The 57,671-nt window shown below is 57.9% G+C and carries 50 protein-coding genes, 3 tRNA genes, 3 rRNA genes and 2 pseudogenes (1 of these 58 running past the window's edge); 29 read left to right on the top strand and 29 right to left on the bottom strand.

Translation table 11 applies throughout. The annotated features are described in order from the left end of the window. Both AWT76_RS03755 and AWT76_RS16450 read right to left on the bottom strand, forming a co-directional pair. On the bottom strand, positions 1-430 hold the 5' portion of the coding sequence (locus AWT76_RS03755) for an Lrp/AsnC family transcriptional regulator (RefSeq protein WP_072245041.1). Its footprint begins 65 nt before the window's first position; only the first 430 of its 495 coding nucleotides appear in the window; its start codon is at positions 428-430; its stop codon lies off the left edge, out of view. Between the two features lie 133 nt (positions 431-563). Then, a protein-coding gene (locus AWT76_RS16450) for an IS5 family transposase (RefSeq protein WP_141655833.1) occupies positions 564-1,321 on the bottom strand; the annotation gives its coding sequence in 2 pieces (ribosomal slippage) (positions 564-985 and positions 985-1,321; 759 coding nt in all). Between the two features lie 278 nt (positions 1,322-1,599). Between AWT76_RS16450 and AWT76_RS03740 the strand changes: the two genes are divergently transcribed. The 17 genes from AWT76_RS03740 (at position 1,600) to AWT76_RS03655 (ending at position 15,961) form a co-directional block, all read left to right on the top strand. Then, a complete protein-coding gene (locus AWT76_RS03740; RefSeq protein ID WP_072245038.1) occupies positions 1,600-2,826 on the top strand; it encodes an IS256 family transposase in 1,227 nt (408 codons plus the stop codon). 333 nt (positions 2,827-3,159) lie between these two features. Then, positions 3,160-4,044 carry a MurR/RpiR family transcriptional regulator gene (locus AWT76_RS03735; protein ID WP_072245036.1) on the top strand — a complete coding sequence of 295 codons (885 nt, stop codon included), beginning with the start codon at positions 3,160-3,162 and terminating at the stop codon, positions 4,042-4,044. Then, positions 4,041-5,366, top strand: coding sequence for an aspartate aminotransferase family protein (locus AWT76_RS03730; protein WP_072245034.1), 1,326 nt, complete (start codon positions 4,041-4,043; stop codon positions 5,364-5,366). Before AWT76_RS03735 ends, AWT76_RS03730 begins: the two co-directional genes overlap by 4 nt. After that, complete coding sequence (locus AWT76_RS03725) at positions 5,363-5,917, top strand: carboxymuconolactone decarboxylase family protein (protein WP_072245032.1); 555 nt, start codon at positions 5,363-5,365, stop codon at positions 5,915-5,917. Before AWT76_RS03730 ends, AWT76_RS03725 begins: the two co-directional genes overlap by 4 nt. A 177-nt stretch (positions 5,918-6,094) precedes the next feature. Continuing rightward, positions 6,095-6,835: a glutamine ABC transporter substrate-binding protein GlnH gene (gene glnH / locus AWT76_RS03720; protein WP_072247409.1), complete on the top strand. Its 741-nt coding sequence runs from the start codon at positions 6,095-6,097 to the stop codon at positions 6,833-6,835. A 92-nt stretch (positions 6,836-6,927) separates the two neighbouring features. Next, positions 6,928-7,584 carry a glutamine ABC transporter permease GlnP gene (gene glnP, locus AWT76_RS03715; protein ID WP_072245030.1) on the top strand — a complete coding sequence of 219 codons (657 nt, stop codon included), beginning with the start codon at positions 6,928-6,930 and terminating at the stop codon, positions 7,582-7,584. Beyond that, the gene (gene glnQ, locus AWT76_RS03710) at positions 7,581-8,312 is read left to right on the top strand and encodes a glutamine ABC transporter ATP-binding protein GlnQ (protein WP_072245028.1); all 732 of its coding nucleotides are present in this window, start codon (positions 7,581-7,583) and stop codon (positions 8,310-8,312) included. Before glnP ends, glnQ begins: the two co-directional genes overlap by 4 nt. After that, positions 8,305-9,333 (top strand): C45 family autoproteolytic acyltransferase/hydrolase, encoded by a 1,029-nt coding sequence (locus AWT76_RS03705; RefSeq protein WP_072245025.1) that lies wholly within the window; start codon positions 8,305-8,307, stop codon positions 9,331-9,333. Before glnQ ends, AWT76_RS03705 begins: the two co-directional genes overlap by 8 nt. Then, positions 9,281-10,219 carry a MurR/RpiR family transcriptional regulator gene (locus tag AWT76_RS03700; RefSeq protein ID WP_072245024.1) on the top strand — a complete coding sequence of 313 codons (939 nt, stop codon included), beginning with the start codon at positions 9,281-9,283 and terminating at the stop codon, positions 10,217-10,219. Before AWT76_RS03705 ends, AWT76_RS03700 begins: the two co-directional genes overlap by 53 nt. Before the next feature lie 431 nt (positions 10,220-10,650). Continuing rightward, positions 10,651-11,283: a tyrosine-type recombinase/integrase gene (locus AWT76_RS03695; protein WP_072245022.1), complete on the top strand. Its 633-nt coding sequence runs from the start codon at positions 10,651-10,653 to the stop codon at positions 11,281-11,283. Between the two features lie 89 nt (positions 11,284-11,372). Further along, the gene (locus AWT76_RS03690; RefSeq protein ID WP_072245020.1) at positions 11,373-11,624 is read left to right on the top strand and encodes a type II toxin-antitoxin system RelE family toxin; all 252 of its coding nucleotides are present in this window, start codon (positions 11,373-11,375) and stop codon (positions 11,622-11,624) included. 11 nt (positions 11,625-11,635) lie between these two features. Next, positions 11,636-11,980, top strand: a complete 345-nt coding sequence (locus AWT76_RS03685) for a helix-turn-helix transcriptional regulator (protein ID WP_072245019.1) — start codon at positions 11,636-11,638, stop codon at positions 11,978-11,980. A 556-nt stretch (positions 11,981-12,536) separates the two neighbouring features. Beyond that, a complete protein-coding gene (locus AWT76_RS16635) occupies positions 12,537-13,058 on the top strand; it encodes an ankyrin repeat domain-containing protein (protein ID WP_141655869.1) in 522 nt (173 codons plus the stop codon). Positions 13,059-13,102: 44 nt separating this feature from the next. Further along, on the top strand, positions 13,103-13,534 hold the full coding sequence (locus AWT76_RS03670; RefSeq protein ID WP_141655868.1) for a hypothetical protein: 432 nt from the start codon (positions 13,103-13,105) through the stop codon (positions 13,532-13,534). Positions 13,535-13,679: 145 nt separating this feature from the next. Then, on the top strand, positions 13,680-14,906 hold the full coding sequence (locus tag AWT76_RS03665; protein ID WP_072245012.1) for an IS256 family transposase: 1,227 nt from the start codon (positions 13,680-13,682) through the stop codon (positions 14,904-14,906). A gap of 118 nt (positions 14,907-15,024) precedes the next feature. Beyond that, positions 15,025-15,480 carry an ankyrin repeat domain-containing protein gene (locus AWT76_RS03660; RefSeq protein ID WP_218055469.1) on the top strand — a complete coding sequence of 152 codons (456 nt, stop codon included), beginning with the start codon at positions 15,025-15,027 and terminating at the stop codon, positions 15,478-15,480. A gap of 1 nt (position 15,481) precedes the next feature. Further along, positions 15,482-15,961 carry a hypothetical protein gene (locus AWT76_RS03655; protein ID WP_072245009.1) on the top strand — a complete coding sequence of 160 codons (480 nt, stop codon included), beginning with the start codon at positions 15,482-15,484 and terminating at the stop codon, positions 15,959-15,961. 458 nt (positions 15,962-16,419) lie between these two features. Here AWT76_RS03655 and tnpC (AWT76_RS03650) read toward each other — a convergent pair whose 3' ends face one another. Next, on the bottom strand, positions 16,420-18,147 hold the full coding sequence (gene tnpC, locus AWT76_RS03650) for an IS66 family transposase (protein WP_072245006.1): 1,728 nt from the start codon (positions 18,145-18,147) through the stop codon (positions 16,420-16,422). Between the two features lie 620 nt (positions 18,148-18,767). Between tnpC (AWT76_RS03650) and tnpA the strand changes: the two genes are divergently transcribed. The 3 genes from tnpA to tnpC (AWT76_RS03635) all read left to right on the top strand — a co-directional run bounded on the left by tnpA (position 18,768) and on the right by tnpC (AWT76_RS03635) (position 21,311). Continuing rightward, a complete protein-coding gene (gene tnpA, locus AWT76_RS03645; protein ID WP_072244159.1) occupies positions 18,768-19,226 on the top strand; it encodes an IS66-like element accessory protein TnpA in 459 nt (152 codons plus the stop codon). Further along, complete coding sequence (gene tnpB / locus AWT76_RS03640) at positions 19,223-19,576, top strand: IS66 family insertion sequence element accessory protein TnpB (RefSeq protein WP_072245004.1); 354 nt, start codon at positions 19,223-19,225, stop codon at positions 19,574-19,576. The genes tnpA and tnpB (AWT76_RS03640) overlap by 4 nt, the downstream gene beginning before the upstream one ends. 64 nt (positions 19,577-19,640) lie before the next feature. Further along, entirely contained in the window at positions 19,641-21,311 is a 1,671-nt protein-coding gene (tnpC, locus tag AWT76_RS03635; RefSeq protein WP_072245002.1) for an IS66 family transposase, read from the top strand. Positions 21,312-22,069: 758 nt separating this feature from the next. Here the strand turns inward: tnpC (AWT76_RS03635) and AWT76_RS17260 are convergent. The 7 genes from AWT76_RS17260 to AWT76_RS03600 form a co-directional block, all read right to left on the bottom strand. Next, positions 22,070-22,264, bottom strand: a complete 195-nt coding sequence (locus tag AWT76_RS17260) for an antitoxin VbhA family protein (protein WP_072245000.1) — start codon at positions 22,262-22,264, stop codon at positions 22,070-22,072. Positions 22,265-22,561: 297 nt separating this feature from the next. Further along, positions 22,562-23,095, bottom strand: a complete 534-nt coding sequence (locus tag AWT76_RS03625) for a hypothetical protein (protein WP_072244999.1) — start codon at positions 23,093-23,095, stop codon at positions 22,562-22,564. Positions 23,096-23,465: 370 nt separating this feature from the next. Then, positions 23,466-24,017, bottom strand: a complete 552-nt coding sequence (locus AWT76_RS03620) for a metallophosphoesterase (RefSeq protein ID WP_245638764.1) — start codon at positions 24,015-24,017, stop codon at positions 23,466-23,468. 20 nt (positions 24,018-24,037) lie between these two features. Then, positions 24,038-24,847, bottom strand: coding sequence for a metallophosphoesterase (locus AWT76_RS03615; protein ID WP_072244997.1), 810 nt, complete (start codon positions 24,845-24,847; stop codon positions 24,038-24,040). Between the two features lie 29 nt (positions 24,848-24,876). Then, positions 24,877-25,260, bottom strand: coding sequence for a DUF6634 family protein (locus AWT76_RS17255; protein ID WP_407071416.1), 384 nt, complete (start codon positions 25,258-25,260; stop codon positions 24,877-24,879). A gap of 109 nt (positions 25,261-25,369) precedes the next feature. After that, positions 25,370-27,493: an AAA family ATPase gene (locus tag AWT76_RS03605; protein ID WP_176699328.1), complete on the bottom strand. Its 2,124-nt coding sequence runs from the start codon at positions 27,491-27,493 to the stop codon at positions 25,370-25,372. A gap of 473 nt (positions 27,494-27,966) precedes the next feature. Beyond that, on the bottom strand, positions 27,967-28,656 hold the full coding sequence (locus AWT76_RS03600; RefSeq protein ID WP_072244990.1) for a hypothetical protein: 690 nt from the start codon (positions 28,654-28,656) through the stop codon (positions 27,967-27,969). A 140-nt stretch (positions 28,657-28,796) separates the two neighbouring features. On the opposite strand from AWT76_RS03600, the gene AWT76_RS03595 reads away from it, so the two are divergent. Continuing rightward, entirely contained in the window at positions 28,797-29,063 is a 267-nt protein-coding gene (locus AWT76_RS03595; protein WP_082700087.1) for a hypothetical protein, read from the top strand. Between the two features lie 154 nt (positions 29,064-29,217). On the opposite strand, the gene AWT76_RS03590 is transcribed toward AWT76_RS03595, so the two are convergent. The 8 genes from AWT76_RS03590 to AWT76_RS03555 form a co-directional block, all read right to left on the bottom strand. Next, positions 29,218-30,600, bottom strand: a complete 1,383-nt coding sequence (locus AWT76_RS03590) for a hypothetical protein (RefSeq protein ID WP_141655866.1) — start codon at positions 30,598-30,600, stop codon at positions 29,218-29,220. A gap of 558 nt (positions 30,601-31,158) precedes the next feature. Then, positions 31,159-31,803, bottom strand: coding sequence for a DUF6927 domain-containing protein (locus tag AWT76_RS03585; protein ID WP_072244986.1), 645 nt, complete (start codon positions 31,801-31,803; stop codon positions 31,159-31,161). A gap of 220 nt (positions 31,804-32,023) precedes the next feature. Beyond that, complete coding sequence (locus AWT76_RS03580; RefSeq protein WP_072244984.1) at positions 32,024-35,155, bottom strand: type I restriction endonuclease subunit R; 3,132 nt, start codon at positions 35,153-35,155, stop codon at positions 32,024-32,026. Between the two features lie 223 nt (positions 35,156-35,378). Continuing rightward, the gene (locus AWT76_RS03575; RefSeq protein ID WP_072244982.1) at positions 35,379-36,500 is read right to left on the bottom strand and encodes a Fic family protein; all 1,122 of its coding nucleotides are present in this window, start codon (positions 36,498-36,500) and stop codon (positions 35,379-35,381) included. Beyond that, entirely contained in the window at positions 36,497-37,804 is a 1,308-nt protein-coding gene (locus AWT76_RS03570; protein WP_072244980.1) for a restriction endonuclease subunit S, read from the bottom strand. The genes AWT76_RS03575 and AWT76_RS03570 overlap by 4 nt, the downstream gene beginning before the upstream one ends. After that, positions 37,801-39,327, bottom strand: coding sequence for a type I restriction-modification system subunit M (locus AWT76_RS03565; protein ID WP_072244978.1), 1,527 nt, complete (start codon positions 39,325-39,327; stop codon positions 37,801-37,803). The genes AWT76_RS03570 and AWT76_RS03565 overlap by 4 nt, the downstream gene beginning before the upstream one ends. A gap of 260 nt (positions 39,328-39,587) precedes the next feature. After that, entirely contained in the window at positions 39,588-39,938 is a 351-nt protein-coding gene (gene tnpB / locus AWT76_RS03560; RefSeq protein ID WP_072244977.1) for an IS66 family insertion sequence element accessory protein TnpB, read from the bottom strand. Continuing rightward, positions 39,935-40,327, bottom strand: coding sequence for a transposase (locus AWT76_RS03555; protein WP_072244974.1), 393 nt, complete (start codon positions 40,325-40,327; stop codon positions 39,935-39,937). Before AWT76_RS03555 ends, tnpB (AWT76_RS03560) begins: the two co-directional genes overlap by 4 nt. Positions 40,328-40,518: 191 nt before the next feature. On the opposite strand from AWT76_RS03555, the gene AWT76_RS03550 reads away from it, so the two are divergent. Next, complete coding sequence (locus AWT76_RS03550; RefSeq protein WP_072244972.1) at positions 40,519-41,649, top strand: NHL repeat-containing protein; 1,131 nt, start codon at positions 40,519-40,521, stop codon at positions 41,647-41,649. 79 nt (positions 41,650-41,728) lie between these two features. On the opposite strand, the gene AWT76_RS16625 is transcribed toward AWT76_RS03550, so the two are convergent. The 4 genes from AWT76_RS16625 to AWT76_RS16860 form a co-directional block, all read right to left on the bottom strand. After that, a complete protein-coding gene (locus tag AWT76_RS16625; protein ID WP_141655864.1) occupies positions 41,729-42,208 on the bottom strand; it encodes a DUF6795 domain-containing protein in 480 nt (159 codons plus the stop codon). A gap of 747 nt (positions 42,209-42,955) precedes the next feature. Then, positions 42,956-43,954 carry a hypothetical protein gene (locus AWT76_RS16620; RefSeq protein WP_072244971.1) on the bottom strand — a complete coding sequence of 333 codons (999 nt, stop codon included), beginning with the start codon at positions 43,952-43,954 and terminating at the stop codon, positions 42,956-42,958. After that, positions 43,951-44,748: a hypothetical protein gene (locus AWT76_RS03540; RefSeq protein ID WP_072244969.1), complete on the bottom strand. Its 798-nt coding sequence runs from the start codon at positions 44,746-44,748 to the stop codon at positions 43,951-43,953. The genes AWT76_RS16620 and AWT76_RS03540 overlap by 4 nt, the downstream gene beginning before the upstream one ends. 394 nt (positions 44,749-45,142) lie before the next feature. Next, positions 45,143-45,316, bottom strand: a complete 174-nt coding sequence (locus AWT76_RS16860; RefSeq protein WP_176699327.1) for an IFT57 family protein — start codon at positions 45,314-45,316, stop codon at positions 45,143-45,145. A 134-nt stretch (positions 45,317-45,450) separates the two neighbouring features. Here AWT76_RS16860 and AWT76_RS03535 point away from each other — a divergent pair, with 134 nt between their 5' ends. The 3 genes from AWT76_RS03535 to AWT76_RS03530 all read left to right on the top strand — a co-directional run bounded on the left by AWT76_RS03535 (position 45,451) and on the right by AWT76_RS03530 (position 48,230). Continuing rightward, positions 45,451-45,969 carry a hypothetical protein gene (locus tag AWT76_RS03535; protein WP_141655863.1) on the top strand — a complete coding sequence of 173 codons (519 nt, stop codon included), beginning with the start codon at positions 45,451-45,453 and terminating at the stop codon, positions 45,967-45,969. Between the two features lie 134 nt (positions 45,970-46,103). Continuing rightward, on the top strand, positions 46,104-46,400 hold the full coding sequence (locus tag AWT76_RS16615; protein ID WP_141655862.1) for a hypothetical protein: 297 nt from the start codon (positions 46,104-46,106) through the stop codon (positions 46,398-46,400). A 45-nt stretch (positions 46,401-46,445) separates the two neighbouring features. Then, positions 46,446-48,230, top strand: coding sequence for a recombinase family protein (locus AWT76_RS03530; RefSeq protein ID WP_342667182.1), 1,785 nt, complete (start codon positions 46,446-46,448; stop codon positions 48,228-48,230). Here the strand turns inward: AWT76_RS03530 and AWT76_RS03525 are convergent. The 6 genes from AWT76_RS03525 to AWT76_RS03500 all read right to left on the bottom strand — a co-directional run bounded on the left by AWT76_RS03525 (position 48,187) and on the right by AWT76_RS03500 (position 54,002). After that, positions 48,187-48,263, bottom strand: a tRNA-Met gene (locus AWT76_RS03525). The genes AWT76_RS03530 and AWT76_RS03525 overlap by 44 nt on opposite strands. A gap of 33 nt (positions 48,264-48,296) precedes the next feature. Then, a 5S ribosomal RNA gene (rrf, locus tag AWT76_RS03520) occupies positions 48,297-48,411 on the bottom strand. Positions 48,412-48,542: 131 nt separating this feature from the next. Further along, positions 48,543-51,446: ribosomal RNA gene (locus tag AWT76_RS03515) — 23S ribosomal RNA — on the bottom strand. Between the two features lie 686 nt (positions 51,447-52,132). Then, positions 52,133-52,208, bottom strand: a tRNA-Ala gene (locus AWT76_RS03510). A 120-nt stretch (positions 52,209-52,328) separates the two neighbouring features. Next, positions 52,329-52,405: transfer RNA gene (locus AWT76_RS03505), tRNA-Ile, on the bottom strand. A gap of 133 nt (positions 52,406-52,538) precedes the next feature. Then, positions 52,539-54,002, bottom strand: a 16S ribosomal RNA gene (locus AWT76_RS03500). Together the 16S, 23S and 5S rRNA genes with 3 tRNA genes alongside form the textbook arrangement of a ribosomal RNA operon. 200 nt (positions 54,003-54,202) lie before the next feature. Here AWT76_RS03500 and AWT76_RS16610 point away from each other — a divergent pair. The 3 genes from AWT76_RS16610 (at position 54,203) to AWT76_RS03490 (ending at position 55,646) form a co-directional block, all read left to right on the top strand. After that, entirely contained in the window at positions 54,203-54,517 is a 315-nt protein-coding gene (locus tag AWT76_RS16610) for a hypothetical protein (RefSeq protein ID WP_141655843.1), read from the top strand. Between the two features lie 37 nt (positions 54,518-54,554). Beyond that, positions 54,555-54,995, top strand: coding sequence for a hypothetical protein (locus AWT76_RS03495; RefSeq protein WP_072244627.1), 441 nt, complete (start codon positions 54,555-54,557; stop codon positions 54,993-54,995). 174 nt (positions 54,996-55,169) lie between these two features. Further along, positions 55,170-55,646, top strand: a complete 477-nt coding sequence (locus tag AWT76_RS03490; protein WP_072244625.1) for a fasciclin domain-containing protein — start codon at positions 55,170-55,172, stop codon at positions 55,644-55,646. 54 nt (positions 55,647-55,700) lie between these two features. Here the strand turns inward: AWT76_RS03490 and hemE are convergent. Further along, positions 55,701-56,734: pseudogene (hemE, locus tag AWT76_RS03485) on the bottom strand (uroporphyrinogen decarboxylase). A gap of 107 nt (positions 56,735-56,841) precedes the next feature. Between hemE and hemC the strand changes: the two are divergent. Further along, a pseudogene (gene hemC / locus AWT76_RS03480) lies at positions 56,842-57,671 on the top strand (hydroxymethylbilane synthase); the annotation flags it as partial.

Raw genomic sequence — 57,671 nt, 5'->3', positions numbered from 1 at the left:
CGAAATACGTCATGTAACGGTCAATCGCCAGCTCCGCCGCCAGCAGGTCTTCCATCACGTCCTGAAAGGTCGCGAGACTGGGGGTTACGACGGTCATGATGTAATCCAGACCGCCGCCTGTTGCCACGCAGTTGATGATCTCATCCACTGATTTGATATAGGTCTCGAACCGGTCGAAATCGGCCTTGCGATGCGAGTTCAAGGACACGGTCACCACAACGCGGGTCGCATCCAGAACCCGGTCAAGCGCGATATCGGCGTGATACCCGCGAATATAGCCCGCCGCGCGCAACCGCGCCAGACGCGCCCAGCACGGGGTGGCAGACAGGTTGACGATCTCGGCCAGCTTGGTCTTGCTCAATTGCCCATGGCGTTGCACCGCACTCAGGATACGAATATCCGTCGGATCAAGCCCTTGGCGCTCTCGCATTTATCAATCCCCGCAGGCTGACCTGCACGCAACGCAGTTCAGAATGGCTGTCAAAAAAGGATAGGTGAGCGCAACCCTTTGCCAAATAGGATTTGCGACGCAATGAGAGGCTAGGCTCCAGACTCATTGATATTCACAGCCAGAAGAGGACGGTTGCTGCGAGCGCGACTGCGGAAAGGAACACCTTTGGGCATCTGTCGTAGCGAGTGGCGATCCTGCGCCAATCCTTTAGCCGACCGAACATGATCTCGATCCGGTTGCGCCGTTTGTAGCGTCGCTTGTCGTATTTCACAGGGGTCTTGCGCTTCTTTCGACCAGGGATGCAGGGCTTTATCTCTTTGTCTTTCAACGCATCTCTGAACCAGTCCGCATCATAGCCGCGATCTGCAAGCAGCCAATCAGCTTCTGGCAACTCCCGCAGCAAAGCCGCCGCACCGGTGTAGTCGCTGACCTGTCCGGCCGACATGAAGAAGGTAATGGGGCGACCGATAGCATCTGTGACAGCATGCAGTTTGGTATTCATGCCGCCTTTCGTGCGACCGATCAGGCGGCCAGGCCCCCCTTTTTGACCCGCAGGCTCGAAGCCGTGCGATGTGCTTTCAGATATGTGGCGTCGATCATGACCGTCTTGGTTTCAGTCCCCTCCGCCGCCAGACCCGCCATGATCCGGGCGAACACGCCCATATCGCTCCAGCGCTTCCAGCGGTTGTATAAGGTCTTGTGCGGACCATATTCCTTGGGCGCGTCGCACCACCGCAACCCATTGCGATTGATGAAGATTATCCCGCTGAGAACGCGTCTGTCGTCAACGCGAGGCTTGCCATGGCTCTTGGGGAAGAAGGGTTTTAGACGCTCCATCTGGGCGTCGGTCAGCCAGAAAAGATTGCTCATTGATCAGTCTCCTTGCGGAGCGTGAATCACGCCGCAAAGGTGAAATCAATGGGTCCTGAGCCTAGGAAACGGGGGGCAATTCACACGCTGCAGACACGGCTTGCGCTAAGGCAAACGGCCCCTTGAGTTCGGGCATAGTGCATCGATGTTGCTTGGTAATTTTGGTTGCGGGAGCAGGGGTCGTGTCTCGGAGTTGGTGGAAATTCGAGGGCGGCGTAATCTCCGGGTGAACTGACACCCACCCAACCGGCGGCTGCAACCGCCAGGGAGATCACGCCATGAACCAGATTACCGACACTGCGAGCTTTGCGCTACTGGCCCATGAGGCCGGGTTTGACCCGATCGAGGATCGGTTGCGGGCGAACGTCCGTGCGACCATCGAAGCCGTGTTCGAGGAGGAGCTTGCCAGCTTCCTCGGCCGTCTTCGCTATGACCGGGGCGATGGAGTCACGAAAGGGTATCGCCACGGGCACCGAGAACGGCAACTCACCGGCACCTTCGGGACTGAGACGGTCATCGTGCCTCGCGCCCGCGTTGCAGATGAGACAGGCAAGGTAACGGAGTGGCGGTCGAAAGCGCTGCCCCGATACCAGCGGCTGACGAAGAAGGCCGAGGCCCTCATCGCAGCGGTCTATCTCGCAGGTACGAACACCCGGCGCGTCAAGCGAGCGCTGTTCGGGCTGTTCGAGGGTGCCGTCAGCAAGGACGTGGTCAGCCGTGCCTGGCGCAAGGTGAAGGTCGACTGGGACGCCTGGTCCGCGCGTAACTTGGCCGACGAGGATATCGTCCGGCTGATCCTCGATGGCACCGTGATCAAGACCCGGCTGGACCGGAAAGCCACGAACATCTCGGTGCTGGCCGCAATCGGGGTGCGCCGCGATGGTCAGAAGGTGCTGCTTTCCATCAGGAATATGGGCGGGGAGAGCAAGGCCGCATGGCGGCAGTTCCTCGATGACCTCGATGCACGGGGCTTGAAGCGGCCCGAATTCGTGATCGTCGACGGCGCCCCGGGACTGGAGGCCGCCCTCGTGGCGCTGTGGGGCGAGGACCTGCCGATCCAGCGCTGCACGGTTCACAAGCATCGCAACCTCCTGGCCCATGCCCCGAAGCACCTCCACGACGAGTTGACCGAGGACTACCGCGACATGATCTATGCCGACACCGCGGCCGAGATTGAGACGCGCCGAAAGGCCTTCCTGCGCAAATGGCGGCTAAAGTGCCGTGCGGTCGCTGACAGTCTGGAGGAAGCCGGAGATCGGCTCTTCACCTTCACCCGCCTCGACCCGTCACAATGGAAATCGGCCCGGACCACCAACGCCATCGAGCGCCTGAACGGGGAATTCCGCCGCCGCATCAAGACCCAGACCGTGCTGCCCTGCGCAGAGACCGTGCCCATGCTGCTCTGGGCGCTGCTCGCCTCCGGCCAGATCCAGATGCGCAAGGTCGATGGCTGGGAAACCTTGTCTCAGCCCCTCGAACCCATGCCTCTTGACCTCGCCGCCTGAGAAACCGAAAGATCACATGCCCGGAGATGGCCGCCAGGAAATTTCCACAGCATTCGCGACACGACCCCACGCAGGATCGCCGCAGCAAGTTTTGCAGGCCAATTTCCCTGACGCTCACCTTTCGTGAGCATCCGCCGAAGACCTTGGCCGTGTCGTGTTAATCATCGAAGAAACCTCAGGCCATTGAGCAGTCGGTAATCGCTCTGCCGGCTAAACAACAAGACGGCCCTCTGCGGATGTTTACCGTCGTGCGCAGAATAGCAAGCGTGAAACATTTATATCAATCTGTAAAACACTTGTTGCAATCTTATCGGAACATGATAGCTTTCCTGCATGACAGAGTCCTTTGCTCAAGCTCTTGCCGCGCGAATTGACAGCCTGCCTGCGCAGTTGCAGAAGGCTGCGCGCTGGATTGAGGCGCATCCGCATGATGCGGCCCTGTTATCCATGCGCGAGCAGGCGGGTCGGGCAGGGGTTCAGCCCGCGACCATGACGCGACTGGCGCAGGCTTTGGGCTATGACGGCTATGATACGGTGCGTTCTCTGCATGCGGATGCGCTGCGTCACGCCCGGCAGCCCGGCCTTGTTGCGACGGCAGCACGGCGCAACAAGCTTCAGGCGGGTACGCCAGAGGCTGCGGCGCAGGCCATGGTGGGGCACGGAGCCACGCAGATTGCTGCGCTGGCCGATCCTGCGACGCTGGCCTCGCTGTCTCAGGCGGCAACCTTGATAGGTCAGGCAAGGCGGGTCTTCTGCCTCGGCTTGCGGTCTAGTCACGCTGTCGCATGGCATGTCTGGTATGCACTTTCGTTGATCTCGGAACGGGCGATTCTTCTCGATGGCGTTGGCAATGTGGGGTTGGACGGACTCGCTCAGGCGCGCGAAACCGATGTGCTGTTTGTTTGCGGGGTCGCCCCCTACACGCGGGTCGTGGTCGAAGCGGTCATCCAAGCGCGCGCACTGGGGTTGCGCGTGGTTGCATTGACGGATTCGCCACTGTCTCCACTGATCGCTCCGGGCGACCCTGCGCTGATCGTACCGACCGACAGCGGGTCCTTCCTGCACAGCATGGCCCCGGCTTTCGCGCTGGCGGAAGTTCTGGTGGCACTCGTTGCGCGCGGCGATGACCCTGCGCTGCTGGCCCGGCTGGACGGTCTGGACCGCCAGCTTGCTGCATTCAACACTTATCATCCCTCGAAAGGCCCGGAAACATCATGACTCATCTGCTGCACCGTTCGATCCACACGCCGCCACGCCGCGCGGTCAGCGCATCCGGAATTTCTTTCACGGATGACAAGGGTCAGACCTATATCGACGCCTCTGGTGGGGCGGCTGTGTCCTGTCTGGGGCACGCACATCCCGAAGTGATCGCGGCACTCCATGCGCAACTGGACAAGCTGGCCTACGCGCATACTGGGTTTTTCACCACGGACGTGGCGGAAGAGTTGGCCGCTCATCTGATCGCGGACGCGCCAGAGGGACTGAGCCATGTCTATCTGCTTTCTGGCGGGTCCGAAGCAGTGGAAGCCGCGCTGAAAATGGCACGCCAGTATTTTACCGAAACCGGCCAGCCGCAGCGCCGTCATATCATCGCACGGCGACAAAGCTATCACGGCAACACATTGGGCGCGCTGGCTGCAGGGGGCAACGAATGGCGCCGTGCGCAATTCAAACCCCTGCTGATGGAGGCGCATCACATCGCGCCGTGTTTTGCGTATCGCGAACAGCAAGAGGGTGAGACTGATAGCGATTATGCGGCCCGCGCTGCAGGTGAGCTGGAAACGAAGATCCTGGAGCTTGGCCCCGACACAGTCGCAGCCTTCATCGCAGAGCCAGTGGTCGGGGCCACAGCGGGCGCCGTTACGGCAGTGGGGGATTACTTCAAGCGCATACGTGCCATTTGCGATCGGTACGGGGTCCTGTTGATCCTTGATGAAGTCATGTGCGGCATGGGGCGGACAGGCTATCGCTATGCCTGCGAATATGACGGGATCGCGCCGGACCTGTTGACAATCGCCAAAGGGCTGGGCGGTGGGTTTCAACCAATCGGTGCCACGCTTCTGAGCCGCAAGATCTTCGACGCTTTCGCGGATGGTAGCGGATTTTTCCAGCATGGTCACACCTATATGGGCCACCCGATGGCCGCAGCGGCGGGACTGGCCGTGCAACAGGTGATCGCCCGCGACAACCTGCTGGCGAATGTTCAGGCGATGGGCGCGACACTGAATGCGCAGTTACAAGCGACATTCGGCCAACATGCACATGTGGGGGATATCCGGGGCAGAGGGTTGTTTCAGGCTGTTGAGCTGGTGGCCGATCGCGATAGCAAAGCGCCGTTTGATCCGGCGCGCAAGCTGCATGCGAAAATCAAGTCAGAGGCGATGGCGCGTGGACTGATGGTCTATCCGATGGGGGGCACGATAGATGGTGTGCGCGGCGATCATGTCTTGCTTGCGCCGCCATTCATCGTGACCGAAGCCGATCTGGCTGAGATTACTGGGCGCCTGGCCGAGGCGATCGATGCGGCGCTAAGCGAATGACCTTTGCGCCCCTGACCGATGCCGAGTGGCCTGCGGATATCGCCGATATGCGCGATGGATTTGCCGGGCAGCTGAATGTCTATCGTCTGATGGCGCATCATCCCGCATTGCTGCGCGCCTGGGCCGATTTACGCATGCATATTGTCCGCAACACCTCTCTGGGGCCGCAGCGCGCCGAGGTGGTGATCCTGCGTCTCGCCTACAGGCTGGGCAGCAGCTATGAATGGGGTCAGCATGTGATCCGTGGTCTGGACGCGGGCCTGAGTGAAGCACAAATCCACAGCCTGCGCGGGCCGGTTGCGAAAATGGCCGAGGAAGACGCGCTTCTGGCGCGCGCGGTAGATTCGCTCTTTGATGAAGCGCGCCTTGCGCCTGAGCAGATGCACGCGCTTGAAGCGTTGGTCGGGCGGCACGGGGTGTTGGATCTAATGGCGACAGCTGGCATGTATCTGACCCTGGGCTTCATGCTCAACAGCACCCAAAGCCCGCAAGATGACGCGATCGCCCACAGGCTTGCGGCGTTGCCCGACAGCTTGCAATTGGCTGGCTGAGTACCGCAAATCTGCAGCGTCCCCATCATCCGCCCCCCATAGCTGCGCCGGAACATAACGAATTTTGGGTGCTGAAATAATTCCGTTTGCTTTGTGCTGACATTGGTGCAAATATATTTGCATCATGTTCACATGATATGTTCAAAATTTGCACAATCAAAGCAACAGGGGATCATCATGAAACGCACTCTCTCCTTCTTCGCGGCGGCAGCACTTGCGCTTGGTGTCAGTTCGGCATCTGCAGATAAATTGGTGGTGGCCACCGATACGGCATTCGTGCCCTTCGAGTTCATGCAGGATGGCGAGTATGTCGGTTTTGACATCGATATGTGGAACACCATAGCAGACGAGCTGGGACTGGAATTTGAGCTGCGCCCGATGGACTTCAACGGAATCATCCCCGGCTTGCAGACCAGACAGGTCGATGTGGCACTCGCTGGGATCACCATTCGTGAGGATCGCGCCCAAGTCATCGACTTCTCTGACGGCTATTATGACAGCGGGTTTCTGATCATGGTTCCCGTTGACAGCGAGATCGAAAGCTTTGCTGATCTGGAAGGCAAGACGCTGGCGGTTCGCACCGGCACTTCGGCGGCTGACTATGCGCGTGACAACTTCACCAACACAACCCTGCGCCAGTTCCCGAATATCGACAATGCGTATCTGGAACTGCGCACGGGACGGGTTGACGCTGCGATGCATGATACCCCGAATGTGCTGTATTACATTGCAACCGCAGGCGATGGTGCTGTCAAGGCCGTAGGCGAACAGATGATGGCCCATCAATACGGCATCGGCTTTCCCAAAGGCTCTGAACTGGTCGCGCCCGTCAATCAGGTTCTGGCCAATATGCGGGAAGACGGGCGTTATGACGAAATCTACATGAAATGGTTTGGCACAACGCCACCGAGCAACTGAGCCTTGTGAGACAACGGTCTGGTCGGGGCAGAGCAGCTTTGCCCCGACCACTATGACCGGCAACATGGCAGGTCATTCACAAGGGGGCGCTTATGGAAGTCAATTGGCTGATCATTCTCGATTTCATTCCGCAGCTTATCAAGGGGGCGCAAGTCACGGTTCAAATCACGGTTCTCGGACTTTTGGGCGGCGTTGTTCTGGGCGCAATCGCAGGACTGATGCGCGCCTATGGCAATGCGCTGATCAACGCGATTGCTTTTGTCTATATCGAGGTCATCCGCGGCACACCCATCGTCGTGCAGGTGATGTTCCTCTACTTTGCTCTTCCGGTTCTGGCCTCGATCCGCATTGACCCGATGACAACGGCAATTCTGGCCATCGTCATCAATGCAGGCGCCTATATCGCGGAAATCGTGCGGGGGGCGGTGTTGTCTATCTCCAAGGGCCTGACAGAGGCGGGCCTCGCGATCGGTCTGCCGCGCTGGAAGGTCATTGTCCACATCGTCGGGCCGCTGGCGTTCCGCAGGCTTATTCCGCCTTTGGGCAATCAGTTCATTGTCAGCTTGAAAGATACATCGCTGTTTATCGTGATCGGCGTGGGTGAGTTGACCCGCACAGGACAGGAAATCATGGCCGCGAATTTCCGGGCAGTGGAAATCTGGACGGCGGTGGCGATCATGTATCTCATCATGACGGGTTTGCTGTCGCTGGCGCTTCGGATGGTCGAAAAACGCATGAGGATCCTATGAGTGACGCCATCATTCAGTTTCGCAATGTGTCCAAGCATTTCGGCCCGCTCAAGGTGCTTGATGAGGTTGATCTGGACATCCACAAGGGCGAGGTTGTCGTGCTAGTCGGCCCGTCAGGATCTGGCAAATCAACCCTTTTGCGCTGCATCAACGGGTTGGAGAAGATCACAGGCGGTGATCTGATCGTCAATGGCATGAGCTTGTTGGGCGGCAACAAGGTGATGCGCGAAATCCGTCAGGAAGCGGGCATGGTCTTTCAGCAGTTCAACCTGTTTCCACAAATGACCGCGCTACAGAACGTGGCCTTCGGACCGCAGCAGGTGCGCGGGTTGAGCCGTGCCGAGGCGCGCGAACTGGCCAAGGATTTGCTGGCCAAGGTGGGGCTTGCCGAGAAGGCAAATCACGAGCCCTCGGAATTGTCGGGTGGCCAGCAGCAGCGTGTGGCCATCGCGCGGGCGCTGGCGATCAAACCAAAGGTCATGCTGTTTGACGAGCCGACTTCGGCGCTGGACCCGGAGCTGAAGCAGGAAGTTCTGAATGTGATGCGCACGCTTGCTGCCGAAGGCATGACAATGGTGGTGGTCACGCATGAGATGGGATTTGCCAAACAGGTCGGCACGCGCCTGATCTTCATGGAGCATGGCAAGATCGCCGTGGACGGAACCCCGCGCGATGTCATCGACAATCCACCCAATGACCGGATGAAGGATTTCCTGCAACATGTCTGAAGCCTCTGTTGTTGAACTGGGATGGGTTCGCGCCACTGGCACTCCCTATGAAATCGGGGCTGCACTGGGGCACGCAGGGCGGGTAGCAGTGCATCAGCGTCTTCGGCCGCTGGACTATTGGCAGGCCGTAACAGATGAGCTGCATCTTCCAATTGTCACGCGACTGGCCGCGCGCACCCAAGCCCTGTTCCCGGAAATCCATGCAGAGTTGCAGGGGTTGGCAGATGGATTGGAACTGCCGTTCCTGCAGGTCATGGCGTGGAACTGCAGAGGTGATCTGATGTCAAATGTCCCGGATGGTTGCACCACCGTGCAACTGCCAGGGCCGACGGCTGTGCTTGCGCATAACGAAGACGGCCTGCGCGAATTGCATGGCAGTTGTTTCATCGCAGAGGTCACAGACACCAATGGTCACGGTTTCCTTGCAAGTTGCTATCCCGGCTCCTTGCCGGGCCACACGTTTGCAGTGACCCGCAGCGGTATTGCACAAGCGGTGAATAACCTGCGCCTGCGCAATGTCCGGCCGGAGATTCCGCGTATGGTCCTGGGGCGCGCAGCTCTCGCCTGCATGACCATCACCGAGGCGCTTGACCTTCTTGCCCGCGAGAATGAGTGCGGCGGGTTTCATTTTACCTTGGCGCAAGCTGGCAACACGGGGCTTCACAGCGTCGAATTCGGTGGTGGAGCCTTCTCACACAAAATCATCGAGACCGCGTCGGGCCATGCCAATCACGCGCTGCATATGAACCTGCCGCAAACGCAGATGATAACCGCCTCATCAAGAGATCGGCAAATGCGCGTTCGGGAATTGCTTGAGATGGGCGTATCGGACGCGCTGCGCATCCTGCGCGATACTGGTGGGGCTGGTCTGCCCATCCATCGCACATCCAGCGACGACCCCGACAAGGAGAACACGCTTGCTTCGGCTATAATTTCTGTCAACAACACTGGGGTAAGCTGGAAATTCTATGACCAATCCTCCCCCGAACCCATCTACACTGGCGAATTCATCGCTTCCTGAACCGCCGCAGACTCTGGTACAGCTACGAGAGTTGATGCTTCGTATATCGCGCGGTGAGTCGGAAATCGTGCTTGGACCGAAAGCCCGCGCTGCGCTTGCGCGTATTCTGGACCTGCAGGGCAATCAGGCGCTGTTGTCGATCACATCGCTCGCCAATGCGCTGAGTGTAAATCCGTCAACTCTGACACGACTTGCGCGCAGTCTGGGATATTCCGGGTTCGGGGCGTTTCAGGAGGTTTTGCTTAATGCCTCGATGGCTCCGCCCGGTGCGTTCTATAGCCATCAGGCGGAAAAGGCACTGTCTGGGGGCGTGGGACAGACGACCGAGGCATTGATGCTTTTGTGTCGCGAAAATCAGGCCAATATTGACCGGTTTCTATCAATGTATGACGACGCCCAGTTTCACAGCGCCGTGTCACTTATTTCAAATGCGCCAAGGGTCATGATCTATGGAATTCGCCAGTTTCATGCCTTCGCAACTTTTCTGGTCTATGGGCTGCGTCTAATACGCTCGGATGTCCATCTGCTGGATTCCAATGCGCTTGGGCTCGCCGAGGGGATTGCCTCGCTCGACAAGGAAGACGTTCTGATCGTGTCAAGCTGTGCACCTTATTCGCGCGTAGTCACGGAAGTTGCGCGCGCGGCCGCGACAAAGCCGGTGAAGATTGTCGCCATTACAGACCGCGCGGATTCGCCGTTGATCGAGGTGTCGCAGGCCGCAATCCTGGTGCCGCATGAAACCCGATTTCTGTCGAATTCCCTGACCACATTCATCCTTGCGGCGGAATGTCTGATCAATGCCTGTGCGACCGCAAGACCTGTGGAAACGAAAGCAGCTCTGGCCGAAAGAGATAGCTTGATCAGGGGTTTGAAAATAGAGCTGTGATCATACGCGATGCGGACCTTGTTCGGGAGCGGTTAAAGCCTGGTGGTCAAGCGGCCCGCTTTGAGACGTCCAGCCTTCCTTAAGGGACAGCGTACCGAGTGACGGCAACCCAGTGCGCGGCCCGCGGTGACCATTGACCATCTCATTCGCCGCCTGGAAACGGCGGTGCAAAATTAGGCCACGATAGCGGCGGGATCATCCCGCTGCGGGCAGGTTATCCAAGCCAGCCTTCCAACTGGTTGATCCAGCTTTCAGAGGTTTTGCACGGACTGAATGGCCGCTAACTTTGGCCGGGCCCGATCAACCGCGTTTGCAACGAACGGCAGCTTGCCGCCCGATACGACGAATCATTACAGAAATGTAAGGCGGTGGTACGCTGCACTGTCGGCCTAGCCGAGGACGTGGCGGGTTTGGAGGACAGGAGAGAAGCCATGTCCATCGAAACTTTACCTGCCCTTCGCCCCACCCGTGCCCCTTGGAACAAAGGCCGCATCATTGGCCAGAAGCGGCCACTTCTTCCCAAGCATGTCTGGTCCATCCGTGTCCGGCTGGAAATGGCGGACAACAGGCGCGATCTCGCGCTGTTTAATATGGCCGTCGACAGCAAACTCCGGGGTTGCGATCTGGTCTGCCTGAAGGTGAACGACGTTTACGCCGCAGGCCGTGTCAAGGAACGTGCTTCGGTCACGCAGAGCAAGACGCGCAAACCTGTCCGCTTCGAGATCACCGATACGACCCGCGCGTCGCTGGAGCGATGGATCAAGGATCCCGAAATGATCGGCTGTGAGTATCTCTGGCCAAGCCGTCTACACGCCAGCCCGCACCTGTCGACGCGGCAATATGCGCGGATCATGCGCGATTGGGTGCTCTCGATCGGGCTGGAGCCAAGCGCTTACGGCACCCATTCGATGCGCCGTACCAAGGTTGCCCAGATTTATAAGAAGACCGGCAACCTTCGCGCAGTCCAACTGTTGCTCGGCCATACCAAGATGGACAGCACTGTGCGCTATTTGGGCGTTGATCTGGATGATGCGCTCTCCTTGTCGGAAGGGATCGACCTGTAAGCTGTGCCTGGCCGGTTCAGGCCGGCTAGGCATGTCGCCAAAAGCGACATTTTCTTGACTTCGCGCTGCGCGTCGCTTAAAGCTACATCATGAAGCAGATCAGCTACACGAAATCCGCCATCAAGGCATTGCGACGGATGCCGGCGAACACGGCGATGCTGATCCGCACCAAGATCGAGGCATATGCGACAGACCAGGCCTCGCAGGCAAACAACGTGAAATCCCTGAAAGGCCGAGAGGGGATAAGACTGCGTGTCGGGGATTGGCGGGTGATCATGGATGATCAGGGCAATGTCCTTGCCGTGCTGGACATAGGCCCTCGGGGCGGCATCTACGACTGAAAGGGCATAACATGAACGAGATGGTGACAATTCCGCGCGAAGAATATGAACGCCTGCGGGCCGCGGCCGATGATCTGGCCGATCTCCAGACCTATGACCGCGCCAAGGCCGCACTTGCCGCGGGCGAGGATGAACTGATCCCCGCGGATTACGTGAACCGGCTGCTGAACGGCGAAAACGCGCTGCGCGTCTACCGGGACCTGCGTGCGATGACGCAAGCTGCCCTTGCCGAAAAAGCGGGTGTGAACCGCGTGATGGTGGCCGAGATCGAGACCGGTCGCAAGCAGGGCTCGGTCACGACCCTGCGGGCCTTGGCCAATACGCTCGGCGTAAGCCTCGATGATCTGGCTGAGTAAGGCGGCCCAAAGCAGCCTTTCAACCATGCCTACATGGTGCAGTGCGGCTTCACCGAACCGGCCATTCGTCCATTGAGCAGCATTTTCGGAGGGTGAAGGTCGGCAGAGCGGGACATTCGCGGTCATTCGCTGCGCTTGCACGGGAATCCTTCGCGCTTGCGGCGTAACTGACATGGAGGGCGGAAAGTGTGAATTCGCTGGGCGTGCGTAGTGGTTTTGGTCTTCCGTAAAAGCAGACACTGTCATGCCGCAGAACCGGGCACAGTTCCGCGTATGACGGTATTGGGCTTGGGTTATCGGAAGGAAGAATCGCCGTTGACATCTGGGATGGGTGCGGCAACGGTCAGAAAAATGGACAGCGCCCGATCTCCCTGACGCGGTTACGCGCCCTCAATACCAATGTGACCGGATGCGACCGTCTGCCACAACTGCGCATGCCGCCGGTGTAGGTTGGCAGGTTCGCGAATATACTGGGATTTCAGGATGAGCCGAAACCAACCCAGTAAGCAAGCTGGTCTTTAAAAAAACGCCACCGTCGGAAAGGCAATTATCCTTGATGTATAGTTACATCCCCTTAATTGCTCTGCTTCTTCTGCCGGGCTGCGGTCTAAAGCAGTGCCAGAACGGGCAACATAGTGCATCGATTGGAGGAAGCGTCATCGCCGACATCATAGAGAACCGCGACGCCCCAGGCAGAGAGGGCCATCCGCAGATTTTCGAGGCGATCGAGGACAGGAACCATGATCGCGTTGCCCGTCTGATTGCCTCCGGTGCCAATCTCGAAGCACGTGGTTACGCGCAGGGTACACCGATCCTCAAGGCTGCTCTGACCCATAACTGGACCATGGCCGAAATGCTACTGGCAGCGGGAGCTAACCCGATGGTGCCCGATGAATTCGGCATTACGCTGCCTGCGGTTGCGGCCCGGTCGCGTCTTAACCCCGAAAGCGACGAGGGGCAGGCATTGGCGCGGGTGCGGAAGATTCTGGTCGAGCGCGGCCTGATCGGATTGGTCTTTCCGCCCGATCAGGTTCGCGCGATGGTCGCCGAGGGGCGCTGGCCGCCAGATCCGCAATGAGGGGAAATCGCGCCATTATGTATGCTATGTTATTGGCACTGAAAATGTTTCTGCCTAGTGTGGCCATACCGCAAACGCATATTGATATAACCGCCAAAGGCCGTGACGGGCTGCCGGGGATCTTCTGGTTGATCAAGGAACGCGACGAGGCCGCTGTCGGGGCATGGCTGGATGCCGGCGGTGATATCGAGGCATGGGGCTATCATCGTGCGACCCCTGTGCTGGCCGCCGCGATCGTCGATAACTGGCCGATGGTGCTGTATCTGATCGAGCGTGGCGCGCGCATGGATGTGGCGGACGGGCGTGGCTTCACGCTGCCTTACCGCGCCAGTTCGACCCGCATGGACCCAGATGGCATCTTTGGCCCGCCGCTGAATGCTGTGCGAGCGCATCTGGCGCAGGCGGGGCTTCTGAGCCGCATCTACGAGCCTGCGCAGGTCCGCGCGATGGACGCAGAAGGGGACTGGCCACCATGAGTCTCCGGCTGATCGGACAAGGACTTATGGCTGGTAGCTTGGTGGGGTCGTGTCTCGGAGTTGGTGGAAATTCGAGGGCGGCGTAATCTCCGGGTGAACTGACACCCACCCAACCGGCGGCTGCAACCGCCAGGGAGATCACGCCATGAACCAGATTACCGACACTGCGAGCTTTGCGCTACTGGCCCATGAGGCCGGGTTTGACCCGATCGAGGATCGGTTGCGGGCGAACGTCCGTGCGACCATCGAAGCCGTGTTCGAGGAGGAGCTTGCCAGCTTCCTCGGCCGTCTTCGCTATGACCTGGGCGATGGAGTCACGAAAGGGTATCGCCACGGGCACCGAGAACGGCAACTCACCGGCACCTTCGGGACTGAGACGGTCATCGTGCCTCGCGCCCGCGTTGCAGATGAGACAGGCAAGGTAACGGAGTGGCGGTCGAAAGCGCTGCCCCGATACCAGCGGCTGACGAAGAAGGCCGAGGCCCTCATCGCAGCGGTCTATCTCGCAGGTACGAACACCCGGCGCGTCAAGCGAGCGCTGTTCGGGCTGTTCGAGGGTGCCGTCAGCAAGGACGTGGTCAGCCGTGCCTGGCGCAAGGTGAAGGTCGACTGGGACGCCTGGTCCGCGCGTAACTTGGCCGACGAGGATATCGTCCGGCTGATCCTCGATGGCACCGTGATCAAGACCCGGCTGGACCGGAAAGCCACGAACATCTCGGTGCTGGCCGCAATCGGGGTGCGCCGCGATGGTCAGAAGGTGCTGCTTTCCATCAGGAATATGGGCGGGGAGAGCAAGGCCGCATGGCGGCAGTTCCTCGATGACCTCGATGCACGGGGCTTGAAGCGGCCCGAATTCGTGATCGTCGACGGCGCCCCGGGACTGGAGGCCGCCCTCGTGGCGCTGTGGGGCGAGGACCTGCCGATCCAGCGCTGCACGGTTCACAAGCATCGCAACCTCCTGGCCCATGCCCCGAAGCACCTCCACGACGAGTTGACCGAGGACTACCGCGACATGATCTATGCCGACACCGCGGCCGAGATTGAGACGCGCCGAAAGGCCTTCCTGCGCAAATGGCGGCTAAAGTGCCGTGCGGTCGCTGACAGTCTGGAGGAAGCCGGAGATCGGCTCTTCACCTTCACCCGCCTCGACCCGTCACAATGGAAATCGGCCCGGACCACCAACGCCATCGAGCGCCTGAACGGGGAATTCCGCCGCCGCATCAAGACCCAGACCGTGCTGCCCTGCGCAGAGACCGTGCCCATGCTGCTCTGGGCGCTGCTCGCCTCCGGCCAGATCCAGATGCGCAAGGTCGATGGCTGGGAAACCTTGTCTCAGCCCCTCGAACCCATGCCTCTTGACCTCGCCGCCTGAGAAACCGAAAGATCACATGCCCGGAGATGGCCGCCAGGAAATTTCCACAGCATTCGCGACACGACCCTTGGTGGTGCTGTTCGCCTCTATTGGATTTACCAGAGAGTTGCACACGACCATGACAGAAACAGACATGCATGCGCTTGACGTCCGCGGGCAGTCGATCATCTTCCAGCATGTCATGGAGGAAGATACCCAGCAGATCACGGCACTGCTGGACGCCGGCCTACCCATCGACATCCGCGGCTTTCAGGACTCCACTCCGGCCCTTTATGCTGCCATGGCAGATATCTGGCCAGTTGTGCTGTTCCTGCTGGAGCGCGGGGCTGATCCGATGGCGGCAAACCGGTTGGGAATGACCCTGCCCTGGCTGGCCACCACATCGCGCATCAACGGCGATGGACCCCGAGCGCGCGCGCTCGGAGATGTTCGCGCCGTGTTGGCCGACCGGGACCTGCTGTCGTGCGTCTACCCGATCGACGAGGTTCGCGCCATGGTAGCCGAGAGGCGTTGGCCACCCGCCCCGCAACGAAGGATGCCTGCGCCCGCAATGGCATCATCATGTGAGGACTGACATGAAGTGGGATATTCGTGGCTATAATGGCATGGGACCGCTGTATTTGGGGATGAACGCCGCCGAGGTGGCGGCGATCCCCGTCATGGGGGCCCCTATGCGCACTGACCCCGCCTATGACGGGTCGCTGGTGGAATTCCGGGGCATCGACCTGCCGATGTGCAATTATGTGGGCGGTGTTTTGGTGACCATCGACACCTCGCGGCGCGTGGCCGGGGTCTGGTTCGGGGACATGAACATCTACGAGACGCCGCCGCGCGAAGTCCTCCAGACGCTTGAACGCGCGTCGGGTCAGGTGTTTCTGGGTCTTGGGACGGTCCTGTTCATGGGCATCGGTCTGAATGTCGGGGGGGTCTATTTTGAGGATAGCAACGAGTTTTTCGACCCGACAAGGGATCAGGACGACCGTGGTGTCGCGGTCTTCCAGTGGGGCGCATTCGATGAGTTGCTGCACGAATACAAGCCCTTCACCTTTCTGTAAGGCACGAAGGCACCGGTCGTGGTGCGCCCGATCAGGTCCGCGCAATGGTCGCCGAAGGGCGCTGGCCACCCGCGCAGTAAGACATCGGTCAATGGTAAGCGGTGCATAGACCCCGTGGGGCAACAAAATCAGTGGGCGGTTTCTGGATGGGATGGCTCGTGAAGGATTGTTCACGAGGACGATTCGTGAACTATTGCCCACTTCAAAGCATCTGTTTCGAGAGTTATTTCGGAGGAGATGGCGGGTTGTTGTGTGTGGCCAGATAGGTGGTCCACTGGCAGCTTGGGTGTTCAACAAGGTCACCGGTTCCGAGCGGGTTGGCTAATGTTTGCCATTCCTCAAAGCGGTTCGTCCGATTGATGATTATCGGCGAATCCGTCGATGCAATGGGTTTGGGCTGGAACCCTTGGCAAAGTTCCGGTGCTTGCGGCCTTCGCCGTCAAAGGCTGTACAAACAGCTATTTGATGAAATGCCCGCTCGGACAATGCCACGGCATGAGTCGAGTATGATCAATGTCTCCGCGGCACCGCTCAATCTCTTCGACCGCCCAATTCAGGTAGGACCTTGGGTTCACCCTATTCAGCTGGCAGGTCTCGATCAACGTAAAATAGGTTGCCCAGATTTTTGCCGCTTCATGTGAACCTGCAAACAGTGAGTTCTTTTTGGTGAGGGCGACAGGCCGGATACTGCGTTCAATTGTATTGCTATCGATAGCGAGGCGCCCGTCAAACGCATATTTACAAAGGGCGTCAAAGGCTTTCAACGTATATTGGATCGCGGTCGAAATCTGCCCATGAGCATCGCTTTGATGGTGCAACAATTCGGATTGAATGGATAGCAGAATTGGCAGCGCCTTTTCCTGCCGGATTGCTGTGCGGACTTCCTGCGGTTTTCCGATAATGTCTTTTTCAATCTTGTACAAACTGCCAATCTTCCTGACGACCCGCTGAGCCAACGGGCTGCCTTGCTGCTTTAAGGCATCCATGAACTTGCGCCGGGCATGCGCCATGCAGCGCACCGAGATTATCACATCATTGCCGCGTTTGGTGTCAAACAGGGCATTGTAACCCGAATACCCATCTGTTTGCAGGTAGCGCACGGCACTATTGTCGAGCATTTCATGTGCAACACTGCCGCTGCGTGTCGGCGCATATTGGAAATAGACCATCGGCTTTGCGTGATCGTTCCAATTGCGTTCGTCATTTCCGATCGCCCAAAGGTAACCCAAATCGCATTTGCCTTTCGCACTCTTTTGAACAGGTTGAACGCGAATGGGTGTTTCATCCATGAAAGCGACCTCGCACTCTCGGATTTCCGAAAATATCAGATCGGCAACTGGCCGCAAAAAACCTGCGAGATGAGCGATATTTCGATAAAGGGTTGATCGAGAAATATTGAGATTTTGGGCACTGAGCCGACGCTCCATGCGATATGGAGTGGAATGTTCATGATACTTTTGAATGGCCGCCTCAACCACAAGGCCCGCCGATAATGTCCGCCCGCGCATGATAAAGTGTTCCGACTTCGCCGCGACTGGCCCATGATCCTTGCACCGCTCCTTGTTGCAGGCGCAACGATGATAAACCTCTTTGACGATCTTGACATGTTCGGGGACCAGAATTGTCCGTGTCGTTGTCTCTGACCCAATCGAAGGCATCTCACTCCCGCAGCCACGGCAGGTGCGATTTTTGGGGAAATGATCAACTGTTGTGATGGGAATGTCTGTTGGGACAGTTCGTGCCCGTCGGCCTTTGGCCTGATCGGCATCGTCAACCAGGCCCTCGTAGTCCTCAAAGTGATCCTCAAACATATCTGTCAACAGTTCAGGTGCAACCCGCTCAGAGCTTTGACCAAAATGCATTTCCCTAAGCTTTGCCAAACTGCCCTTGGTTTTGCGCAAGTCTCTTTTCAAAGCGGTTATCAACCCCTTGGAAGCTTCAATTTCAGCCTCTATTGCGGCATGGGCTGCAAGAATGTCCGTTATGCTCTGAGCGATGCTGCCGTGAATCTGGTCAGGCACACCTGATAGCGAATTCATGGCTTGCAGAAGGCGATTGCAGATTTCACCGACTGGACTGTAGCCACGAGCTGCCTCATCGAGATCGTCTTGCAACAAACGGGGGGCAGTGTTGGCTGGCTCCGTTCTGGCCTTCTTGTCAGTCTGCGGCGTGGTTTTTTCAGGCATATAGTGCTGCTTTATACTATGCTGTTTTTATTCAGGGATGAGGCGTGTTCAAAAGGGCCGCCAAAGCGTCCTGGGTTTGGGATGAGAAACGGTCATGCAACCTTCATTTCCGGCACGTGCGAATACGTGCGGATGGCCGGGTCGATCAGATTTGCGAGAAAGCCGAGTGGAATTCGGCGGGCTTAAACCATAGGTTGAAACTTGCGGAGCGCCGCCCGTTTTGCTACCTTGCCATAGTCAGTTTGGTTGGCTTTTGCCTGCCTTCAAAAGACAACGTCGGGATGCTCCAGCATCCCGGCGTTTTCTTTTCCGTTCGGTCCATGCTGATTTTTTCCGCTCCTTTCTCCTGGGACGTGTTTTGCGGCCGGAACGTATGACAAATAAATAAAAAATTAAATAAATTAATGGCTTGGGTGGGTTTGTGCGAAAAACGGAAATCCAATTCTTTCTCAAACTGAATTGGATGGGCTGAAATTACACGGCTTGTGGGTGGTTGGCTGGAGTTCACAATCGACAGTAGGTGGATGGCGGTAAGCGACGGCCACGCCCCATTGATTTGTCCTGTTCCTGACGCGTGGCATGCCTGCGAGAAGGTCTGCGCGCGCAGATGGAGGTTTCGCATGGCGGATGGTGGCGACGGATTTATGGGTCGGTGTGAAATTGTTGAACCGCGACGGCGCAATCGCCGATGGCCATCGGAAGTGAAAGCGAAGATTGTCGCGGAGAGTTATCAGCCTGGGGCGCGGGTTGTGGATGTGGCACGCAAATACGATTTGCTCCCACATCACCTGTCAGATTGGCGTCGCCATGCCCGACAGGGTCGGTTGGCTTTGCCGGGTGACCTGATGGATGCGCTGAACGGATCGCCTGCGTCGGAGGCGGCGGAGCCTGCCTTTGTGCCGCTGTCAATTCTGCCCGAGCCCATGGATCAGCCGGTGTTTTCCACGGCCGCGGCCGCGCAGGATGGCTCTGGTGTGCTGACGATTGAGGTCGGGTCCGACCTGCGCTTGCGTATTCCCGGTGATGTTACAGTGGAGCGCGCGGCGGCGCTGGTGCGTGCATTGCGCGGGGCGACATGATCGTCGCGGGTCAGAGGCTGCCGATCCTGATCGCGACGAAGCCAGTAGACTTCCGCTGTGGGCACAACGCTCTGGCGCTGATCGTGCAGACGGAGCTGAAGCTCGATCCGCATTCCGGGGTGACGGTGGTGTTTCGGTCAAAACGCGGGGACAGGTTGAAGATCCTTGTGTGGGATGGCACCGGAATGGTGCTGATCTACAAGGTCCTGGAACAGGGCAGCTTCGCCTGGCCGAAGATTCAGGACGGGGTTATGCGGCTGTCTCGGGCGCAATTCGAGGCTTTGTTCGAGGGGTTGGACTGGCGGCGGGTGGTGGCGCAAAGGGTGCTGGCACCGACTGCGGCAGGATGACTCAGCGGGTCGAATTTGGCATTGTTTTATTGGGCTTTCTGTTCCGGATCTGGTAGAAGGGCGCATGTCGCAACCACTTGATCTCAGACAGTTTCCAGACCTGCCGCCCGAGGTGGTGAATGCCTTTGCCGCCCAAAAGGCAGCGCTGGACGCCGCACAGTTTGAGGCGCGGGTTGAACGCGCGGCACGGCAGCATGAACAGGCAGTGGTAGCCGAAAAGGAGGCCTTCATCACCGAGCTGAAGGCGCTGATCGAGAAGCTGGAAGGCCAGGTTCAGGACTACCGGCGCACCAAGTTCGGGCCGAAATCCGAGAAGCTGGACCCCGCCCAGCTAGAATTGGCGCTGGAAGATCTGGAAACTGCCATCGCCGAGACACAGGCGCAGATCGCCGCTGTCGAAGACAGGATCGCGGTCAGCGAGACAGACCCCGACAAGCGCAAACCACGCGCACCCCGCAAGGCACGGGCACTGCCGGAAAACCTGCCGCGCACCCTACGGGTGGTCGAGCCTGAAAGTATCGCATGCCCCTGCGGCTGCGGGGACATGGTCAAGATTGGCGAAGACCGGAGCGAGCGGCTGGATTACATCCCGGCGCGCTATCAGGTGATCGTCACGATCCGCCCGAAATACGCCTGCCCCAAGGGGCGCACAGGCGTGGTGCAAGCCAAGGCGCCTGCGCATCTGTTGGAGGGCAGCTGGCCCACCGAGGCGTTGCTGGCACAGATTGCCGTCTCCAAGCATTCCGAGCACATGCCACTGAACAGGCAGGCCATGGTCATGGCGCGGCACGGGGTCCCGATCGACCGATCCGTATTGGCCGACTGGATGGGCCGTACCGGGGCGCTGATCGCACCTGTCGTTGACCACATGGCCAAGCGCCTGATGGCCGAGAGCACGCGGCTTTACGTCGATGAAACCACCGCCCCGGTTCTCGACCCGGGGCGTGGAAAGACCAAGACTGGCTATTTGTGGGCCGTGTTGCGCGATGATCGCGGTTGGGGTGGGACTGCGCCGCCGGGTGTGGTGTTCCATTATCGTCCCGGACGGAAAGGCGCGTATGCCGCCGAAATCCTCGACGGCTTCAACGGCACGATCCAGGTCGATGCCTATGGTGGCTATACCCATCTGGCCACATCCAAGCGCACAGGTGGCGATCCGCTGCAGCTGGCTTTCTGCTGGGCGCACGGCAGGCGCAAGCTGATCAAGGCCAAGCCGAAGAAGGGATCGCCCATCGTGGACGAGGCGCTGTTGCGGATCGCGGCGCTTTACAAGATCGAGGACGCCATCCGGGGGCTCGACCCGGACCGCCGCCGGGCTGTCCGGCAGGAAATGTCCCACCCGCTTGTCGATGAATTCTTCACTTGGCTAAAGGCACAGGCCGCCCGCGTCTCGCGCAAATCCGACCTCGGTGAGGCCATGGCCTACATGCTGAAACGGCAGGACGGCTTCAGGCTATTCCTCGAGGACGGACGCGTCGACATCGACTCCAACCTTGTCGAAAACGCCATCCGCAGCCCGGCCATGAACCGCCGCAACGCGCTCTTCGCCGGCCACGACGAGGGCGGGCGCAATTGGGCCCGCTTCGCCAGCCTGATCGGCACATGCAAGATGAACGGCGTCGAACCCTATGCCTATCTGCGTGATCTCTTCACCAAGCTGGCCAATGGCCATCTCGACAAGGGCATCGATGCGCTGATGCCATGGGCATATGCCCAGCAGGACAAGGGTGCATAGGGAACTCGTTGCGTAGTACATTATGAGCTACTGCGCGCCCTCCGATCCGCACCATCTCACCAAAGCGCAAGCCCGGAACCAATGGGGCGTAGCCGCCGCTTGCGGATGGCGGAGCATTTGATGCTGAAAAGAATGCGAATAGCTGGCTTCTTGACCATGCTCTTCATTTTTCTGAACCGGAAGATCGACCAAAACGCCTTTTCCGGCGCACTCGGCCGCGTGAGCCCAGCTATTCGAGCTATATGATTCGATCAGAGGCAACAAAGAGCCTCGCTCCGCAAAAAATGCGAAAAACCTTATTATCGCAGCCGAAGCACGCATCTTTCACGAAGGAACATACCGATACTGCAAGCTGCAGGGCGGTGGTCGGCTGGAGTGATGAGTGTTGTTTTTGCATTTCTTGGTTGTGCAGCACCCCAGGAAATTCCGAATATGACCAGTGTTGCGAAATTCCATCTCGCTCTTGCGGCGCATGTCTTGGTCAACGCAAGTAGGTCCGCTAGAATGTCACCGGGGCTTCAGCCATGGTTTCGAACGCCTCGAGATAGTGATCAGGTCAATCACTTGCACAACGCGCCCATGTCATGGGCAGGTTCCAGGAGAGCTGTCCGTCTGTTCAAGGTGGGCCAGGTAAGACTAAAGTGGCCCCGGAGGATGAAGTGGGGCTCGAGATCGCCGGGTTGACATGTGAAAATCGGGGTTGCCCCCTGAATACCTGACCAACATTCTTGTCAGATGTCGAGCAACATGGCGTATTTTCAGCTCGTGAACCTGCTCTCCGCTCTCGCCCTCAGCTGAACCAGATCGATCTCACCAGAACAGAACCTGTCGAAATCGCGAATGGTGCCGGGATCGACCGCCAGCCCCGCCAGCCTTTGTGCCGCAATTGCTTCCGAGGCGGCGTATTGTCGATCCTGTGCGACCAAAGGGTCAAGGCGCTTGCGAGCGCACACTATTATGTCGCCTTTGCTGCCCGAAACCTGCAATGAGCGTATCCGAACAGGCGGGAGGCAGCAGCACCCGGATGGGGTTCAAGCTGTGACAATGGGCACTGGATGCTGCGCAAAACCCCATTGACGACCGGCGCCTTTCCGGCTGCTTTAGGGACGAAGTAGACCTTGGCCATAGATTTTTGGATGACGGCTTTACGTCCAAAGCAGATCTCGGACGCAACGAATATGTCTCCAATGTCGCGTCTGCAATTTGGGTGGAAAGTGGGATGCCATTTCTGCGCGAAATGCGGACCAAAGCTATGTCTTTTGAGTCACCGTCCAGCGCTTTCGAGTAAGAGAACGCCATCCACCAGTCTCCTTTTCGAACATATAGCCCGAGGCCTCTGCCGAGGCTTGGAGGCGGTCAATAACAACTTCCGAAGAGCAATTGGTCCATGCCGGCGCAAACATGGCAACGTCTCCAGCGGGACCATGCACCACTTTAATAGAACGGCCCCCGTAAAGGCTCGCATCGTGCAAGGTCACCGTGGTGACATCGGCCCAATCCAATTCGACAACCTTACTGCCCCTGAACACCTGTTTCGTCTCCAAACGGAAGCCATCTGACCGAAAACGCAAACGCGCCGCATTCATCGGCGAGCTCCGCAGGAGTCGGAGAGCATGCAACAAGAGAATGCTCCCCATACCCACAAAAACCGCAACCAAAGGCCACTCACTGCTCCCCATCAAGGTGTAGTTGTCGTAGGCAATAAGGAGAGAGGACAACGCCATAATCCCGATCAAACCTGCGGCGATCTTGTTCAAGTGCGGATTTGGTTCGATGTCCTTCATGTCAATTCACTATCTTGAAGCATCACAAGCGCAACCAAATTCATTCAACATGTCTTTCCATTATTTTGCTTTGATCGTGTCGATTTTCCGTCAAGGGATCAACATCTGATGGCAGGATCAATGTTGGCGTGAGGCAACCGGAGGGGTGCAGGGCACGATGAGGCAAATGTCGTGATCGGGTTGGATTTGAGACGAAAGCTGTTTCTTAGCATGCAGTATCGGACAGCGGCGCAAAGCTGCCGTCGGCGCGCAGCCCAGCATCCGACACACTTGGCTCTTTTCGACGCCTGCCCGACGCGGTTCTGTCACTCCATCGCGATCCAGATCGCCCGTGGATCATCTTCTTGATTGAGAACAGCCAAACCCGGCATCAGATTTCCGCTCCGGGTTCCACCTGTCCCCACAAAGGGTTCACCTCGAGCCCCGCAGCTCGCTTCCTGGCTTCTCGCAACGTGACCGGCCGGAAATCCCACTGGTCAACCCCGATATTGACACAGTTTCGCGTGCCCGGAAAATTCTGGTGGACGTGGCCGAACAGCTGGATTGAACCGTGCCGAGCCCCGGGCCATGTCACCATCGGGTAATGGCAGAGCACGGTTCTGCTGCCTTGATCGTTGATTTCCAACAGATCATGTACCGACGACCAATCCTGTAGGCGGCGAACCCATGGTTTGTCATGATTTCCGACGATCAAGTGCTTCCGACCAGGGATCGATGCAAGCATTTCGGACAGCCGATCTGCCATGTTGACATGGCATACTGCGAGGTCACCCAAGACCCACAAATCGTCCCCCGGACCGACAGTGGATTGATAATTATGCAAAATTTTCCGGTTCATCTCGTCGACGGTTTGAAACGGTCGATTGCAGAATTTCAGGATGTTCTCATGGAAGAAATGCGGATCAGCTGTGTAGAAATTCATGATATTCCATAAGCTTAATGTCATTCGAGGTTTTGAAGGTCGATCAATCCTCGCCGCAATATCTGCCCTTCCTGCCCAGTTAGGACCTGGTCCGGATACCCAAGGCTGACGTTCCGCAAAAGGGTGCGCCCAATGACTGTTTCGGCTTGGAAATGGGTGTGACCGAACATCCACGCCTCGGGCTGATGACGCTGAATCAGGCCGGTCAGGTCCGAGCCATAGATCGGGTCGAGTTCGCCTGGCGTTGCGCTGATCAACTGCGGATGCGGGCAATGGTGCGTGACGACCACCGTCGGTCCGAGATGGGACTGGGGCAGCCGGGTTTCGAGCCATGATCGATGATCCTGATGAATTGCCGCTGTCTCGTATGGCCTGATGCGGCGGTAGCCGGCGCCTGCGTTGCGGATGTAGCGGTAGTCGTTCATGCGGGATTTCGCGATTGCTTGCGACGCTGCGACGTCGCCATGCAACGCAAAGTCGGTCCACAAAGTGCAGCACAGAAGCCGCGTGTTGCCGATCACGACTTCCGATTTCTGCAGGAAATGTGCTCCTTCCGATCGAGCGATTTCGGCCAGGCGGTCCTCACCGTCGAGTTTGAAATCGTAATAATCGTGGTTCCCAGGCAAGATGTGAACCCGCCCGGGATCGATGTATCTCGAAAGGTGTCGGATCGCGTATTTCCAGCGGATCCGCGGCTTGTTCGTCAAATCGCCAGCGACGATGACGGCTTCGATACCGGACCATGCCGCCGCAGACAGCCCCGCAAACGGGTCCCGGCCGGCCTCGGTCCACATGTCTAAATGCAGGTCTGCAATAATCAGTACCGTCATAATTCACCTCTTCTTCAAAATCTGCCAGATCAGCCGAGATCAACCAGCTCTGCATCGCCGCTGATCAATCCACCGGCTTGCATTCGGCGCAGTGTTGGCGGGGCAAATTCTGAGAGCAAGTAGAACCGGCTCCAGGTGCGTGCCCATCGGAATTCCCTGTCCAGCTGGAACACCGATGAAGTGACAATAGGTGCCCCCCACTCAAACCGGGGGTGTGCGGCTGCATATCCTGTTAACTGGCAGTATGCTGAGGCGGGGCGGCGCACGAGAGCCCAGCGGCAGAGCTCTGGCGCACCTTCAAGGTCCCCCTCACTCGGGCAGCTGGCATCCAGCCGTTTGAGATGGTGAAGAAGGTCGACCAAGCTGGGCGTCCTTGACCCATGCTCCGGGAACCGGAGGAATTCCTGGTACATCCGACGAAACACTGGGGGCAAAGTCGCAGGGGTCTCTTGATATTCCGGATCATCACGCAGCAAGGTTTCGGCAACCGTTGAGATCAGATGCCGCATCGGATGGTGAGGATTAAAGTGATTGCGCATCGGGTGTTTCCTTCAAGAAATCGCGTTCAACATGCCGGGTTTCGCAGCCCTCACATTCCGCGGGGCTCATGGTGTGGCCTGTTCCATTGGGGACGCCAGACAACAGCGCAGAAATCGCCGTTGCATCCAGATCCCGCTTTTCCATCAGAACCCGGGCGATCCGCTCAATTTCCGCCTTTCGCTCCGCCAGAAGTCGCTGTGTGCGGGTGTCGGCCTCATTCAGCCGGGCCTCGACCCTAGACCGAATGTCGCGTGGTAGCAGATAGAGCGGCGTTTCCGGGTCGATCCAGCTCAGGGATGTCCCGAAACCATAGCTGGTCTCTGCTGCGACAGCGAAACGCGTCGCCAGGGCGAGATCACTGGTCGGGCCGCTCCCGGCGCCCTGGCTGATCACGCTGAAGACCAACCTCTCCGTGACCCGCCCTGCCAGGGCATGAACAATCATATCGCTGATGGTTCCCGGGAGTTTGCATGTGGGGTGTGGACGGGTGACAAGTCCGCGAATTCCGGTAACGCTGACATGTGTGGCAGCGGGAAGTCCCAGAAGATGGCCGGCCAGCAGGTGTCCGGCTTCATGCACGCTGATCCGCCAGATGACGCCAGGCTCCGGCGGGGGCTGGATCGCGTCGGCGGCGGCCAGCAGGTGCCCGAATGACAGCGGGCTGCGTTCTGCGCGGGCACGCGTCCGCGCATCCCTGACCATCGCCGCGATCTCCGCTCCGCTCGCCCCCAACAGCTGATCGCAGAGCCTGTCGATCCCTACTGGATCAACCTTCAGTCCAGAAAGTAGGCCTTCGAGCATAGAAAGGATCCCGGACCGGTCCGGCCGCCCGACGTGGATGTGCCGGTCAAACCGGCCGGGCCTGATGACGGCGCTATCGACGCGTTCGACGTTGTTGGTCGCGGCGATCAGAATGACGCCGGGCGTCGCCGACAGCCGGTCAATCTGGGTCAGCAAGCCGTTCACCACTCCGATGATGTAGCCATTCCTGGAGCCGGTTTCCCGGTCACGGCTGTGAAAAGAGTCAATCTCATCAATGAAAAAGACACTGGGTGCCGCGGAAATGGCGCTTTCAACGGCGGTGTTCAGAGCTTTCAGCATGTCGCCTTGGTGCCCGAATTTTTGACAGTCTGAATATGAAGTCTTCACGAAGCTGATGCCCGCTGACCCTGCCAGCCCCGCCGCCATCATGCTCTTTCCGGTGCCAGGGGGACCCAAAAGCAGGAAGGATTTCGTCACATCGGACCACTTCACCGCCCCGGACTGATAACTCCGCAGATCTTCAACCACTTGCCGCAGCGCCTTGAGCGCTTGCGGCTGTCCATGGACATCATCGAGCGTGACCCGCGTCTGGGTTTTATGCGAAGCTGCACGATCAAGGCGTTCGATCGCGGTCCTGATATCCTCCGCCGCAAAAATGCTCGACATGGCGACATCGGACAGCTGCGCAATCGTCGCATCCGGATGCTGTAACGCGACGGATGGGTCGTTGAATTGAAACGCCATCACCGCTTGCAGCATCTGCCGCGAAAGGGGAGGAAGTCGGAGGGTCGGTTGCATCGCAACGCGAAGATCATCCGGGATCATGTCATCCGCCGTCATCACCGCGATGACTGGATTTCCCTGCAGAATATCTGCCCTGAGGCTTTCAAGAACACCTTTCCCAGTGCGCTTGCGTGTCACGTCATCATCCGCACGGATCGCAGGATCAGGCAAAGCCGGGTCACGACCGATCAATCGTGGCAGAATGGTCCGGATATCGGTCCTGTCGCATTCAACGGGTGCGACAATGACTTGCAGGCTGCCGCGTGGCGGCCGAAATGACGTCAAGCCCGCATTGGCCAGCATGGAATGAAGCCGCAGCATCAGCAACGCATCCAGTAGGTCCCGCGGGGGATTGCGCATTTCCGGTGTCTGAACGCTCGGGGTTTCGTCTTCGTCAAGCTCCTCATCTTCAACCAGCAAGAGTGTCGTGGTTCCCGCAGAGCGGAGCTTTTGAAGATGAGCCAGAACAGCCTCGAGGCCCGGAAGCGTCGTATCAGTCCGGCAGAGATCGGACGTGCTTTCCACCTTTGCGGTGGATCGTTTTGCGGATTTACGTGTCATGGGGGATATCCTTTCGAAATCGCGAAAGGGCACCGGGCATGGCATGCGCCATGCGTTGATCTGTCATGTTCTGAGAGAGGTGGCCATGCGGCCGCAACGATCCGGTGCCCGTCAGAAAAACGGGTCAGGCGTGGACGGATATCCGTATCGAATTGCGGCGGCGGGTCATGGTCGATTCGCTCCTTTGTGTGACTTCAAGATAGCCACGGCCGCACCCTGAGTCCACCCCCTAACCACCTGATAAAATGTGGTTTTTCCGCTTGGATTTCTCGCAAGCGATGGCGAAGGGATTACCCTTTGAAATGGTTTGGATTATTTGGTCGAGAGGGCAGTTTTTCGCAAAACTGATGTGGCCCCTGTATGAAAAGGCTGCGCCGGGCTGGCGATGCCCAGCATACTCGACATTTTCTCGGGATAAGGCCTCGGTGTCGCGTATTTTCGACACTGACGACATCGGGATCGCCCCCGGAGCCCTATTTCACCACCCGGAGCCGGGGCGGTTTCGGGTCTAACTCAAGGTACCGTGACCAGAGCGGCGTGGTCGCATATATCCGGTCCACCAGCTTCCGGCCGTCGGTCATGTCTTCGGATAGAAGCCCGGACCAGACCAGCGGTTTGAGAACCCCGCTATACAGGTCTCCCATGCGGGGATCGTAAACCTGGGCCGGATCGGCTGGACCGTAGAAGACCTCGGTCAGCGCCCGGCCGGCAATCCCGCCCCGCGCCTCATAGTCGATCACGTTCAGCCAGACGTCCCAGTTCCCGAGCAAATTTCGATATTCCCGGGCGCTCCGGAACTTTTCCGCTTTGAACAACAGCGTCCGGGTGACAACGTCGAAGGTCCTGAAGCGGTCGGAGAACAGGTCCTTCCCAGCCTTCGTCAGGCGCAGATGCCCCAGATACGGGCGGACCATACGCATGTTGCGCAGGACGGAATGCAGGATCCAGAGCGGCTCGAAATGGTGTTCATCCGCGACCCGGATCTTCCCGAAGCCGTGATAGATTTCCTGCTCGGTCCAATCAGGGAACTGGATCGTCGTTATGGCCTCCGCAACCATCACTCGCCGGAACGCCCCCGATTTCGTCAGGGGAATGCCCTTCGGGTTCAGGGCGAACTGGGCGTTTAGGAAATCTAGGACACGAAGGACGGGGGAGCTGTCCATTATCGGGTCGTCGTCTGGAAGAGTGCGAAATCGATACATGGGAGCAGGATAGCCGTGATATATTAGGACAGGAAGGGCTTTGGCTGATTGACACGATGCCGCAATGAAATGACGATGCAACCCAAGCTTGAGGGGGTACGATGACTGAAATCAAGGAATTCCAGTTTGACGTGATGATCCGTCTGCCAGAGGGCTGCCCTGACATTGTGGATGTCGTGGACCGGCTTTATGAATCAGGGTGTGACGATGCCGTCGTTGGTTGTGGGAACCCTGGGATGCTTGGCTTGGCCTTCATTCGGGCGGGTTTGGATCAGGACGCGGTGATCGCCCGGGCGGTAAGTGATGCACTGGCAGGGTTGCCGAGGGGGGCTCTGGTTGAAGGGGTAAACTTGAGTGTGTCGGGTTGAGACGCGGAATGCGGCGGCAGAGTTTGCTAAGGCTAGATGGTGATCACGGCCCGTTGCGGACATTCGAAGATGCTTTCGGTAGAGTCCGGCGCCGAACGAAAACAGACATCCGGATCCGCTTGCAAACGACGTGAGCGATCACCGAGAGTATCCCTTAAGTCGCATCAGGAACCCGCCCTTCATCAATGTCCTGCATCCAAGGCAAGACGCGATTGATTCCAGTGCTGTAGTCGTAGGCATCAACGGGTTCTTTGAAGTCTTCTGCAATTTCTTCGACCACGGTGCTTAGCATGTATCCGAACCTATCTGGATGGGCATGTTTGTTCAGAGCCGCAATCATTCCCTCTGCACCAATCTTGCGCAGAGAAAACTCCCAATCATCCATGGCAACGAATGAAACGGCGATCCGGTCTTGTGGCAGAATTCCTGAGGTGCCAGCACATCGAGCCTCAGCGGCATCGGTGATGTGCTTGACGGTTTGCGAGGACATTTGAAACCAAGGCTCTAGCATCAAGACCAACCCGACAACATCGTCGCTGATTGACCAGTTGTTATCAGCTACGCCCCGTCGCACGTCCGAAACATAACGCCAGACTTGGCAGACACCCTTGATAAGTTCATCGTAAATCTCCTCGTTCTCAAAATATGGGTTTGGCGAGGACAGGACTTTGAACGGTATTTTCCTTGCCTTGCACTCGATTACGACCCGCAACGCGTTTTGCTGCGAAACCACGCGCACATCTGGTGTCTTCGCAGGGTTTGCCTTTGCGCCGTATTCAGCCTCGGAAAGAACCTGAAACTCAGTTCCAATGTAGTGCTTGGTGATCTCGACAGCGTAACTCTCGAACCGTTCGCCGATAATTCGGCGCACGTTGTCATTGTCGACCAAGTCGTAGAACAATCCGTCCGACATTCGCAGGTAGAGCAACGTTGGTATCGGGCAAAATGCCTCCCAACTCTCATCTTTCTGAACTGAGATTAGCGGCCACCGTCGCAGAATGCTTGGCTTATAGGCGATCTGTCCCTTTCCCGCCCGAGCGTTCTTCGCTTCGCGCCGCGCATCTGCACTCGTCTTTGCGATGATGTTGAACACGGCATCACGCTCTGCATCCGAAATTCCAACGCTGGCCATCGAACTGTCGATGCGAACAGCAGGAAAATTGGTTAGCTGCGCGGCGATGCCAAAAGCGACAAAGCAGAAACGTTCAAGCGAGATGCCGTACTTGGCCTCGAAGTGATCGTTGGCTTCGAGGGAATTGTAGAGCCACCAAGCGCGAAACATTCGCGAGGCAGTTTTGTAGCCAACCTGCCACCCGAACTGACGCCATCCAATCCGGGACATTGCCGCGAGGATTTCACCCTCAGGAATATCTTCCAAACTCTCGGCGTCTTCGATGTCGTTGATAAGATTAAACAACATCGTGAATGACTGCCAAAGCTTGGTGTTGAGGCGTTTTGAGGGCGTCGAAGGCTTGGAGGGCGCTGGAGGGTGGACGAGCGCCTCGTTCACCATGGTTTCCAGAGTCCAGGGCGCCATGAAGAATTCATTTCCCGGTCTTGATCCAATGGCACTCTCCGGATACGTGAGCCGCCCTCGAACTCTCTCGGGCTCGCCTAATCTGATCGCGTCCGCAGCCCAAACCATGATCAAGATGTCCCGTAGTCTCGCCCTACGAAACATCTTTGCTAGCTTGCCCCTGAACAGGGATTTGGATGTTGTTCGTCTCCCACGCATGGTCGTCGCAAACACTCCTTTTTCGTTCTGGACGTCTATCCGCCGTTCAGCCTTACCATATTCCGCTCGGCGACATTTCCTTAAGCTTGCGCCCAAGTTGGCCAGCATCGCTCATGGACCAAGCGAGGCAATACAAGAATGGATCGAGAACTGGCAACAGGCGGTCATTCCAAGTCCGAAGACATGATACCTGCTTGCGTAACCTATCGGCAGGGCTCAGCCGTGTGAGGCTGGTGTTACCACATCACAGCGAATGGCGGCTTTGGTTTGACCAGCTGAATATTAACGCAGCCGTAGAGAACGACTGCTCCCCGCCCAGACCGTCGGCCACCATCTGTTCTTTGCACCCTTTGCCATGTCTCAGTTGCCCTTTTCCAACCCCGTGGCCGCCTTTGCTTCGGTGGGATCACCCACCGGCGACATTGCATCCCACGCCCGCCGCCGAAACCCGGAAATCCTGCAGGTCACACCAGTTTCAACACACTGAAAGACCGTCCTCGCCCGAGTATATCCCTGCGGCTTCTCAATGATCACCTTGAAATGCTTTCGTTTCCTGCCGTCATTGAACTCCAGGGCTTGATCCAGCCTGATGACGTCACCGTCTTTCAGTCGTCGTGCTCTTCTCGCAGCATTTTCCAGGCATCGCTTGCGCCAGCTGTTTGCCCAGTCTGATGACGTTGGGCTCAGGATGTCGATGAGGGACTTCGGTGCTCGGGCAAATTCAGGACCCACATTTTCTTCATCCAAGCGATACCCCCAGCCGCCGTGGTCTTTCCTTGTGCGAAACACTGCGCCGAAGGTGAACTTGCCGTTCTCGTCTGGTTGATAGCCATCCGGAACCTCGCTGCCGTTCTTCAAGGTCATCTCAGCGGCAACGGTCCAGATTGATCCATCACGGCAAATCCGAATGGGACGGGTTGACCGTTCTTCATCATTGTGAGTGCAGAGGCGCTCGATCTCAGCACGGATATCGGCCGGGACGCGATTGTTGAACAGCCAGCCCATTACGGTTGTCCCTCAATCAATCTTCGATCTGATGCTCTTGGAGCCGTGGGGTCACTGTCGACCATAATATTCCACCACAGTGCTTAGCAAACCTCAACTGGCGTGGCCACCCGATGCAGCAGCCAGGCCCCAGTTTTACAAAGTCACCGATATCTCCGGCATATCGATCCTGCATCTGATGGCCTTCTCTCAAAAACGGCACTGCGCAGAGGTTTTGGCCTTACGCGAATTCCCGGGCCAGAACCTCCGCCTGTTGGACGACTTTCTTGATGGCATCTGACGCCAAATCGGGCGGAAACCCGTGTTTTTTCAGGATACGCCGTATGATCACACGCATCTTGGTGCGCACATTCTGCTTGCGCCACCAGTCGACGGATGAATTGGCCTGTACGGCGTTGACCAGTTCCTGTGCAATGACCCGCAATTCTTCGTTGCCCATCAACTCACGGGCGCTCTCGTTCTGGGCGAGAGCGTCATAAAATGCCACCTCCTCCGGGGACATGCCGTCCTCGGGCTGCTGTTGCAGGTCTTTGGCCATGTCGATCATCTCTTTGATGACCTGGATCGCATCGATGCTGCGGTTGTGATAGCGGGCCATGGCATCGGTCAGGCGTTTTGAGAAAGCCTCGTTCTGGGTCTGGTTTGTCCGGGTTCGGGTGCGGATTTCCCCGTTCAAAAGCTTGCGCAGGGCCTCGACCGCAAGGTTCTTGTGCGGCGTATTTTGCAGCCCCAGCAGGAAATCCTCGCTCAATACGCTCAGGTCGGGGCGGTCGATCCCCGCCGCCTCCAGAATGTCGATCACTTCGGTCGAGGCTACGGCCCGGTTCAGAAGCTGGGCAATGGCCAGTTCGGTATCCTCGGCGCTGCGTCCAGTCCGGGATGTCGCGTCCATTTTCCGGATGGCGGCTTGCACGGCGACAAAGAAGCCGACCTCATCCTTCAGGGCTGCCGCCTCTGACGTGCCCGCAGCAATCCGGAAGGCTTTCACCAAACCCGCAACGGCAGTCATGAACCGCTTTTTGCTGTCTTCGCGGTTTTTGGGGTCTTTCCCGTCAACCTTCAGCGTCAGGGCATGTTCAATCGCCACAGGCAGAATGCGGATGCGGTCGGCTGGGGTGCCGCGAACGGCATCCATATAAGCTATGCCGAAAAACATCCCCCGCATGATATCGATCTGGGTGTGCAAGGCATGAACAGCCTCGCCCTGATCAACGCCCGTCTGTTTTTGGTCGGCCTGCGAGTAATGGCGCAGGGCCTTCTTGAGATCAGCGGCAAGGCCGATGTAATCGACCACCAGCCCCGAGTTCTTGGCCCCGAACACACGATTGATCCGCGTGATCGCCTGCATCAACCCGTGGCCCTTCATGGGTTTGTCGACATACATTGTGTGCATGCAGGGGGCGTCAAAGCCTGTCAGCCACATGTCCCGCACGATGACCAGCTTCATTGCATCAGCAGGGTCGCGATACCGCGTCCGCAGGGTTTCCAGCCGGGCTTTGGAACGGATATGGGGCTGAAATTCGACCGGGTCTTGCGCCGCCCCCGTCATCACAACCTTGACCGCCCCCTCGGCATCCTCATCCGCGTGCCAATCCGGGCGGGCGGCGATGATGCGGTTATACACTTCAACACAGATCCGGCGTGACATGCATACGATCATCGCCTTGCCGCCATCCATGGCCTCAACCCGATCATCAAAATGCTTCAGGATATCCTCGACCACTTTATCAAGGCGCGGGGCCGCCCCGACCAGCTTCTCAAGCTGCGTCCATTTCGAGGTCATCGCCCCCTTGCTGTCATCGTCAAAGCTGATGCCATCCGCCTCGGCCTCTTCGATGATTTCGTCGAATTCAGCATCCAGCAATTCGCCCGCCTCATCCGACAGCTCGATCTTGGCGACGCGGCCCTCGTAGTAGATCGGTACGGTCGCCCCGTCCGACACAGCTTGGGCAATGTCATAGACATCGATGTAATCGCCGAACACGGCCTGCGTGTCTGCCCCCACAAGCGCAATCGGGGTGCCGGTGAAGCCCACATAAACCGCGTTGGGCAAGGCCGTGCGCAGATGATGGGCAAAACCGTATTTCGTTTCGCCCGTGTCGCGGTTCAGTTTGGCATCAAAGCCATATTGCGAACGATGCGCCTCATCCGCAAAGACAACCACGTTGGAGCGATGGGTCAACTCGCCAAAATCAGGGCTGCCTTTTTCGGGACGGAATTTCTGGATGGTGGCAAAGATCACCCCGCCCACCTTGCGATCCGCCAGCTTGCGGCGCAGATCGGGCACATCTTCGGCCTGAACAGGAACCTCGCCAAACAAGGCCGAACACCGCGAGAAGGTCGCGAACAGCTGATTGTCCAGATCGTTACGGTCTGTGATCACCACAATCGTCGGGTTTTCCAACCTTGGGTCACGCATCAGCCGACCGGCCAGAAATGTCATCAGCAGGGATTTTCCCGACCCTTGCGTGTGCCACATCACCCCGCCGCGGCCATCCTGCCCATGGGCGCCCAGAACGGCGGCCACGCCTTTGCGCACCGCGTGGAACTGATGATAGCCCGCGATCTTCTTGATCGGGCCCTTGCCCTCATCCTCGAACACGGTGCAAAAGCGGATCATCTCCAGAATGACGTTCGGGGTCAGCAAGCCATGGATCAGGGTTTGCAGGGCAAGGGCGCTGCCCGTCTCGACCACGCTTTCGCCATCCACCGTGCGCCAGTTCATGAAGCGGTCGAAATTCGCCGAGGCCGAGCCGTATTTCGCCGTCACCCCTTCGGAGATCACGTTGAACGCATTGGTGCGGAACAGGTCGGGCACCTGCGCCTTGTAGGTTTCCAGCTGGTTGAACGCCCCCCGCAATGTGCCGCTTTCGGTGCCCTTCAGCTCGATCACGATCACCGGCATGCCGTTCAGGAAAATGATCACATCGGGCCGCCGGGCGGTCTGGCCCACCACCTCGAACTGGTTCACCACCAGCCAGTCATTCTGGCCGCCCTCGAAATCGATCACGCGGGCGATATCGTGGCGCTCTTCGCCGCCTGCGAACCACGACACAGGAACCCCCGTTGTCAGAACCCCGTGGATACGGCGGTTTTCTGACAACAGATCGCCCGAGAATTTCGTGTCGCGGATTTCATTGATCGCCACCCGCACGGCATCTGCGGGCAAATGCGGGTTCAACCGGCGGATCGCGTCGTCCAGCCGCCCCAGCAACAACACATCGCGGAAACTGTCGCGGGCGGGGGGCTCTGCCTCGGGCGACAGGGCCGAGCCGTGCAGATAGGCAAAGCCCAACCCCTGCAATTCCTCCAGCGCCCAGTGTTCCAGATCGTCTTCCGAGGCAAAGGGCATCAGCTCTCCTCCTCGTCATGGGGTCTGATCTGTCGGTTCAGGTCAGAAAACCGCTTTTGAACAAGGCGGGACAGGCGGTTCTGGGAACGGTCAACGCGGAACATAGGAAAATCCCATTTTTACAGATTGGTCTTGTGGATCATGCGGTATCCATATCGACGCTTGTGGATCGAAAAGGCGCAACCCATGATCCACAACCAATCTCGTCGTTCATGGGTGATCCTCAAAACGCGGCCCTCCCTTCGCAGATATTCAGCAACTCGGGAAAGGCCATCACCGCCGCCCGCCGCCCGCTGGAGGGGCGCACCACCTTCAACAGCGGCTTTTCAGCCTCGCGGACCTCGCGCAGGATGCGCTTTGCCGTCGGTTCGGGAATATCGACATGGGCCACGAAATCCGACGCCGAAAAGATCGGCCGCGTAAAGAACCAGTCCAGCGCACGCCCGCTGTATTGCGACCGGGTGATTTCCACCATCCATTCCTTGCGGCTGTTATACAGTGCATGGATGCTTTGCGCCTTGGTCTCGTTCACCCCGGCCTGATGGATGATCCCCCGCAGGAAAAAGGCGCACCAGCCGGTCCAGTCCCCATCCCGCGACACGGCCAGCAACCGGTCATAATATTCGCCCCTGTTCTGTTCCAGAAACTCTGACAGGTAAAAATTCGGGCTTGCCAGCATCCCCGAGAATTTCAGGAACAGCGGGATCAACAACCGCCCAAGCCGCCCGTTGCCATCCAGAAACGGGTGGATCGCCTCAAACTCGGCATGCAGGATCGCCAGTTGCACCAGACGGTCGGGGGCGGTGCCGTGCATATACCCTTCCCATGCCTGCATCGCGGCGGGCAGATGATCGACCGCACAGGGCACGAACCGCGCCTGTTCCATGGTGCAGCCCTCGGGGCCGATCCAGTTTGGCACGCGGCGATAGTCCCCGGGGGCTTTGTTGCGCCCGCGCACGCCTTGCATCAGCACGGCATGGGTCTGGCGGATCAGGCGTTGCGACAGCGGCAGATCATCCAGCAACCGCAGCGCCTCGTTCAAGGCGGCGCGGTAATTCAGCACCTCGCGGATATCGGCCTTTTGCGGCGTGCTCTCATCGGTCTGGTCGCCGCTGGCTTCGTATTCCAGCACCTCGCCCAGGGTGGCCTGCGTGCCTTCGATCCGGCTCGACAGCACCGCTTCTTGCGAGGTCAGCGGCGACAGCAGAACATTAGGGTTGGGGATGCCATGCAATACCCCGTCATACCGGGCCACGGCGGCATTGGCCGGACCGATCAGGGGGATCAATTCGGGCCAGCGCAGATCGGCGGGGGGAAAGCCGCCCTGATGATACAGAACCGTCACGCCACATCCCCTATCAATTCACGGGCCGCACCCACGCGGAGCTCGCCCGACATGAGCCTTGGCAGCAGGCTGTCGCGGAGGGTGGCGAGGGTTTGGTTTTGATACAGGCAATCGCAATACCTGTCGAACAATGGTTGGATTTTATCTTCGAAAGAGCGGACAACCGATTGCGAAGCAACACAAACAGGGAACGCTTCCAAGTCCTTACGTGTTATATGCCCAAGGCCTGTTGTCTGTTTGTTTCGTGCAATTTCGGCCATTTCGGGATTGAAGAAACGCAAACAGGAAAAAAGCATCGCCTTTGACATTTTGCCGTTCGGGCGAACTACAAAAATATGCTGGTTCAGCCAAGCGTCCCCCAAGTGCCATATGAAAGCGTCTATCGAAGTATCTGGATTTCCTGACCAAGAAAAAAGCAATTCTCCACGGCAGATACGGAACTTTTCTCCAAGATCAGTCGTGGTAAACTTTGTATTTCCTGTTATTCCTGCTTTCAGCTCGGCAATTTTGACCACCGGCAAAGCGTCTGGATGATTGCTAAAGTGCATGTTCTTGTAAGCTGCACCGTTGACCCATTCCGCTTGCTGTAGCAGTCCTTCACGAACCCACCCCTCCGGCAGGCCATCACCGCCGAAGCGGTCGGGGAAGAGGGCGGCGGTGGTTTTGTCCATATGGGCGGGGGGGTGGCCTGCGGCTTTGGCGTGGACGGGGTCGAAATCGACAAACCATGACCGATAGAGGCTGCGGGCCATTTCCTCCAACGTGGCCGCCATGCGGCGGTTCAACTCGATCTTGTCATCCAACGCCCCCAAAATCCCCGCAATCTCGCGTTGTTCGGGGAGTGGCCAATCAGGTATTCTAAACTTGGCGATATCGCCCAAATTCAGATTTGGTTGTGCCGACTGTGCGACACCGGCCAAATTATTCGCTACAAATTGGGGATTCCTAAGGAAAAATTGCACGAAGCGTGGGTCGGCTTTTGTTTCATCAAGGCGCAGAATTGCGACAGCTTGGTTTGTATTTGCAGGCAGCATTTGTGGGGTTACTAAGCCACACTTACCCAAGTTTGCGCCTGCGATGGATAGCAAAATGTCGTTTGGTCGAAGGATTGAACGTTGTAGTTTTTTGTTGGTTTCTTCTGAGATGAATACAAATTTTGTTACATCGATTGAGCCATCATACTTAAGGCTCTCGGACTTGATGAAATTTACGCCAGACATCGAAAATCCACCAAGCTTGGCACTAGGAGTTGTTCCCTTCGTGATGAGGGTGGTTATGTCCCCAAGGGTTACAAAGCCACTCACACCAAGCCCCCCAGCTTCGCCTCGATCTCGGCCTCCAGCCGCCGCCCTTCTGCAAATTGCGCCCGCAGATCGCCCATCAGGCGCTCGAACTTCTCCTCGAACGGTTCCCCGTCTTCTTCCACCGCCCCTGCGCCGACATAGCGCCCCGGTGTCAGGACATGGTTGTGCTGCCGGATATCGGCCAGACTGGCGGCGGCGCAGAAACCGGGGATGTCGTGATAGGCCCCCGCCGATGCCTCGCCCCGCCATGCGTGATAGGTGCCCGCGATCTGCGCGATCTCGGCATCCGAGAATTCCTTTTGCTTGCGTGATCCGGGGATCAGGGCGCCCAGTTTTCGGGCGTCGATGAACAACACCTCGCCCCGCCGGTCCCGCAGCTTTTCGCCCTTGGCGGTGCCGTTCGATTTGTCCTTGGCCAAGATCCACAGGCAGGCGGGAATTTGCGTGCCAAAGAACAACTGCCCCGGCAGGGCGACCATGCAATCGATCGCGTCTTGCTCAACCATGGCGCGGCGAATGTCGCCCTCGCCCGATTGCATGGATGACATGGACCCGTTGGCCATGACCACCCCGCCAATGCCGTTTGCCGACAGATGGTGGTGGATATGGGCCATCCATGCGAAATTGGCGTTGCCCACAGGGGGCGTGCCGAAGCGCCAGCGGTGATCTTCACGCAGCAGATCGCCGTTCCAATCCGAGATGTTGAAGGGCGGGTTGGCGAGGATGAAATCGAACCGTTCATCGGGAAAGGCGTTGCGCAAAAGCGTGCCTTCGGGGTTCCAGCGGATATCGCCAAAGATACCCCGGATCGCAAGGTTCATGCGGGCAAGGCGAAAGGTGGCGGGGTTGCGTTCCTGCCCGTAAACCGCGATGTCATCCACCCGGCCCCGATGGGCGGTGATGAATTTCTCCGACTGCACAAAGAACCCGCCCGACCCGCAGCACGGGTCATAGACGCGGCCATGGGTGGGTTCCAGCATTTCAACCATGGTGGCGACGATGGAGCGGGGGGTGTAGAATTCGCCGCCGCGTTTGCCCTCGGACGTGGCGAATTCGCCGATGAAATATTCATAGATGCGGCCGATCAGGTCGAAATCCGCCCGCGTGCCGTGGAGTTCAAGGTTGGTGAACATCTCGATCAGGCCGGTGACGATGGCACGGTCAAGATCGGGTTTGCCGTAGACTTTTGGCAGGGCATCCTTGAGCGTGGGGTTGGAGCGTTCGATTTCCCGCATGGCATCGTCGACCTGAACCCCGATATTGTCGGCCTTGGCAGCGGCGGCAAGGCGGGACCAGCGGGCCTTTTCGGGCACCCAGAAGATGTTTTCGGCCGCGTATTCCTCGGGGTCTTCGGCGTCGATCATGTCGTCTTGCAGGAATTCCTGCTGCTTGGCGTCAAAGGCGGCCGAGACATAGCGCAAGAAGATCAGGCCAAGGGCGACATGCTTGTATTCGCCGGGGTCCATGGCGCCGCGCATCTTGTCGGCAGCGGCAAAGAGGGTTTTCTCAATAGAATCTGCCATAGGTTGCGCTGGTCTCTCTGTTCGAAATGAATTCCGTGTCCGAGGCTATAGCGCTGTTGTGGCATATGAAGGCGTTGTCTGCCAATGGTTTGGGGTGATCACGCCTGGAAAACCGCCCGGCCTGCTGGAAAGCAAACAGGCTGATCTGACAGCACAGCTTTTCCGATTGCCCTGTAGCGATGAAGGGCAATCAGGAAAGATGTGAGGCCCGGGCAATGTTGAACCGATGATCGGCAGAGCGCCTGGGCAGAATATTCTGCTTACACAAAAACTGGTTTTCTGGTGTCCGTATTCGGCAAGCTTTGCCAGTCCATCCCGGCAAACAGGGCTTCAAACTGCACTTTTGTCAGTATGAGCGGGCCATCCTGAACCTTGGGCCATAGGAAACGTTTCCCATGCAGGCGCTTCATTGCAAGGACAAGTCCAGTTCCATCCCAAACAATGAGTTTAAGCCGGTCGGCACGCCGCGACCGGAAGACCCAGATGGCCCCATCAAAGGGATCAAACGCGAAATTCGCAGCGATGAGGCCAACCAAACCGTTCATGCCTTTGCGAAAATCGATAGGCTCTGTCGCAAGGTAAATTCGGAACCCGCCCGATGGAATGATCACTGGGAGCCCCTCACAGCACGCAGAATCCCCGCCAGTTCATCGCTGGGAAACCCTTTTGGAACCGTGATTTCAACATCCACAAGGCGGAGCACACATGCTTGGCCAACGCCATGCGACAAGGCGGGGCGATTAAGGGACGCGTTGGCGGGCGCCATCACCTCTACAAACGCGGGTGTTGCGTCCTTGGAGCGTGCCGCCTTGATCCATTTCGATACGAGGGTGGGTCTCACGCCGAGTTCGTCTGCAATATCACTGATCTTTGCCCCAGCGCCCACTTTTTGCACTGCAAGGTTCTTGAGTTCCGCCGGCCATGCACGAATTCCCTCCCTGGACACCGCCACTCGCAATCCCCAGATCTCCAGGCAATCCCCGCTCTGTTCATCCAACATTTCCGCCTCCTGATATTAGACGGACGGACTATCGCAAATCCCTTATTTTATTGAAACATGGGGTATATGCACCGCTTACGGTCAATGGGCGTGGCTTTTGGAGCCGACGTCGCACACACTTGCGGTGGTTTCAGCACGCCCTACGATCTATGCACGGCTGGAATAGACACCCTCCTGCTAACGGAACCGCGATGCCCCGTCCCTTCTTACCTGTCGCCTTTGCCGCCTTTTCGCGCGACATATTCGCCATTGCTTATAGCCCCTCCACGATGGGATCACCGAAATCCTTCGTGCTCAGCCATGATGGGCGGCTGGCGCAGCCCTGGGGCCGGGTGGATATGAAGCGCGACATCTATGCGCTGCTGCCCGATCCCGCGCGCGCGGTCGAGGCGGGGTTTGTGGCGCTGTCCAATGAAGGCGATATCTACGATGTCGGGGCGGAAGGGGCACCGGTCACGACCCTGCCGGATGCCGGTCTGAGCGGGCGCGGGGGCACCTTCCGTCTGGCGCGCGCAGGCGACACGGTTCTGGTGCTGGGGCGCGGCAATCAGGTCTGGGCGCGGGACGGGGCGGGCGCATGGCAGGAACTTGCCCCCGATATCACCCCGCCCGAAGGCTATGGGCCGCCGACCTGGACCGATGCGCTGGCGCTGGGGGATGGAACGCTGTTGCTGGCAGGGAATGCAAAAGCCCCGGATAAGGTCAGCCTCCTGATCGGCGCGCCAAAACCGCCTGCCTTGGGCAGACCGCCAACTCCAGAGGAAACAGCTGCCTATCTGGCCGAACACCGCGCCTATGTCGAAGCACGAGAAGCCGAACGCGCCACCCACTTCCCGATGGAGACACTCGGCTTCATCGCGCGGCGCACAGAGCAGGGCTGGGATCTGGCCGAGACGGTCCAGAAAGGCGCGATCTACGGGCTTGCGCAGGCCCCTGACGGGGCCATCTGGGCCGTGGGCGATGCCGGGCAGATCCTGCGCTCTGACGATGGCGCGCGCAGCTTCACGGCCGTCACGGAGGCGCGTGATGTCCGCTATGCGGGCATCGCGCCCACGCATGACGGGATGATCGTGCTGCAGGGCCGCGCGCTCAGCCGCGTGGATGCTGAAGGCCGGATGCACCCGCTGCCGATCCCGACCACGCCACAGACACAGGGCAAATGGCTGGCCCCGGTGGATTACGCTGCGCTGCCTGAGGGGGTATTCTTCCTTGACGCCAATCATGGGCTTTTGTTTCGCGACGCAAGTGACTGGCAACGCATCGACATCCCAGCAGCCCTGACGGGGCCTGCGAAAGCGGCGAAGGCTTGGGTCGCGGGGTAACACCACATCGGTAATCCCCGACCCCAACCTCGCCATCACCGGCTCGCGCCTCATCGCTGTCTTGCATAACAAGAGGCGGCTACCCGTCAGGATTGGGTATACAAAGACTGTTAAATAACCCATTGCTACCCGAGCCAGGCAGTTTATTCAGACCGCACAGGATATGCAGAGGCTGGCCCTGTAATTCGCTGTTCTCCCGGTAATTGGACTTGCGCGCAGACCAGATATTGACTGGACCACTGGCAGCTTGGGCTGTGATCTTCTGTAGAATATCGGGCTCATGTGGTATGAAACGCGCGCTTATGCTGCGTCCTGTCACAGGTGGAAAATGAAAACGCCCCTGCGCATCGATCATTTTTTCATCCTGCCCGCGCGTATCCGTCCATGCCCAATGCCATGTCCGCACCAATCGCATATTGGCCACAGGCTCTCCTGAAGCAGAGACCAGCCGCCCTTCCACCCCAGACATCAGAACCAACGTCGATGACGATGCCATATTTCCTCCAATCAACAAAGACAGTGCCAGTATCGACACCAGTATGGTTTGCAGGTGGCGCATATCTGAAATCCCTTACATTACAGCCAGAACGTCACGCCATAGACGTAAACCGATAGCACCATGAACTCTATTGCCCACGGCAGTGAAACCTCTGCGGCTATCGCCAGACTGAGAACAGGCCGGGCACGCCAAGACGCAGGTCGCTTTCACAAGGGGCGGGGAACCGCCTGTGACTTCGCGGCATTGCTTGCGCAGCAAACCGCAAAAGCGGCCAGTCGCCACCCCACCCCACAACTGCCGCAGTTGGCAGGGAGCGGAGTTCGCAAAGGTTGGACGGCATGGGCGTGCTTTGCGACGTACCCGGCCCTTTGCGGTCAGTCGGAACCGCCACTGTGCTTCTCGGTAGCAGCCATTCATTATAGGTGTAGCGAAACAGTTGGGTGAGCGTCGGCGACTACGGAACAAAGCCGCTGTCTGACAAAAGGCAAGTTACTAGAGCATGTCGTGCGAAAGTGGGAATCGGTTTTGCGCGTAAAGAAACGCAATAACAATAAATTAGAGCCACTCGCGTGAATTCAAATGAACGCGATGGGCTCTAGACGAAGTATGCGAACGGTCATTTGGGCACCGTTGCACGATACTCCTTAGGTCGCCTTCGGATGACCGTGTAGGAGGCTGTAGATCCCCCCAATTAAAACTAACATCAGGCCTTCAATCGGGGTAGCATGCCACATTTCGTGTGCCTGCCGGATGTCGCCCGCTGCCTGGGGAGGTGGGCCGATGCAAAATATTTCTGCGCCTTGCAATTTATTGCCGAAGACGCTCCTGAATTGTGAAATTCTCCGTGGCCTCGACCTTTTGTCGAATGGCAGTCCCAAGCATTCCTCGCAAGATATGACGTTCCTCGTCGATCATGGTGCGAAGATCGCTCTCGAACTCTTCGCGATTCCATAGCTCATCTATCAGAATTATGGCCGAATCCACAGCAACCCAGGCCACTGCGCCTCCAACTACCCCGCCAACACCGGCACCCACCGGGCCAAGAAAGGCTCCGATCGCGGCTCCGGTCGCCGCGCCGCCACCAATGCCTGTGCTCTTCACGGCTAGTCCTACGGCCGTTTTTGCTGCGACTTTGGCGGCGATCTTTGCGGCAATCGCGGCCGCCAGTTTCGCCGACGCGAACCCACCCGTCGTTGCAACAAAACTCCCGACGGGCAAAGTATAACGCATTCGGTATTGGGCATCGCCGATAGCGGCTTCGGTGATTGCGGACATCTGAGCGCCCCTCCAAGCGACCGGGATTTCGGCGTTCAGCTGTTCCCGCACACTACGATTGAACTCTTGCGAGAATATCAGGTCGATTTCATTCATCGCAGCGTCCAATTCTTCGTCAAAACTATCAAATACGCGCGTCTGAATCGCACTCTCAATAATCCCGGATGCCCCGAATAGCTCTGTATACTGGCCACGAACCGAATAATGGAAGCTCACATATGCTGGGATTGCAGCATCGACGGGATCAAAGGCCCTATCCAAAATACGATCCAGCATTTCGATAGTTATTTCTTTGGCTTGGTTCGATGCGCGGACGAAAATCCGCTGAAGAACGGTTCCCGGAATATCGATTTCACTAGGGATCTGGGGATCGAATGAAGGTGATCCAAGAACTTGCTGCTGCCGTTCAGAAACGGCATGCGTTTGCATATGTGCCGCGACCAGGAGCGCCAGCGTTCCGCCCGCAATCAATATGATTGTCGCCCAAAAGGATAAGAACAGGATACGCGTGGTCTTTTCAGGGTCAGTCACTCTGGTTCTCCAGCTTGGTCTAAAGGTCTTTTGCGCGTGGGTACGATATGGGAATGATATAGGGTCGCAATAGAAATTGCAGTTGTTGCAATGACAGTGCATATCAACGCAGCATATATTCCATATATGATCCAGATCGCGGCACTATCGAACCTAGCTACAACCCAGAGCCGAACAGTATCCAGAAAGATGATGATGGAAACAATCTCGTCCAGCAGACTGTTTCGTGCTGGAAGGCGCGCGAGGGACACACCGATGGCTTCGTTGAAGTCCGCGTCAATCGCACCAAGGCGCGTGACGAATGCCATCTCAATCCAAATGTATGGAAAGATGGAAACAACGCAGGTGACAAGAAACGCGAATTTCGCACTGAACCAAGACAGAGAGGTTTCGACAACATCGCGTGCAAACCATCTTAGACCAAGAGCATAACTGGCAACGCTGATACCTATAATCGCGATTGCGGCCACAAGCTCTTCAAGACCAGCAAAGAGTGATTTGTACCCCAAGGCCGCGATGCAGAAGACTGCAACGGATGTCGCGGTGAACGCAGTGAACAATCTGCCCCGCGCAATGGGCTGAAGCGGTGAGGTGCTTTGAAGAGTAGCGGATAAAAGCGCGCGCCGCCGGTCGATTGCGTTCTTGTATGCTCCAATCGCGACCATCAACCCCAGCGGTAGAAGCGCGAGATAGGCAAGATCAGTCGACAAGAAGGCAAGCCGCCAAAGGGCCAAACTGCAAATGACGGCAAGGACGGTTCCCAGAAGGCAAAGCGTGAAATCGAATTTTGTCATTGTGGATACAGCTCTTCATTTGCTGACCTTATCCAAAATGGAATGCGGCGTCACGTCAACGTTGCCTAGCGAAGCAGCGAGGTCAAGTTTATAACCTGTAGGCCGGTCTTGGGATGCCTAGCTCGGTATCGGGTGGCGCAGATCAAATCACAAGGTCATCCTTGGATCGAACGGCCGTTTCAGTCGGATGCTGCGGCCGCAATGCCGCAAGGTCACAGTCGGCTGTCCGCCCTGTGCGTCGTTCCATTGCGCTGCGCTGGTGCCCGGTTGGCGCTAGAACAATGCGCATCACTTACGGCAGGGCGGCCCTGACAGGATAAGGTCAGGGCCGCCTGAAGGTTTTTTATCACGGGTGACGAATTCTCTACTTTTGGGCTCACCTTTATTCACCAGATCAGCCATCTTTCTCAAGGTATCCCTTGTTTTCGAGCCAGTCTGTGAGGATCAGTTCGGCCATCGAGGCCATTGATCTGCGGTCATCTTTTGCCGCTTTTTCAATGGCAGACTTAAGGGAGGGGGTAACCCGGAGACCTAGAGGAGTTGAACGCAGTTCGCTTTTTGCTGTCATTGTTAGAACTTTTCTATTGACGTATATCGTTTCAAGTGCAATATATAGAATGTTGCTAACAAATGCAACGGGGCCCAGCGGTGCTGGAACACCAACTAGGCCCCTGACCAAGCCATCTGAATAGGAGATGACCAATGGCTACTTCGAAGACTACCACTGCTGCGCATGAAGCGAAAGCGATTGCAGAATTCACGCCGACAATGGCGGCGTTTTACCTTTTGCTGCGCCGGTTCAAGAAGACAATCAAGACGGAGATCAAGTATCAGGCCTCTGGCATTGATCTGTTCGCGCTGGATGCGGCGGAAGATCTGCGCGATCTGGAGATTGCTTGGGAAGCGCTGACAGAGACGGTGTTTGATGTGATCCTGCATCTGCCCGTCATTCCGGAGGATCGCGATCTGCAGCGGATCGCCTTTTTGATGAAGTCCATTTTTGAAATCGAAGAGCCGTCTGATCGCGCCCACCTTGTCGCGGAGGCTCGCAAGCACCGCGATTTGTTTGCCTGCACCGCGCCCGGGGCGCAGGGCGACATTGCGGGGCGGTTGATCCTGCGGTTTTTCGAGGTCTTTGATCTGATGTCGACTCTGCGGCAGTTCGGCGGATCGATTATTGAGCTGCCGTGTCCGGATTTTCTCGATCAGATCCCGGCATAACAAAATCGCCCGCGCCGGTTTTAAGATCGGCGTGGGCCTTTTTACGACTGTGATCACGTCGTCGTTTTTCAAAGCTTGCCCGGATTTTCGGGGACGGCCTTGCCCGTGGCCAAAGATTTCCCTGGCCTCGGGCCATGGCAACAATCGCAGCAGCCAAATCGGAATATCCTGTGCCGGCAATAAGTTGTCCACAATTTCCGGAAATCGAATCGCAAATTGAAGCTGAAACGGAGCCTCAAATGGAATATGTAACCTTCAGTCGGGCAGCAAATGCCCTTGTTCATACCATCATCAAACCGCTGCTCAAAATGGGCAGGCTGGGAGGAAACGCGCATGCGCGAACAGAGAAGACTTGCCCGGAGGGGCTGGTGAGATGGCAATATCGCTTGCCAAGACCCCATCCGCCGCCAGACCCGGCATTACCCTTGTAAAACGGATCCATAGCTCGATATCGTCACAGCCGCATCCGGCCTTGTATGACCTTGTCCGACTTTTGGCGCGGGCAGAGGCCCGCGCAACCCTTGCAAAGACAGAGTGCCATTTTCATGACTGACCTTTTGCCCAAAGCTGGCCTGCGTGCTGTCATCTATGCCCGCTATTCCACAGATCACCAGTCCGCGGCCTCTGTGACCGACCAGATCCGGCTGTGCGAACGGCTCTGCGCGGAGAAAGGCTGGACGATTGCCGGGGTCTACTCGGACGATGCGCAAAGCGGGTTCAACCACCTTCGGTCCGACTATCAGCGCATGCTGTCTTTTGTTGAAGCGGGCAGCTGCGATGTGATCGTGGCGGAAAGCTACGAGCGTCTCATCCGTGACGGCGAACATTCCGCGAGGCTCTACAAGCGGATGACATATCTCGGGGTCCCGATTGTGACCAGTAAGGGCAGCCGGATCACCGAGATTGACGTCGGCCTGTCCTCGCTTGTGTCGGGGATGACGCGCAAGCTGATCGCGGACAAGACCCACCGGGGCCTTGAGGGCCGCGTGCTTGCCGGCAAGTCCGCAGGTGGGATCAGCTACGGCTACCGCCTTGACCGCCAGTTACGCCCCGACGGCACCTTCACAACCGGTGATCGCGTAATCGACCCGGATGAGGCCGCCATCATTCGCCGCATCTTCGAAGAGTACGATCAGGGTCTGTCCGCCCGGACCATTGCCATGGGGCTGAACCGTGACGCGATCCCTGCCCCGCGTGCAGGTGGCAAAGGCACAGGCACATGGTCCTTTTCGACGATTTCGGGGAACTGGAAACGCGGGACAGGCCTGCTGAATAATGAACTCTATATCGGGCGGCTGGTCTGGAACCGCCAGCGCTTCGTCAAAGACCCAGACACCAACAAACGCCAGGCCCGGCTCAACCCACCTGAGGACTGGGTCATCCATGATGTCCCCGATCTGCGGATCATCGACGATAGCCTCTGGGACCGCGTCAAACGCCGCCAAGGGGCGATCCGCGACGAGATCGTGACCGCCCGCGAGGCCAGCCCACATACCGGCGCCCCCCATGCGGAGCGCGGCAAGCGGCCGAGTTATCTGTTTTCAGGGCTTCTGAGCTGCGGGTGCTGCGGGGCGAATTACATCAAGATCAGTGCCACGCGGTACGGCTGCTCGGCGGCGCGTAATCGCGGGACCTGCACGAACCGAAAGACGATCGAGCGGAAAGACGTCGAGCGCCGCACGTTGCAGGGTCTGAAGGACAAGCTGATGCATCCGGATCTCGTGCGGGCCTTCATCACGGAATATCAACGTGCGCTGCGCGAAGCCGACACGCAGGACGCCATGGCACGCAAAACTCATATGCGGCGGCTCGATGCGGTGTGCAAAGAGATCGACAATATGGTGGACGCCATCGCGAAAGGCATGTTCCATGACAGCATGAAGGCGCGGATGGACAGGCTGGAGGCCGAGCGCCAGGATCTCGAGACCCGCATCAGCGCCCTGCCCGCCCCCGCCCCGATTGTGCTGCATCCCGGCGTGGCCGACATCTACGCCCGCAAGGTGGGCGACCTGGCGGCAGCTCTGGACCAGGACGGCACGCGGACGGAGGCAGCAGAGGTTCTGCGGGGTCTCATCCAACGGATCACGCTCCGGCCGGACGCGGATGCGCCGAACGGGCATGTGATTGAGATTTATGGGGAATTGGGGGCGATTTTGGCTTTGTGCGACACAAATGCGAAAGCCCGCAGCGGAGCTACGGGCATTGGGCAAGTGGCGATGGTTGCGGGGACAGGATTTGAACCTGTGACCTTCAGGTTATGAGCCTGACGAGCTACCTGGCTGCTCCACCCCGCGGTGGTATGTTTAGAGGTTTAGGTTGATTATGAGGTTTGGCGGTGAGCTACTCTCCCACGTCTTGAGACGCAGTACCATTGCCGCGGCGGCACTTAACTTCCGAGATCGGGACGGGATCGGGTGTATTGCTCGCGCTATTGCCACCAAACCTGGTAATCAACCTTGATCAAGCGATGTATTATCGCTTGAGTGATACACATCGGTGGGGGATTTGAGCCCGACGATTTTGGTCATGCTTTTGTTGTGTTGGTCTTGGAATTGATCTGGTTGTTACTGGATCAAATCAAGCCGATCGAGCGATTAGTACCGGTCGACTGAGCGCATTGCTGCGCGTACATCTCCGGCCTATTGACGTGGTGGTCTACCACGGCTCTCAAGGGAGACCTTGTTTTGAGGGGGGCTTCCCGCTTAGATGCTTTCAGCGGTTATCCTGTCCGTTCATAGCTACCCTGCGCTGCGGCTGGCGCCACAACAGGTCCACCAGTGGAACGTTCACCCCGGTCCTCTCGTACTAGGGGCAACTCCTCTCAAGTCTCCAACACCCACGGCAGATAGGGACCGAACTGTCTCACGACGTTCTAAACCCAGCTCACGTACCTCTTTAAACGGCGAACAGCCGTACCCTTGGGACCTACTCCAGCCCCAGGATGAGATGAGCCGACATCGAGGTGCCAAACGATGCCGTCGATATGGACTCTTGGGCATCATCAGCCTGTTATCCCCGGCGTACCTTTTATCCGTTGAGCGATGGCCCTTCCACTCGGGACCACCGGATCACTATGGCCGACTTTCGTCTCTGCTCGACTTGTCAGTCTTGCAGTCAGGCGGGCTTATGCCATTGCACTCAACGAGCGATTTCCGACCGCTCTGAGCCCACCTTCGCACGCCTCCGTTACTGTTTGGGAGGCGACCGCCCCAGTCAAACTACCTGCCACACAGGGTCCCGGATCCTGGTTCAAGGATCGCGGTTAGACATCAAGAGTGCGAAGGGTGGTATCTCAAGGGAGGCTCCACGGGAACTGGCGTTCCTGTTTCAAAGCCTACCACCTATCCTGCACATCGCAATCCTGATGCCAGTGTGAAGCTGTAGTAAAGGTGCACGGGGTCTTTCCGTCTAACCGCGGGAAGCCTGCATCTTGACAGGCAATTCAATTTCGCTGAGTCCATGTTCGAGACAGCGGGGAAGTCGTTACGCCATTCGTGCAGGTCGGAACTTACCCGACAAGGAATTTCGCTACCTTAGGACCGTTATAGTTACGGCCGCCGTTTACCGGGGCTTCATTTCGGAGCTTGCACTCCTCCATTTAACCTTCCGGCACCGGGCAGGCGTCAGACCCTATACGTCGTCTTGCGACTTCGCAGAGCCCTGTGTTTTTAGTAAACAGTCGCCACCCCCTGGTCTGTGCCCCCCGCCCTTGCTTGCGCAAAGACGGGGCCTCCTTCTCGCGAACTTACGGAGGTATTTTGCCGAGTTCCTTAAACATGGTTCTCTCAAGCGCCTTGGTATTCTCTACCAGTCCACCTGTGTCGGTTTCGGGTACGGTCTGATGTGGGGCTATTTCCAGGGACCGCCTGGCTGCCCACCCAATCCGATAAGGGTGAACAACGTCCGCGATCCGTCACATCCCACTGGCCGAGGAATATTAACCTCGTTCCCATCGACTACGCCTTTCGGCCTCGCCTTAGGGGCCGGCTTACCCTGCTCAGATTAGCTTTAAGCAGGAACCCTTGGACTTTCGGCGACAGGGTCTCTCACCCTGTTTGTCGCTACTCATGTCAACATTCTCACTTCTGAACGCTCCACCGGTCCCTCACGGGCCGGCTTCACAGCAGACTTCTGATGCGTCCGTCACACCCCTTGGGGCATGCAAGACGCAAGAAGTACAGAACAGAACGCTCCGCTACCACGCACTTACGTGCATCCTAAGCTTCGGCTCATGGCTTGAGCCCCGTTACATCTTCGCCGCAGGACAACTTATTTAGACCAGTGAGCTGTTACGCTATCTTTAAAGGATGGCTGCTTCTAAGCCAACCTCCTGGTTGTTTTGGTCGTCCCACCTGCTTTCCCACTTAGCCATGAATTGGGGGCCTTAGCTGTAGGTCAGGGTTGTTTCCCTCTTCACGACGGACGTTAGCACCCGCCGTGTGTCTGCCAGATAGTACTCCCGGGTATTCGGAGTTTGGTTAGGATCAGTAAGCCTGTGGGGCCCCATTACCCATCCAGTGCTCTACCCCCCGGGGTATTCGTCTGACGCTCTACCTAAATAGATTTCGCGGAGAACCAGCTATCTCCGAGTTTGATTGGCCTTTCACCCCTAGGCACAGCTCATCCCGATCCTTTTCAACGGATGTGGGTTCGGTCCTCCAGTTGGTGTTACCCAACCTTCAACCTGGCCATGCCTAGATCACTCGGTTTCGGGTCTGATCCATCTAACTCGACGCCCATTTAAGACTCGCTTTCGCTGCGCCTACACCTAACGGTTTAAGCTTGCTAGATAGACCAAGTCGTTGACCCATTATACAAAAGGTACGCCGTCAGGGATCATGTCCCCTCCGACTGCTTGTAGGCGTCCGGTTTCAGGTCTGTTTCACTCCCCTCGTCGGGGTGCTTTTCACCTTTCCCTCACGGTACTGGTTCGCTATCGGTCAGCAAGGAGTACTTAGCCTTCGGGGGTGGTCCCCCGATCTTCGAACAGGATTTCACGTGTCCCGCCCTACTTGATACGTCCGATCATGCTTCGCATACGGGGCTGTCACCCGCTATGGCCTGCCTTTCCAGACAGTTCTGCCCACATTCACGGCTCGGCTGGTCCGCGTTCGCTCGCCACTACTAACGGAGTCTCTATTGATTTCCTTTCCTCCGGGTACTTAGATGTTTCAGTTCCCCGGGTTTGCTCTTTTAAGCCTATGTATTCAGCCTAAAAGTAACTGAGTATGCTCATTGTTAGCCACCACGCATCAACATACGCGCCCGGCCACCCAAAGGTGGCCACGGACCAAGGGTCCGCGCGGAGCGTATGTTATTGCGAAGCAATAACAACAAACAATCAGTTGGGTTGCCCCATTCGGAGATCGCAGGGTCAAAGCCTATTCTCGGCTCGCCTGCGCTTATCGCAGAGTATCACGTCCTTCATCGCCTCTTGCTGCCAAGGCATCCACCAAACGCCCTTATTGCGCTTGATTTGATCCAGAAAGAGCCAGATCGGTTCCCCGTTTTCACAGGCAACGTCACATGACAGGGGGCAACGGGCCTTTTGCGTTCCCGCGCCCCACGCTTCCCAAGACCAAAAGCATTGTACGTTTCCCGCCCTGGATTTTTTATGCGCTACCGCGCAGCTCACTTGAGCGCGTTGGCACCGCACTACCCGTCTCTACGTGCATAGATCGGGGCATCCAGAACAATTGGTTAGTGTACTTGACTTGGAATAGTCTCATGTCTTGCAAAGTCCGAAGACCCTGCAGGCATCTTCTCACGCGAAGATGCCAACATGACACTGATGTGTATCTCTCTAAACGATGTAAAAAGCAGCCGAAGCTGCCAACGTCCAACAGGACGATCAAGCACATGACCCATGTGCTTGATGATCGTGTTGGTCTTTCAAACTGCAACATCTCGACGATGTGCCGGGTGGAGCCACCCGCCAATCGACTTGACGATTGGCGCATAAAACAACCCTGGGCTTCACCAATGCGAAGCGTAGCTGGGTCTTGGTGGAGCCACCCGCCAATTCGCTTGCGAATTGGCGCATAATAAATCCTAGGAGCCACCATGACGAGGCGAAGCCCTGCCGCGCAGCATGGCTGCTTGGCATCAATCCCTAAAAACGATCCCCCGGATCGTTTTTGCGAGCTGCGCTCGCCGGGTTTGATGGTGGAGCCTAGGAGGATCGAACTCCTGACCTCCTGAATGCAAATCAGGCGCTCTCCCAGCTGAGCTAAGGCCCCGTTCTTGAGTGTCGCCTGCGGCGACGCACGCTTCGCGCCGCGCCTTGCGCGGTGGCAGCAAAGCTGCCGGGCACTCAGCACAAAACAAAACCATGCTTGATCGCAGCCCGCCGGAGGTAATGGTGGGTCGAGGAGGACTTGAACCTCCGACCTCACGCTTATCAGGCGTGCGCTCTAACCACCTGAGCTACCGACCCAAAGTTCAGACCGGTAGGCCTGCGGTTCTTCTTGAAGAGATATGAGGACGGTCCGGTTCGTTTATGTGACTTTGATTGTCACTGCTAAGTGTTTCACGAGATGGGCAAGCCCATCTGCCAGAAACATCCTTAGAAAGGAGGTGATCCAGCCGCAGGTTCCCCTACGGCTACCTTGTTACGACTTCACCCCAGTCGCTGAGCCTACCGTGGTTGGCTGCCTCCATTGCTGGTTAGCGCACCACCTTCGGGTAGACCCAACTCCCATGGTGTGACGGGCGGTGTGTACAAGGCCCGGGAACGTATTCACCGCGGCATGCTGTTCCGCGATTACTAGCGATTCCGACTTCATGGGGTCGAGTTGCAGACCCCAATCCGAACTGAGATGGCTTTTAGGGATTATCCCTCTGTCACCACCATTGTAGCACGTGTGTAGCCCAACCCGTAAGGGCCATGAGGACTTGACGTCATCCACACCTTCCTCCGACTTATCATCGGCAGTCTCCCCAGAGTGCCCAACTGAATGCTGGCAACTGGGGACGTGGGTTGCGCTCGTTGCCGGACTTAACCGAACATCTCACGACACGAGCTGACGACAGCCATGCAGCACCTGTGTGGGGTCCAGCCGAACTGAAAGAACCATCTCTGGTTCCGCGACCCCCATGTCAAGGGTTGGTAAGGTTCTGCGCGTTGCTTCGAATTAAACCACATGCTCCACCGCTTGTGCGGGCCCCCGTCAATTCCTTTGAGTTTTAATCTTGCGACCGTACTCCCCAGGCGGAATGCTTAATCCGTTAGGTGTGACACCGACAAGCATGCTTGCCGACGTCTGGCATTCATCGTTTACGGTGTGGACTACCAGGGTATCTAATCCTGTTTGCTCCCCACACTTTCGCACCTCAGCGTCAGTATCGAGCCAGTGAGCCGCCTTCGCCACTGGTGTTCCTGCGAATATCTACGAATTTCACCTCTACACTCGCAATTCCACTCACCTCTCTCGAACTCCAGACTGATAGTTTTGGAGGCAGTTCCGGGGTTGAGCCCCGGGATTTCACCCCCAACTTTCCAATCCGCCTACGCGCGCTTTACGCCCAGTAATTCCGAACAACGCTAGCCCCCTCCGTATTACCGCGGCTGCTGGCACGGAGTTAGCCGGGGCTTCTTTACTGGGTACCGTCATTATCTTCCCCAGCGAAAGAGCTTTACAACCCTAAGGCCTTCATCGCTCACGCGGCATGGCTAGATCAGGGTTGCCCCCATTGTCTAAGATTCCCCACTGCTGCCTCCCGTAGGAGTCTGGGCCGTGTCTCAGTCCCAGTGTGGCTGATCATCCTCTCAAACCAGCTATGGATCGTCGGCTTGGTAGGCCATTACCCCACCAACTACCTAATCCAACGCGGGCCGATCCTTTGCCGAAATTCTTTCCCCCGAAGGGCACATACGGTATTAAACCCAGTTTCCCAGGACTATTCCGTAGCAAAGGGCACGTTCCCACGCGTTACTCACCCGTCCGCCGCTAGGACCGAAGTCCTCGCTCGACTTGCATGTGTTAAGCCTGCCGCCAGCGTTCGTTCTGAGCCAGGATCAAACTCTCAAGTTGAAACGGACATGGTCCGTATCCTTGACGTCAAACCCAAGCACATATCAACACGTCCAGACCTAAGCCCAAACGCGTTACCCTGTTCATGTGCCTCCAGTCCAAAGAACCGAAAGCCGCATAAACAGTGAAGCTGACATTCCCATCATCGAGACGCTTCCGCACCCCTAGAGAACCGATATGTGTCAGGCCGATCCATCGAAATGAACCAAACCGCCCACATATCTCTTCAAGTTTCCAAAACTGTCAAACAAAACCACAACAAAAGACAATACCACACAGGCCAGCACCAATATCGGCGCAACCCATGCAACCTCGTCTCCCATCATGATAGCCAAAACAACAACCGTCCGCCGTTCCAGCCAACCAGCAACGTCCCCGCCGCCGGTGAAGCGCTATCTAGGGAATCCACTTTTCCAACGCAACAGGAAAATGACAAAGAAGGCGAAAAAACTTCCCTTGCCCGGATTTCTGGCCTGTTTGATCCAGATCAGGGCGTTAAAAGAAAGGTCTTGTAGGTTTCTTTGGATGCACGCTTGAGGGAAAGGAAAGCTGATGTCTTACAAAGCGCTGGGGCTGGGTCTTGCGCTGGCCATGGCCAGCCCGGCCCATGCTGACGGGTTTTACACGTTCGAAGCCGAAGGATCCTTCGATGATGTGGTCTTTGCGGTTGAGATGGCAATTACCGGGCGCGGGCTGGTGATCGATTCGGTCAACCATATTGGCGCAATGCTGGCCCGGACCAAGGAAGATGTCGGGGGCACCAAGGATCTGTTCGCGGGCGCGCAGGTGATGTCATTCTGCTCTGCCGATGTGTCCCGTCAGGTGATGGAGACGGACCTAATGAACATCCAGCATTGTCCCTATGGCATCTATGTCTTCCAGCCTGCCGAAGACGGCGCGCCGGTCATGGTGGGCTATCGCGAGTATAGCGACCGCAGCATGCAGCCGGTCAATTACTTGTTGCAGCAGATCGTGGCGGACGCAACGAACTGACCGCAGGTTGGTCACATCGAAACACGTTGACTTGATTTGAAACTCAAGGGCGCGCCGGCTTAGCCGCGCGCCCTTTGTCGTCAAGCCCGGCTCGCGCGAAAATGTGCCACATCCACTCTGCATGCCGCACCGTAACCTGCGTGTCATCACGACAATGACCAATGGAGGTTAGATATGTTCAAGACCACTTTCGCCGGCGCTGCCATTGCCCTTGCCTTGGCCACCCCTGCCCTCTCGAACGGAACCGACGACAAGACGATCGTAGACATTGCTGCCGAAGATGGCCGCTTCACGACGCTGGTTGCAGCCGTCTCGGCGGCCGGCCTGGCTGATACCCTGTCGGGGGACGGCCCGTTCACCGTGTTCGCACCAACTGACGATGCCTTTGCCGCCCTGCCAGAGGGCACCGTCGAAGGCTTGTTGAACGACATCCCGACCCTGACCTCTATCCTGACCTACCATGTGGTTCCGGGTGCGGTCATGTCGGGTGATCTGAGCGACGGGATGATGCCCGAAACCGTGAACGGCCAGACCGTGACCATTGGCGTGGATGGTGGCGTGACCGTGAACGATGCGACTGTGATTATTGCCGATATCGAAGCGTCGAACGGCGTGATCCATGTGATCGACTCGGTCATCTTGCCCGAGTGATCTGGCATTGCGCAAAGAATGCAGCGGGCGGCTTTTTGGCCGCCCGTTTGCGTGTCAGGGTTTGAAGTTGCGCACTGTCTCTATCATCAGCGCCACATTCTCGGGGTCGGCATCGGGGGTTATGCCATGCCCAAGGTTAAAGATATGCGGGCCGTTCTTGAAGGCTCCGACGATCTTGCGCGTTTCATCGACCAGCTCTTGCCCGCCCGTGACCATGTGGCGCGACGCCAGATTGCCCTGCACACAGCCATCCGTTTGCACATTTGCCGCCGCCCATTCGGGCGTGACGGAATCGTCCAGCGCCACGCAATCGGCACCGCTGGACTTGTGGAAGCCGATGTAATTCTCGCCCCCCTCGCGCGGGAAGGCGATGACCGGAATGCCGGGATGGCGCGCCTTCAGCGCGTCAATGATCCGCTTGGTGGGCGCAAGCGCGTATTTGGCGAATGCGTCGCCCTTCAGCGACCCGGCCCAGCTATCGAAAATCTTGACCACTTCGGCCCTGCCTTGATCTGCATCGACAGGTATTCAATGGTCGCATCGGTGATCCGGTCAATAAGCGCGTCAAACACTTCGAGCGCGCCGGTCCGCAGGGCGTGGGCCGGGCCTTGGTCCTTGGTGCCGCGCCCGGCGATCATGTAGGTGGCCGACTGTCCACGGTGCACCGGCAAAGCCAATCAGCGTGGTCTCGGGTGGTAATTCGCGCGACAAGATGCGCACGGTTTCATAGACCGGGTTCAGCGTGTCGTGGATGGCGTCGGTGGGCTTTAGCGCATCGACCCCGGCCTGATCGGTGATGGTGGACAGGCGCGGCCCTTCGCCGGTGACAAACCACAGATCGGCCCCAAGCGCCTGCGGCACCAGCAGGATATCGGCAAACAGGATGGCCGCATCAAACCCGTAGCGGCGGATCGGTTGCAATGTGACCTCTGCCGCCAGTTCGGGATTGTAGCACAGCGACAGGAAATCCCGGCCTGCGCGCGGGTGGCGCGGTATTCGGGCAGGTAGCGACCGGCCTGGCGCATCATCCAGATGGGCGGTGTGGGCAAGGTTTCCCCGGCAAGGGCGCGCAGGATGGTCTTGGTCATATGGTTTTCTCCTTGGTCGATATCCTCGTCACAAGTCGGGCGGGCGTTGTCAAGTCTGCATGACACTCTGCGCTTGAAGGCGCAGGGCACGGCGCTATGCAAACCGCATGACACACGCACACCCGACCCCCGACCAGCCCCTGAAAATCGGCACGCGCGGATCCCCGCTGGCCTTGGCGCAGGCCCATGAAACGAAGCAGCGCCTGATGGCGGCGCATGGCCTGCCAGAGGCGGCATTCGAAATCATGGTCATCAAGACCACGGGCGACGACCGCACGCTGATCGACGCGGACCGCCCATTGAAGGAAATCGGGAACAAGGGTCTGTTCACCAAGGAAATCGAAGAGGCAATGGTCGAAGGGCGAATCGACATTGCCGTCCATTCGATGAAGGACATGCCGACCGTCCAGCCCGACGGGCTGACATTGGGCTGTTACCTGCCCCGCGAAGACACGCGCGACGCATTCGTGTCGCACAAGGCGCAAGGGATTGCCGATTTGCCAAGCGGGGCGGTGGTCGGGTCGTCGTCCTTGCGCCGTCGCGCGCAACTGCTCAACAAACGGCCCGACCTGAAAGTGGTCGAGTTTCGCGGCAATGTGCAAACCGGCTGAAAAAGCTGCAAGATGGCGTGGCCGAATGCACCTTCCTTGCCATGGCGGGGCTAAACCGTCTGGGCATGAGCGAGATTGCGACGGGCGGGATAGAACCCGAAGACATGCTGCCCGCGATTGCCCAAGGCGCGATTGGCATTGAGTGGCGTATTGCGGATGACGTAACGGCCGAATTGCTGGCCCCGCTGCATGATACGCCGACCGGTCACAGGCTGGCCGCCGAACGCGCGTTCTTGGCCGCGCTGGATGGCTCCTGCGAAACGCCCATCGCGGGGCTTGCGCTGATCGAAGGCGACGAGATCTGGCTGCGCGGCGAAATCCTGCGG

Source organism: Roseibaca calidilacus, from assembly GCF_001517585.1.
GTDB classification, from domain to species: Bacteria; Pseudomonadota; Alphaproteobacteria; order Rhodobacterales; family Rhodobacteraceae; genus Roseinatronobacter; species Roseinatronobacter calidilacus.
The sequence above is the reverse complement of the archived record's forward strand: the minus strand, read 5'-3'. Positions and strand labels throughout refer to the sequence as shown.

Excerpts from the sequence above, each read along its gene's own strand:
- AWT76_RS03655 (WP_072245009.1), top strand. The coding sequence starts at position 15,482 with ATGAAGTGGGATATTCGTGGCTATAATGGCATGGGACCGCTGTATTTG.
- AWT76_RS03595 (WP_082700087.1), top strand. The coding sequence starts at position 28,797 with ATGACTGAAATCAAGGAATTCCAGTTTGACGTGATGATCCGTCTGCCA.
- AWT76_RS16610 (WP_141655843.1), top strand. The coding sequence starts at position 54,203 with ATGAACCAAACCGCCCACATATCTCTTCAAGTTTCCAAAACTGTCAAA.
- tnpB (WP_072245004.1), top strand. The coding sequence starts at position 19,223 with ATGATCGTCGCGGGTCAGAGGCTGCCGATCCTGATCGCGACGAAGCCA.
- glnP (WP_072245030.1), top strand. The coding sequence starts at position 6,928 with ATGGAAGTCAATTGGCTGATCATTCTCGATTTCATTCCGCAGCTTATC.
- AWT76_RS03725 (WP_072245032.1), top strand. The coding sequence starts at position 5,363 with ATGACCTTTGCGCCCCTGACCGATGCCGAGTGGCCTGCGGATATCGCC.
- AWT76_RS03740 (WP_072245038.1), top strand. The coding sequence starts at position 1,600 with ATGAACCAGATTACCGACACTGCGAGCTTTGCGCTACTGGCCCATGAG.
- AWT76_RS03695 (WP_072245022.1), top strand. The coding sequence starts at position 10,651 with ATGTCCATCGAAACTTTACCTGCCCTTCGCCCCACCCGTGCCCCTTGG.
- AWT76_RS03620 (WP_245638764.1), bottom strand. The coding sequence starts at position 24,017 with ATGAATTTCTACACAGCTGATCCGCATTTCTTCCATGAGAACATCCTG.
- AWT76_RS03495 (WP_072244627.1), top strand. The coding sequence starts at position 54,555 with ATGTCTTACAAAGCGCTGGGGCTGGGTCTTGCGCTGGCCATGGCCAGC.
- AWT76_RS03600 (WP_072244990.1), bottom strand. The coding sequence starts at position 28,656 with ATGGACAGCTCCCCCGTCCTTCGTGTCCTAGATTTCCTAAACGCCCAG.
- AWT76_RS03735 (WP_072245036.1), top strand. The coding sequence starts at position 3,160 with ATGACAGAGTCCTTTGCTCAAGCTCTTGCCGCGCGAATTGACAGCCTG.
- AWT76_RS03535 (WP_141655863.1), top strand. The coding sequence starts at position 45,451 with ATGGCTACTTCGAAGACTACCACTGCTGCGCATGAAGCGAAAGCGATT.
- AWT76_RS03685 (WP_072245019.1), top strand. The coding sequence starts at position 11,636 with ATGAACGAGATGGTGACAATTCCGCGCGAAGAATATGAACGCCTGCGG.
- AWT76_RS03700 (WP_072245024.1), top strand. The coding sequence starts at position 9,281 with ATGACCAATCCTCCCCCGAACCCATCTACACTGGCGAATTCATCGCTT.
- AWT76_RS03660 (WP_218055469.1), top strand. The coding sequence starts at position 15,025 with ATGACAGAAACAGACATGCATGCGCTTGACGTCCGCGGGCAGTCGATC.
- AWT76_RS03625 (WP_072244999.1), bottom strand. The coding sequence starts at position 23,095 with ATGAAGGACATCGAACCAAATCCGCACTTGAACAAGATCGCCGCAGGT.
- AWT76_RS03670 (WP_141655868.1), top strand. The coding sequence starts at position 13,103 with ATGTTTCTGCCTAGTGTGGCCATACCGCAAACGCATATTGATATAACC.
- AWT76_RS03530 (WP_342667182.1), top strand. The coding sequence starts at position 46,446 with ATGACCTTGTCCGACTTTTGGCGCGGGCAGAGGCCCGCGCAACCCTTG.
- AWT76_RS03605 (WP_176699328.1), bottom strand. The coding sequence starts at position 27,493 with ATGACACGTAAATCCGCAAAACGATCCACCGCAAAGGTGGAAAGCACG.
- AWT76_RS16615 (WP_141655862.1), top strand. The coding sequence starts at position 46,104 with ATGGCAACAATCGCAGCAGCCAAATCGGAATATCCTGTGCCGGCAATA.
- AWT76_RS03540 (WP_072244969.1), bottom strand. The coding sequence starts at position 44,748 with ATGACAAAATTCGATTTCACGCTTTGCCTTCTGGGAACCGTCCTTGCC.
- AWT76_RS03590 (WP_141655866.1), bottom strand. The coding sequence starts at position 30,600 with ATGGCGCCCTGGACTCTGGAAACCATGGTGAACGAGGCGCTCGTCCAC.
- AWT76_RS03580 (WP_072244984.1), bottom strand. The coding sequence starts at position 35,155 with ATGCCCTTTGCCTCGGAAGACGATCTGGAACACTGGGCGCTGGAGGAA.
- AWT76_RS03615 (WP_072244997.1), bottom strand. The coding sequence starts at position 24,847 with ATGACGGTACTGATTATTGCAGACCTGCATTTAGACATGTGGACCGAG.
- AWT76_RS16635 (WP_141655869.1), top strand. The coding sequence starts at position 12,537 with ATGTATAGTTACATCCCCTTAATTGCTCTGCTTCTTCTGCCGGGCTGC.
- glnQ (WP_072245028.1), top strand. The coding sequence starts at position 7,581 with ATGAGTGACGCCATCATTCAGTTTCGCAATGTGTCCAAGCATTTCGGC.
- AWT76_RS03665 (WP_072245012.1), top strand. The coding sequence starts at position 13,680 with ATGAACCAGATTACCGACACTGCGAGCTTTGCGCTACTGGCCCATGAG.
- AWT76_RS17255 (WP_407071416.1), bottom strand. The coding sequence starts at position 25,260 with ATGTACCAGGAATTCCTCCGGTTCCCGGAGCATGGGTCAAGGACGCCC.
- glnH (WP_072247409.1), top strand. The coding sequence starts at position 6,095 with ATGAAACGCACTCTCTCCTTCTTCGCGGCGGCAGCACTTGCGCTTGGT.
- AWT76_RS03705 (WP_072245025.1), top strand. The coding sequence starts at position 8,305 with ATGTCTGAAGCCTCTGTTGTTGAACTGGGATGGGTTCGCGCCACTGGC.
- tnpC (WP_072245002.1), top strand. The coding sequence starts at position 19,641 with ATGTCGCAACCACTTGATCTCAGACAGTTTCCAGACCTGCCGCCCGAG.
- AWT76_RS03555 (WP_072244974.1), bottom strand. The coding sequence starts at position 40,327 with ATGTTGGATGAACAGAGCGGGGATTGCCTGGAGATCTGGGGATTGCGA.
- tnpA (WP_072244159.1), top strand. The coding sequence starts at position 18,768 with ATGGCGGATGGTGGCGACGGATTTATGGGTCGGTGTGAAATTGTTGAA.
- AWT76_RS03730 (WP_072245034.1), top strand. The coding sequence starts at position 4,041 with ATGACTCATCTGCTGCACCGTTCGATCCACACGCCGCCACGCCGCGCG.
- tnpC (WP_072245006.1), bottom strand. The coding sequence starts at position 18,147 with ATGCCTGAAAAAACCACGCCGCAGACTGACAAGAAGGCCAGAACGGAG.
- AWT76_RS16625 (WP_141655864.1), bottom strand. The coding sequence starts at position 42,208 with ATGCGCCACCTGCAAACCATACTGGTGTCGATACTGGCACTGTCTTTG.
- AWT76_RS03690 (WP_072245020.1), top strand. The coding sequence starts at position 11,373 with ATGAAGCAGATCAGCTACACGAAATCCGCCATCAAGGCATTGCGACGG.
- AWT76_RS16860 (WP_176699327.1), bottom strand. The coding sequence starts at position 45,316 with ATGACAGCAAAAAGCGAACTGCGTTCAACTCCTCTAGGTCTCCGGGTT.
- AWT76_RS03565 (WP_072244978.1), bottom strand. The coding sequence starts at position 39,327 with ATGGCAGATTCTATTGAGAAAACCCTCTTTGCCGCTGCCGACAAGATG.
- AWT76_RS03490 (WP_072244625.1), top strand. The coding sequence starts at position 55,170 with ATGTTCAAGACCACTTTCGCCGGCGCTGCCATTGCCCTTGCCTTGGCC.
- AWT76_RS03585 (WP_072244986.1), bottom strand. The coding sequence starts at position 31,803 with ATGGGCTGGCTGTTCAACAATCGCGTCCCGGCCGATATCCGTGCTGAG.
- AWT76_RS03550 (WP_072244972.1), top strand. The coding sequence starts at position 40,519 with ATGCCCCGTCCCTTCTTACCTGTCGCCTTTGCCGCCTTTTCGCGCGAC.